The sequence below is a fragment of the Pseudomonas sp. TNT2022 ID642 genome, assembly GCF_028656995.1.
GTDB lineage: Bacteria > Pseudomonadota > Gammaproteobacteria > Pseudomonadales > Pseudomonadaceae > Aquipseudomonas.
Window position 1 is genome coordinate 57,672 of sequence record NZ_JAMDGW010000021.1, and the last position, 57,671, is coordinate 115,342.

Here is a 57,671-nt window from a genome sequence, read left to right on the forward strand (position 1 = left end):
GCAAAATCTGTTCCGCATGTTGAGAGATGCCGATTTGATCAACGCGCAGCGCCAGATTCAACCTGTGTTGATGACTCCAGCGCTGGCCCATTTACTGGTCCACCACGGTAACGAGCAATTGCTGACATTCCCGGCAACCGACCATGAAATTAATAGGTGGCTGCAATGAGCCAAAAAATTAGTCAGCAGCCGCTGGCAGCTCGCTTTGAGCACCTGGTGAGCGTCATGAGCGGTCAGCGCTTTCTGGAAATGAGGGGGCTGAATAATGATCTGCCCTTCTATATCTGCGAATTCAAAGCGGCTGAAGCCTTTGAGATACAACGCATGCAGCGGCAGCTTATCAACACGCTGGCAGGTTTACGTGTCGATTGCCTACAGGGGCGCGGTGTAAAGGTGCTGGAGATCAACCTGTATGACCTGACCATCGAATTGCTCAAGGCCCGAGAAGGCAGTGAGCCTGGCATGAGTGTTTGGGATCAAGTACAGAGAGACGAGCAGGACTATGAAAAGGAAGCTCTGCTGGAGCTTTTGCAGGGAATACTCGACATCAAGGAGCACCTGATCCCGGCCATTGGCGAGCGTATTGCTCAAGCTGATTACGACGTGCTGTTTCTTTCCGGCATCGGTGAAGTGTTCCCCTACATCCGCTCGCACAACGTACTCAACAATCTGCAAAGCACGGCCAAGGACAATCCCACAGTTCTGTTCTTCCCCGGCGAGTATCGACATTCGTTGGAGCAAGGCGCATCTCTGGAACTATTTGGCTTGCTGCACGATGACAAGTACTACCGCGCATTCAATATTTTCGAGTCTCAGGTGTAAGGAAGCAGTCGATGAATCTCAACGGAATTTTCAAGAGCCCAGTCAGGCGCCCGATTGAGGGCGTCATCAAGGCCGACGACGAAGCTAGCTTGTTCAACGAACTGAGTGAATACGTCCTTACTGACGAAGTCGCCAAACGTCTGGAACACTTCTTTGATGCCTATACCGATTACCACCACGCCAATGGCGTCTGGGTGTCCGGATTCTTCGGCTCGGGTAAGTCGCACCTGCTGAAAATGCTCGCCCTGCTGCTGGAAAATCGCCAGGTCGACGGCAGTTCTGCGCTGGATATTTTCCTTCCCAAAATCAAGGAAGATGATGAGCTGCTGCGTGCCCAGCTCAAGAAGGCCGTAGCCATTCCCTCGAAAAGCATCCTGTTTAACATCGACCAGAAGGCCGACATCATCAGCAAGACTCAAATCGACGCCTTACTCTCGGTGTTCGTCAAGGTCTTCAACGAAATGTGCGGTTACTACGGCAAGCAGGGCTATATCGCCCAGTTTGAGCGCGATCTCGACAGTCGTGAACTGTTCCAGCCGTTCAAGGACGCCTACCAGAGTATCGCCAACAAGCCCTGGGAGCGCGGTCGCGAACAGGCATTGCTGGAGTCCGGCAACATCGCCAGGACCTACGCTCAGATCACTGGTGAAGACCTGGCGCTGGCCAAGGGTATCCTCGACAAATACCGCGCCCAGCACAGCGTCTCCATTGAGGACTTCGGCAACCAGGTCAAGGAGTGGCTGGATAAACAGCCGTCCAATTTCCGCTTGAACTTCTTTGTCGATGAGGTTGGTCAGTACATTGCTGACAACACCAAGCTCATGACCAACCTTCAGACCGTGGCTGAGAGCTTGGCCACCAAGTGCCAGGGCCGGGCTTGGATCATCGTCACCGCGCAGGAGGATATGGACTCCGTGATGGGCGACATGAGCAAGCAGCAAAGCAACGACTTCACCAAGATCCAGGCGCGCTTTGCCAATCGTCTCAAGCTCACCAGTGCCGACGTGGCGGAGGTGATTCAGAAGCGCCTGCTGACCAAAAACGATACCGGTGCCGACCTGCTGAAAACCGTCTACGACCAGCAGTTCAACAACTTCAAAACCCTGTTCGACTTTACCGAGGGTGGCCAGCACTACCAGAACTTCCGCGATCTGGTGCACTTCACCTATTGCTACCCCTTCGTGCCGTATCAGTTCCCGCTGTTTCAGTCGGCTATTCGTGGCATCTCCATGCACAACGGCTTTGAGGGCAAGGCTAACTCGGTGGGGGAGCGCTCGATGCTCGGCGTATTCCGCGAGGTGGCCATGGCCATCGAAAACGAGCCAGTCGGACAGCTGGCGACTTTCGACCGCATGTTTGAAGGCATTCGAGGCGCACTGAAAAGCGCTATCCAAAGCGCCATCAACAATGCCGAGCGGCACCTTGGCGATGCATACGCGGTGCGTGTGCTCAAGGCTCTGTTTTTAGTCAAGTACGTCAAGGAGTTCAAGGCCACTCTGCGCAACCTTAATGTGCTGATGCTGGAGCGTTTTGGAGAAGACATTCCAGCCCAACGCAAGAAGCTGGAAGCGGCCCTCAACCTGCTGGAACAGCAAACCTATATCCAGCGCAATGGTGAGCTTTACGAGTACCTGACCGACGAAGAGAAGGATATCGAGGAAGAGATCAAGAATACCGAGATCGAATCCGCCGATGTCATCAAGGAGCTGGAAACCCTGCTGTTCGACGGAGTGATCAAGCAACGCAAAATCCGTTACGAAAACGGCCAGGATTACGCCTACACGCGAAAGATGGACGACCGCTCACTGAGCCGCGATTCTGAGTTGGCCATCCATATCGTCACTCCATTAAGCGACAATTTCGATAACCTTACCGTGCAGCGAATGCAGAGCATGGGCCGTGATGAATTGCGTGTAGTGCTGCCGGCCGATGCCCGCTTTATGCAAGATCTCACCCTGCACAAACGCACCGAGATATACATCCGCCAGAACAGTAGTACCCAGCAGGAAGCAGTTAAACGCATCATCGATGCCAAGGGCTTCCAGAATACGGAGCGTTTGGCCGATCTGCAGGATCGTGCCAAGGAGCTGCTTGGCAAAGCACACTTGATAATTAACGCCGCCGACGTGGACGCTTCCAGCTCAGACGGCCAGGCTCGCATTCTCAAGGGTTTCTATCTGCTGATCGAAACGACCTACCCGAACCTGCGCATGCTGCGCGATGTCTCGTACAGTGAAAGCGACATCGGGAAACGTCTGCGCCAGGCCCAGGATGGCTTGCTGGGTAACGATGTCACCAGCCTGACCGAACCGGAACAGGAGCTATTGGCTTACATCCAGAGCAACGCCCGCAGCGGCGTGCGTACCACGGTCAAAACGTTGCTGGAGCGCTTCGAACGTAAAAGCTACGGCTGGTATTACGCCGCTATTCTTTGCAACCTCGCCTTGCTTTGCGCCCGTGGGAAGGTAGAAGTGCGACAAGACAGTAACCCGCTAGCAGGCGACAATCTGGAGCGAAGCCTGCGTAACACCAATGCCCACTCCAGTCTGGTATTGGAGCCGCAAATCGAGTTCAGCGCTTCCCAGGTTCGCCATCTTAAAGAGTTCTTTGCCGACTTTTTTGACCGGCCAGCAAGCAGCAACGAAGCCCGTTCCCTGGCACGTGAAACTATTGACGCAATTAAAGAGCTCGAAATCGAGCTGGCTGACCTGCACGGACAAAAAGCCCTTTATGGGTTTCTTAGTGTACTGGATGGCGTGATGGCTACCCTCAAAGAGGTCGCCAGCAAAAACGCTAGCTGGTTTCTCACTGATTTGTCCCGCGCCTCCGATGCCATGCTTGACAGCAAAGAGAAGGTCATTGAACCACTACGCCGCTTTATGGGCAGCCCGCAAAAAGCTATTTACGACGATGCTCGCCAGCTGGTGCAGGAGCAGGAAGACAATTTCGCCTATGTCGACATAGGTGAGGTAGAAGTCATCAAGACGTTACTCACTGAAAGTAAGCCCTGGCAGGGCAACCGCCTACAACAGGCCAAGCCGCAGCTGGAGGGCCTGCAACAAGCTATCGCTAGTCAGCTAGCTAGCGAAAAAGCTTCTGCAGTTAGTCGGCTTGCCGAGCTGGAACTGCGGCTGCAGGGTAGTGACGAGTACAGTGGCCTTAAGCCCGAGCAGCAGGTTCAGCTCGTAGCACCTTTTGTTGAAGCTCAGCAATCAATACATGGGCAGAAACGCATTGCCATGATCCGAGATCAATTGCGTGCTTTTGAGGAAAATCAATACGCGCAACTGCTGCTCAAATTGGAGCGAATGGCGCGTCCGCAACCAATGCCGGCTCCCGTGTCGTCAGTGCCGGCACCGCCAGCAGCGGGTAAATCGAGTATCGACAGCCCACCTGCTCCAGTCGAGCATCCGCCAAAAATTGCTGAACCGCTTCTGGTGCCAGCACGCACTATCAAGGTCGGCTACGGCAAACCTTGGTTGGCCAGTGAGGCTGAGCTAGATGACTATCTTCAGCAACAGCGTGAAGCCTGGCTGAAAGAAATTCAGGCCGGCAACCGCGTGCAAATCTAAATCGGACAAGCGTCTCGATCATTTGCGTGGTGTTACGCAAATGGTCGAGCGGGCCCATAGAAAGAGAAAAATGATGGATACCAGCAAGCTCAAGAAATTTGCCCAATATGCCCGTCGCATTTTGCTGGACCAAGTTAGCGGCAAGTTGGATGTGGTATTGGCTCCGCAGAGTGCTGCACGCCGTGAACGTTCTCAGGTCGTGGCTGAGCTGGATAAGGTGATTAACAGTTCTGGTCGCGAGCAAGTGGAGGAGCGTGTTGCCTACATCTGGTTTAACCGTTTCTGCGCACTGCGCTTTATGGACATCAACCGCTACACCCGCATCGGCGTGGTGTCACCAGCTGAGGGCCAGTTCCAGCCCGAAATCCTGGCCGAATCTAAGATGGGGCATATCGATGAAGAGATGGTGTCGGCCCAGGTTCGTCAGAAGGTCCTAGATCTACTCGCTGGTCGCAGTCCAAGCAATGACTCGCAGGGCGAAGCCTACCGCCTGCTGCTGGTTGCAGTGTGTAATGCCTGGCACGAGTCCATGCCCTTTCTGTTTGAGCGCATCGACGATTACACCGAGCTACTGATGCCGGATGATTTGCTCTCGGGTAACTCCATCCTTGCCTACACGCGTGAGGCCATGACTCCAGACGCCTGCAAGGATGTCGAGGTGATCGGCTGGCTCTACCAGTTCTACATCTCCGAGAAGAAAGACGCGGTGTTTGAGGGGTTGAAGAAGAATCAGAAGATCACTCCAGAGAACATTCCGGCTGCGACTCAGCTGTTTACCCCGCACTGGATCGTGCGCTACCTAGTGGATAACTCTCTGGGCCGCCTCTGGCTACTCAACCGTCCCGGCTCTCGGTTGGCAGAGCAGATGGAGTACTACATACCGCCTGAGAAACCAGAAACTGATTTCCTCAAGATTAACGGCCCCGAGGAGATTAAAGTGTGTGACCCTGCGTGCGGCTCCGGTCACATGCTTACCTACGCCTTCGATCTGCTCTTTGCCATGTACGAAGAAGAGGGTTATGACCCGGCTGAAATTCCGGAAAAGATCCTCACCCACAATCTTTTTGGCATCGAATTGGATGAGCGCGCAGGAGAGCTTACTGCCTTTGCCCTCACCATGAAGGCCCGCTCTCGCCAGCGTCGCTTCTTTAATAAGCGCGTCAAACCCAACATCTGCGTACTAAACAAGGTGAGTCTGAGTCCTGAAGAGCTGGGCGAATACATGACCGCAGTGGGCCGTGACCTCTTTACCCACGGGCTTCATGAAACGCTGCTGCAGTTCAGCGAGGCCGATAACTTTGGCTCGCTAATCGTGCCCAAGGTAGTCAATGTTGCCGATGTGCAGGCTACGCTGGAGAGCAAGGACCTGAGCAGTAACCTATTTCTTGCCGAGACGCATAAAAAAGTACTGAGTGTCCTGCGCATGGCTGAAGCCTTGAGCCCCCGCTACGCCGTGGTCGTGGCAAATCCTCCTTACATGGGCGGTAAGGGTATGAATCCGCGCTTGAGCACTTGGGCCAAGGAAAATTTCCCCAGCAGTAAATCCGACCTGTTTGCGATGTTCATCGAGCGCAACCTGGATCTAGCGCTTAAGGGAGGAGCTGTCGCCATGATCACCATGCAGAGCTGGATGTTCCTTTCCTCATTCGAGTCTTTGCGCAGCCGAATCCTTAATCAGCACACAATTCTTTCTATGGCGCACTTAGGTGCGCGGGCCTTTGACAGTATTGGTGGTGAGGTTGTCTCGACCACGGCTTTTGTGCTGGAAAACGCTCTGAAACCCGATTATCGGGGCACTTATATGCGCTTGGTAGATGGCAATTCGGAGGCGGAAAAGATGGAGATGATGGCCAAGGCCATTGCACAAGGCAGCGCAGCATGATCGCCAACCTGCAGCTCAAGAATTTTACGGCCTTCACCGAATTGACCATCGACTTCTCGCCGGGCATCAACATCGTGCTCGGTGAGAATGGCACGGGTAAAACTCAGCTGCTCAAGGCCATTCTGGCCCTTGGCGGGGATGCTTCTCATGGGGAGCGGGCTGGTGAGCAATTAGCGCGTAAGCTGTGTCGGCTCTATCACCCGCTCAGCAATCAACTTGGCGAATTACGCCGTGCAGGCAACCGCGCAGGAGCCTTGCTCAGCGCTACCTATGCATCCGGACAGCATATCACCGCCAAGTTCAACGGATCCGCCACCGAAGCCAAGGTCACTGGGGGCATGGGAGCTAAGCTTGCGCCTGCTATTTTCATACCCACCAAGGAGGTGCTATCGCTGGTACGCGGCCTGACAGCTGAGGAGCCCCACCTGCCTACTATTGAACGCATCTTTGATGATGGCTATCTGGATTTGGCAAATACGCTGCAGAAGGAAGATGACGGAAATCTGCAAAAGAAGACTCAGAACAACCCACGGTTCTCTAGCATTGTTCCGAGATTGACCAATCTGATAGGTGGGCGCTACTTACTTAAAGAGGGTGGATTTTGCTTCCAAGCGGGCATTTATGTCGAGCAGCAGGGCGAGAGTACTGCTGATGAGGAGTTCGCACCTCAAAGCTTCAAAGATTCGAAACTCAGCTTCAAATCAACGAAGTCGCCGCTGATATCGAGCGGTATGACGGCCGAGGGCTTTCGCAAAATTGGCGTGCTTCAGCGCCTACTTAGCAACGGCAGTCTCAACCCCGGCACTAGCGGCCCGCTGTTGTGGGATGAGCCTGAGTCCAACCTCAACCCCAAGCTGATGAAGGATCTTGTGATGGCCCTGCTGGAGCTCGCCCGCAACGGTCAGCAAGTCATCCTTGCCACGCACGATTACGTGCTGCTTAAGTGGTTTGACCTTCTGATGGACAAGGGCAATGGGGATCACGTTGTCTTCCATCGGCTATATCGCGAAGCTGGCAGTGACGGCATTCAGCGGGAAAGCCAAGCGGACTACAGCATTGTCGGTCGTAGCGCTATCAGCAATACATTCGCTGAGCTCTACGACGAAGACGTCAAGCGCGCATTGGGAGGCGATTGATGCCTGCATATCGCGCGGAAAAAACTGCTGAGCTGGAATTCAACTTTCCAGATCATTTGCAATGGGGTGAATTGGATCAGCAGGGCAAGAAGCTGCCAGTAAATATGAAGTTTGTGGACTTAGTTATCGAGCGTGAAAAAGATATTCTCTTGGTAGAGATCAAGGACCCATCGCACTCACGTAGTCAACCTAAGCAGCGGAATGACTATATTAAGCGGCTGGCGGATAACTCATTGCTTACGCAAGAGCTTACGCCGAAGGCGCGTGATTCCTATCTCTACCTTCACTTGATGGAACGAGACAGCAAACCCTTCAAATACGTTGTGCTGCTAGGCCTAGATGCATTTGATCCAGATCGCCAGAAGGCGCTCATGTTCGGTTTTAAGGATCGTCTGCTGGCAGATATCCGGGAGGAGTCGTTCGAGGCCTGGAAGCGCAAACACATTGCAGACTGTGTTGTGCTCTCGGTTGACTCATGGAATCAGCAGTTTCCTGAGTGGCCATTGCGCCGGGAAGCTCTCGTTCCCCTCATTGCTGCTGAGGAGGCTGTTCAGTGACCGCCCTTCAATCCCTTGGTCTGGCCTACCGCAAAGCCAAGGTGGACGCGCTGTTTGTTCCCGATTGGAACCAGGACACCCAATCCTCCAGCGCCCTGATGGAATCTGCAGCGTTGGATATGCATGCCACACCATCAAGTGCAATGATCGTCAATACGGCGACAGCCGCATCCGTGCTTCAGCAAAAGACAGTTGCGAGCGTGATGTAGTGCGGGTCAAGGCCGGTGTGTCCGATTATTGCGTAATCGGTGAGATCGATGTGCAGACGCTGCGCCAGTTCCAGACTAGCCGTCGCTCTCCGGCCAAGCCGTTCAAACCGGTGCCGGATGGATTTGAAATTGATTTTGGCCGCAAGGTATTGCCGGCGGGAGATGAAGAATGAGTGAGAGTCAGAATATCAACCGAGAGCAGGACTTGGAGAAGTACTTTTTCCGGGCTCCGGCGGAGGACTTCAAGAAAATTCCAGGAAACCCCATTGCTTATTGGGTTAGCAAGAATGTTGTAAGGACATTCGATAGTAGGGAGTCACTAGTTTCAGATATTGCAAAGTCTGAAGGGAAAAATGTAACGACCGATAACGCAAGGTTTATTCGTTTTTTTTGGGAGGTTAGTCATCTAAATATAGGTGCTTTCGACAAAAAATGGTTGCCTTGTGCAATGGGTGGGGATTTTAGAAAGTGGTATGGAAATATCATTCATACAATTAATTGGTCCGAGCAGGCGCGAGACTTCTACAGGAAAACCCCTGCAGGAAGGATAATTCGTCAAGAGTTCTGGGGTCTACCAGGTGTTACTTGGGGGAAAATTGGCTCCGTCATAGCAAGTTTCCGTTTTTTGTCAATTGATGAGATGTATCAAGAAACTGCTGTTCTACAAAAAAACGAGGACGATGCTCGTTTCTTACTTGGCTTATTGAATTCTAAAATTTCATCTCACTTTTTGCAGTTTTTGAGCCCCACGATAAACTTTCAGCTTGAAGATATTGGCGCAATACCACTCTTAAATATTCAGAAGCTCAAAGCCCTAACAAAAAAAGGGATGGTAGATATATTTACTATCGGAAAAGCGGATTGGGATGGGTATGAAAATTCAAGAGACTTCACCAAGCTGCCGCTTCTGGATCCCGACTTCCGTCAGCTGACACTCAAAGCTAGCTACCAGAAGCTGCGTGCTCACTGGCGAGGGATGACGTTGGAGATGCAGCGCTTAGAGCAGGAGAACAACCTTCTTTTCATCGACGCCTACGGCCTGCAGGACGAACTGAGACCCGAAGTGCCGCCGAACGAGATCACCCTCACTTGTAACCCACACTACCGCTACGGCTCCGAGAAGAGCGAGGCGGAGCGTGAAACTTTGCTACGGGCCGACACTATGCGGGAACTGGTGTCCTATGCCGTGGGCTGTATGTTCGGCCGCTACAGCCTGGACAAACCTGGTCTAATTCTGGCCAACCAGGGCGAAACTCTGGCGGATTATCTGGACCAGGTGCCGCAGCCTAATTTCCCGGCCGATGGCGACAACGTGATTCCACTGCTCGGTGGTGACTGGTTTCCGGACGACATCACTCTACGTTTCCGTCAGTTTCTGCGCGTGGCCTTTGGCGATGCGCATTACGAGGACAACCTGGCCTTTATCGAGCAAGCGCTCAACGTCAAGGGCAAGCGTAACTATGGCCTGCGCGACTACTTCCTAGGCGAGTTCTATACAGACCATGTGAAACGCTACAAGAAGCGCCCTATCTATTGGCTGTTCAGCAGCCCGAAGGGCACGTTCAATGCACTGGTTTATTTGCACCGCTACCGTCCAGATACCGTAAGCGTGGTGCTCAACTACTTGCGCGATTTCCGCAAAAAGCTCGCCTCGCGTCTTGATTATCTGCAGCAGGTGGCTATCAGCCCCTCCACTAGCCAGGGCGACAAGACCAAGGCTGACAAGGAAGCTGAAACCATCAAGAAGCAACTGCTGGAGCTGGACGATTACGAGCGCGAGACGCTCTATCCGCTGGCGACCAAACAGGTCGAACTGGATCTGGACGATGGCGTGAAGGTCAACTATCTCAAGCTAGGTGCAGCCCTAAAGAAGATCGTCGGTTTAGACGCCAAGGGTGAGGATTGATCCGTTCATGAGTAATATCAAGATCATCCAGGCCCTAACGAATCTATTCGACAAGCAGCGCATCGTCTTCTGGTATGACACGCGCTTGGAGTTTCGCGCCGATTTCGAGACGCTGGAGCTGTTGGGCGTCGAGAAGGTCGAGTTAGCTAATAATGAATTTGGCGTGAAGCACCGTTTATTGCGCGAGCAGCCAGAGCAGAAGTTTCTGCTCTACCGCGAAGGAGCGGAGCCTGCGCATCTGGATAATTGGCTGCTGGATGTGCAACTGGCCAGTGGTAATTGCTTTCGTACCGATCAGGTTGCTTTATGGCTGGCAGAACTGGAATTGGGGCCGGATTGCTATCCGCTGCTGGAAACGCATGTGGCGTTTTTCGAATCTGCCAAACGCCGCGAAGCGCTCAGTAAATTGCTGGAGCCGGGAGATTCGCAGAACCTGCTGCAACGCAAGATGCTCGCCGTTTGTGCCGGTAACGAGCCACGCCTGGATGTGATTCTGGAAAACCTGTTGAGTGATTTGGCTGCGGGTAAAGATATGCGGCTCAAACTGATCGAGAGCAGCGGTTTGAATCCCTATCTGTGGGAGCATGTGAAGCGAGCCTATGGTTATAGCTCCGAACAGCCAGGGCTACACGATTTCGTTATCGAGCTTTTTAAGGCGTGCTTCATGCTGGGCATCGATCCGGCGTACAAGGCGAAATTGTCCGCTGAGGCATTGGTGTTTCTGAAACGCTGGAAGGATAGCCGCTCTCATGAACAGAGCTTCGAGATATTGTCTGAACAGTGCGCGGCGGTGTTGCAGATCGACGACAAGCTGCAAGCTCTGGACTGGCGCAGCCTGCTGGAGCTGGATTATTTCGAGCTGATTGACCGCAAGGTTCTCAGTGAGCTGGTACGTGCCGTGGTGGCTTGTACCGTGACCGCGCAGGAAGTGGAACAGTGGGTCCGTCAACGCCGTCAGAGCCACTGGTTTGATCGCTTCAAGGATGTGTATCTGGCGCTGGAACATGCGGCGCAGTTCATCCAGACACTGGATATCACCCAGCTGCAAATAGAGTCGCTCACCGATGGCGTGCAAAAGTACGCCAGCCATTGGTTCCTGCTGGATCAGCGCTACCGCAAATTCGTCTATCACCTGCGCGAGTCCGGCCAGGCTTCTCTCTTGGGTGAGTTGGCGATGCAGGTCGAGAATCTGTACGGCAATAACTACCTGAGCCGACTTAACGACCGTTGGCAGCGGCACGTGGATGCAGCGCAGCAGTGGGAAGCCGCGCCAGTAGTGCTGCAGCGCAATTTCTTCAGCCGTTATGTGAAGCCTTTTCTAGACCGTAAAACCAAGGTGTGCGTGCTGATCTCCGATGCCTTCCGCTATGAGGTAGGCGAGGAGCTGCAAAGCTTGATTCGCCAGGAGGATCGCTTCGAGGCCGAGCTGGAGCCGATGCTGTCGATGCTGCCGAGCTACACCCAGCTGGGTATGGCAGCGTTATTGCCAAATAGCAGTTTGCAACTGGCCGACAACGATAGTGGCGATGCCTTGGTGGATAGTCAGAGCGCACAAGGTTCGATCAATCGGGGCAAGATTCTAGCATCCACGGTGCCTGCATCCCAGGTGGTATTGGCCAAGGATCTGTTGGCGATGAATCAAGCCGACTCTCGTGCGTTGCTGCGCGATAACGAGGTGGTTTATGTCTATCACAACCTGATCGATAAAACCGGTGACACTCGTGACACCGAGGAGCGGGTATTTGCGGCGGCTGAGGAAACCCTCAGTGAGCTGATCCGCTTGGTGAAAAAGCTAACCAACGCCAATGCCAGTAACCTGCTGATCACTGCCGATCATGGTTTCATCTACCAAAACCATCCGCTGCCGGAGAGTGACTTCCTCAGCAGTGAACCGGAGGGCGACGAGGTTCTCTATCGCGACCGGCGTTTTGTGCTGGGCCGTGGTTTGCGCGAGGGGGCCAGCTTTAAAACCTTTAGCCCTGCGCAGCTTGGGCTGGCGGGTACGTTGATGGTGCAGATTCCCAAGTCCATTAACCGTCTGCGGCTGAAGGGCTCAGGTAGCCGCTTTGTGCACGGCGGTGCCACCCTTCAAGAGGTGGTGGTTCCGGTCATTCGCATTAACAAGAAGCGCCAGAGTGATGTAGGCCGGGTGGAGGTTGAGTTCATCGGTGGCGGCGGCAAGACCATCACCACTGGGCAGTTGGCCGTGGTGCTCTATCAAATCGAGGCGGTAACCGAGAAACTGCAGTCGCGCCGGCTACGTGCAGGCCTGTTCACGCTGGATGGCGAGTTAGTATCGGATCAGCATGATTTGTTGTTCGATTTCAACTCCAGTAATCCGCGTGAAAGGGAGTTGCCGGTGCGCTTTATCCTCAGTCGCAAGGCTGATGAGGCAAACAATCAGCAGGTGGAACTGCTCCTTGAGGAGGCTGTGGAAGGTACCTCACACTTCACTCGGTATAAGACTGCGCGATACACCATCCGCCGCTCGTTCAGCAGTGAATTCGATTTTTAAGCAGGAGCTCCAATGAATCAGCTCGACGACAAGATCAACCAGCACTTTGCCGGCCTGGTGGTGCGCAAAGACTTGGTCAAGGCGGTGAAGGGCAACGCTATTGTGCCGTCGTATGTGCTGGAGTACTTGCTCGGCCAGTACTGCGCGACCAATGACGAGGCGACGATCCAGACCGGTATCGAGACGGTCAAGGAGATCCTGCGCAAGCACTATGTCCACCGCAACGAGGCGGGGCTGGTGCGTTCGACCATCAAGGAAAAGGGCAGGCACAAGGTCATCGACCGCATTAGTGTCTCATTGAATGACAAGGATGACGTGTACGAGGCCGAGTTCGCCAACTTGGGCATCAAGAAGGTGCTGATCGACTCCAGCACCGTCAAGGCTCACCAGAAACTGCTGGTAGGGGGTGTTTGGTGTATCGCGGACGTGGAGTATGAGTACACAGAGGACAAGTCAGCTTCGCCGTGGATCTTGGCTTCGCTTAAGCCGATTCAAATCTCTCGCTTTGATTTCGATGGCTACCTGGAAGCACGCAAGCAGTTCACTACAGATGAGTGGATCGACCTGCTGATTCAAAGCGTCGGGTTCAATCCGCAGATGTTCGGTAAGCGCAATAAGCTCGCGCAGCTTATTCGCCTGATCCCGTTCTGCGAGCGCAATTACAACCTAATCGAACTGGGGCCGAAAGGTACCGGCAAGTCGCACGTTTATTCAGAGTTCTCGCCCCACGGCATTCTGATCTCCGGTGGTGAAGTGACGGTGCCCAAGCTGTTCGTCCATAACGGCACAGGTAAGCTCGGCCTGGTGGGTTACTGGGATGTAGTGGCTTTCGATGAGTTCGCCGGCAAGCAAAAGCGAGTGGACAAAGCTCTGGTGGACATCATGAAGAACTACATGGCCAACAAGTCGTTCTCACGGGGAGTGGAAACCTTGGGGGCAGAGGCCAGCATGGTGTTTGTGGGGAATACCGATCACACCGTGCCGTACATGCTTAAGCACACGGACCTGTTCGACCCGCTGCCGGAAAAATTCCACGATTCAGCCTTTCTCGACCGCATTCACAGCTACATCCCCGGATGGGAAGTGGATGTCATCCGTGGCGAGATGTTCTCCAGTGGTTACGGCTTCGTGGTGGACTACCTGGCCGAGATCCTGCGCTCGCTTCGTAGTCATGACTACTCAGATCGCTACAAGGGACAGTTCACCCTATCCGACGATATATCGACGCGCGACCGCGATGGCATCAACAAAACCTTTTCTGGTTTGATGAAGATTCTGTACCCGCATGGCGAGGCGACAGACGCCGAAGTGGAAGACGTATTGCGCACTGCAATTGAAGGGCGGAAGCGGGTGAAGGATCAATTACTGCGGATTGACGCTACTTATCCGGCAGTACGTTTTGCTTACATGGAGCCCGGCGGCCAAGAGAACCTGGTAAGCACACTTGAAGAGGATGTGTATCCCAATCAGTACCATCGTCGGACCGCGACTGAAGTGTCTAATGCAGACTTACCTCAGGATGACGGTGTATCGCATACCGAGGCAGCTCCGGCTACGCAAGTGCCACCCCCGAGCAATCAGGTATCTGTTAAGTCGGTGTTGAAAGAGCAACATTTGATCTTCCACGAAAATCAGCGTGGACTTAGTTTTGACAAGTTGTTTGGTCCCTATCTGGTAAGCACCAAGCGCATCATCATCACAGATCCTTATCTTCGTATGTTCCACCAGTTGCGCAACTTGATGGAGCTGCTGGAAACAGTCAGCAAGCTTCAAGGCAATGGAGACGAGGTGGCTGTGCATGTAGTGACTGTTGAAGATGAGTTCAATGGCGATCGACAGACCGAAATCCTGCAAAAAATTGCAGAGGCCTGCGTAAGCGTGGGTATTCATTTTACGTGGGCGTACGACACCAGCGGCGCCAAACATGACCGTGACATCACAACCGACACAGGTTGGAAAATCTTGCTTGGCCGAGGCTTGGATGTATTTCAACGCTTTGAGTTGAATGATGCTTTTAGCTTTGCCAATAGGCTTCAGCAGCACCGGCAGTGCAAGGAATTCAGCGTGACCTTTGTGCGGGCTGACCCGGTGGTTGGCTCTTAGGTTTACGGCGATCTGGCGGATTCATCAGGCTAGTATTCACTTCACGCCTAAAGAGATTGCAGCAGGGGCTGAGGGCAACAGCCGGGTCATTGCAAAAAAAGTGGAACGACACCTCACCAATGACCACCCCGGCATTGGCCGGAGGCAGTCTTTTGGGCGGAGTGAATTGCCCTGCGGTTACAGGTACCCCCGTCCAGCCAGCGATACGCAGCCTTCATAGCTCACCACCACATAATCCAGTATCTGGGTGTCGACCATGTTGAGGGAATTCTTGAGGGTTGTGGTCAGCGTGCGAACGGCTTGACTAGGTTCCGGATCGCCAGATGGTTGGTTGTGTACCAGGATTACGGCGGCGGCATTGTGTTCTATGGCGATTTTGACCACCTCCCGTGAATACACGCTGGCACGTTCAAGAGGACCTCTGAATAGCTCTATGAAGCCAATAACCCGGTGCTCGATATCGAGCAGCAACAAGGCAAAGACTTCATCTTCATGGAATTGCAGCAGCGTTTGTAGGCGACTGAAGACGAGTCTACGATCAGTCAATGCCTGTCCTTTAGACAGACGATACATCGCGAGTTGTTGAGCCATCTGCAGAGTGTCGGCCTCGGTGACCGGTGATTCCATGAGATAGGTGTTGGGTGTTTCACCGGCTTTGAGCTTTGGATATTTCATGCTGGTATTCCTATCCTTGCGCGTGAAAGCACTGGAGGGTGGGTGGCGCAGTTTCTGGAAGGTGGGTGTTCGGATTAACTAATCCGAACACCCTTTTAGGCGAGAGCGCTTGGCGGTAATGTGGTGCGACGGTTCATGCAACGAGTTGTAAGGCTGCATCGAGTGCCTTCTGTTTGATGACTGCACCTTGCCCGAACCACGCCGTGTCCATGCAGTACTCGATACTTCTGGCACGTCTTTCGAGGTCAACGTATTCGGTGACCACGTTTAGCAAGCCCCAGGCTGTTCCACGAGCGGACTCCAGATCAGATCCTCGACCTTTACCTTCGTACAGGTTTTGTACCTTCTCCATCGCTCGCTTGTTGGGGAGTGCATCGGGAATAGGGGCGTGGGGGCCGATGTCGCACAGCACGTCCATAAAGAAACCCAAGGCCTCATTCCACTGAACCTTACATTCGGCAAGCATGCGCATACTCAGCTGTAGACCGTCTCCATCACTGAGGACGTAGTCCTTGTCTTTCGGCTTTACCGCTTTGAGTTGGCGGTCAGAGAGGCGGGTGGCTTGGGCGCACATGAGGTGTTCCATGACATCAATTGGTATTCCAAAAATTACTACTGAACGGCTTGGATACCATTTGGAACACTCGATGTCGTGGATTGTGTCGGACGTCCATGGACGCCGGCAAACCCTAAAGCCTTGATTTTGCTAGATTTCAGGCACAAAAAAAGACGTCCGTGGACGTCTTTAGATGTTGAAGTGGTGGAGCCGGGGGGATTTGAACCCCCGTCCGCCAGTACTCCGCTGTCGGTACTACATGCGTAGCCGTGTCTATTAAGTTAACCCTCAGCGACCCGACGGGCAGGGTGCTTTGGGCGAGTTGTGTAAGTTTTAGCCGCTTCGTCCACAACGTACTGCACGGCGATTCTGTTCTATATGACAATCATTTTGGGTTTACAGACATCCCCTGATGATTGCTGGACCCGAAGGTACCAGGAGCATTGTCAGCTGCAATTAAGCAGCGAGAGCAACACCGTATTGGTCGTCATTGGCAACTATAAGTAGTTGCAACAGTGGATTTACGACTTCTGTTACCAAGTCGGCATGCACCTAAAGTTTCGCAACCGGCGTCGAATCCTAAACGGCCCCGAACTCACTGCTCAGTACATCTTGGTGAGCAACAAGCCTGCGCAGTGTACGCCAATCGGCGGACAAGGCCAACCCGAAGGTTGGCCTGATGGTGTGTCAGTTACGGGTTGGATTGCGAATCTGCATTTTCGTGATCAAGGCCGAGGTGACCTCTACGCATTCCTTGTCATTCCCGGCTGCCTGAGCCGCCAAGGCCTTGTCCTGATCCGCCTTGATGTTGTTCATCGAGTTTTCAGGAAGGGATGGCTGACTGGTCACGAAGTCTTTAATGGTTTGAAGATTCCCGGCACACAGGTCTTTGTCTGCCGCAAACACCGGCGACGTCAGCAGGGCACCAGCGATGAACAATCCAGCAATTGCAGAATGCTTCATGGGTATCTCCTTGAACGGTAGGTCTCGGTGCTGCCGGACGGTCTGGCGGCGATGCCGAGGTCATGACAGGCTACGTTAGCGTAGGGCCTGTTTAATCGACCGCCGCGCTACGCAGGAATTCGGTTTTTTTTACATCTGGTATCAAAACGCATGCTCACGATCACTTCTTGCTGTCTCCCGAGGTTTTCTGGATTTCCAGAATTGTTTGCTGGGTTTCCGCGACGCAGTCGTCAATCTTGCCTTGGGCTTTGAGGGCCTGGGCTCTCGCCACACTGGCGGAGACGCGCGCGTTCAGCTCCGAAGAAGTCTGATACTCCGATCTCGCGTTATTGATGGTTTGCAGATTAGCTTCGCACAGGCTGTCTGGCCCGGCGGCAAACGAAGTAGACGCCATCACCGATGCCGTAACGAACAGACCGAGCAGTACAGAACGTTTCATGTGAATCTCCTTTCGCTGAGGGATCCAGACTTCGCTGACCATAAGAACCGGTCACCGAAAGAAGGAACGGCCCCGAGTGTTCGGGGGCCTGTTCTGTGGACTGCGGTCTCGCGCAAGGGTTCTGATTTTCTTCAGCAGGCCTTCGCCTGGGTGACTCGATCGACCAGATAAACCAGGCCGTGATAATCGATGCCGCCGTGTTGCGTCAGGCCGATTTCGCACGTGCGGCTGGTGGAAATCCCCTCGCTGCAATGCTGCACCGCGTCCTTGAGCGTGCGCAGGGAATGGCTGTTCAGCTCCGGTGTGGTGAAGCCCTTGTCGCCGGCAAATCCGCAGCAATGAATCCCTTCCGGAATCACTACGGTTTTGCTGCACTTGCGCGCCAGATCAATCAGCGCCTGGCTTTCACCAAGGTGCTGAGTGCTGCAGGTCACGTGCACGGCAATCGGTGTCTCTTGCGGGGTGAATTCCAGTCGATCGAGAAGGTGCGTACGGATAAAACGCACCGGGTCGTACAGATCCAGACGGGTTTCTCCTACGTCCTGAACCAGGCGCAACGTGCACGGACTGGTATCGCAATAGATTGGATCGAGCCCGCCGCGACTGGCGTGCAACAGGGCGCTGATCAGCTCCTGACGCTTGTGCTCGGCCTGTTCGGCGTAGCCCTTGGAGGCGAAGGGCTGACCGCAGCAGAGGTTGTCCAGATTGTCCGGGAAGACCACCTGGTAACCGGCCTTTTCCAGCAGTCCACGGGTTTTGTCGTAGAGCGACATTTGCTCTTTATCACCCGCCGCCGGACCCATGACTCGCGAGACACACGCTGCGAGATACACCACACGCGGACGTTCGTCTGAGACGCTGGGGCTGAAGCGAATGGCCTTCTCTGGCTGCGGCATCGCATTCGTCCACAACGGCACCTGGCCTTTGGACAGCCGCGTAATGGTTGCCGAAAGTTTCGCCAGACGCGGCGCGCCGAGCATCATTCGTGCGCCGTTGGCCACATGCAGGGTGAAGCGCGCGCCTTGCAGGGTCTTGGCGAAATTTCCTTCGATCCAGTCAGCGGTTTTCTGATGCGTGGCGTGTCGGCCACGCAGCTTTTTCACCAGCTCACCGGTATTGATGCCTACAGGGCAACGTTGCGCGCACAGACCAGTGGCGGCGCAGGTTTCGATGCCTTGGTACTCGTAGGCTTTTTCCAGTTCGGTGGTGTCGACACCTGCACGTTTTTTCGCCTGAATATCGCGCCAGATGACAATGCGCTGGCGCGGGCTGAGGGTCAGGCCTTTTGACGGGCAGACAGGTTCGCAGAAGCCGCACTCTATGCACTTATCGACAATCTCGTCGGCTGCTGGCAGCGGCTTCAGATGTTTGAGGTGGATCTGCGGATCTTCGCTGAGCACCACGTCGGGATTGAGAATGCCATTCGGGTCGAGCAGACGTTTGAGTTGCCACATCAGTTGATAGGCGTCGCTGCCCCATTCCAGTTCCACGAACGGCGCCATGTTGCGCCCGGTGCCGTGTTCGGCTTTCAGCGAACCACCGAATTCCACCGCGACCAGTTGCGCGACGTCGTCCATGAACGCTTGATAGCGCGCGACTTCTTCCGGGTTGTTGAAGCCTTGGGTGAAGACGAAGTGCAGATTGCCTTCCAGCGCGTGTCCGAAAAGGATCGCTTCATCGTAGGCATGTTTGTCGAACAGTTCGATCAAGCGATTGACGCCAATGGCCAGTTGTTCGACCGGGAATGTCACGTCTTCGATGATCACCGTGGTGCCGGTTTTGCGCACCGCGCCGACAGCGGGGAAGGTGTCCTTGCGGATGGCCCAGAGCTTGGCGTTCTCGGCTGGGTCTTCGGTGAAGTCGACCTGCTTTTCCACCGGGAAGCCACTGAGCGACGCCATGATTTGCGCCAGTTGTTCCTGCAACAAAGTAGAAGACGCGGCGCGGGATTCGATGAGCAGCGCGCAGGCATTATTCGACAACTGTTGTACGAAAGCGGGCATGCCCGGTTTGTCCTGCACCGAACGCAGGCTGCGCCGATCCAGCAACTCCACCGCGGACACCGGTTGGCTTTTCAGCACGGTAACGGCGTTGCAGCAGGTTTCCACATCCGGGAAGACGATCAGCGCCGAGGCTTTGTTCGGGTGATCGATTACTGTGTCGTAAGTCACCGCGCTGATGAAGCCGAGGGTGCCTTCGGAGCCGACCAGCAAGTGGCTCAAGATATCCACAGGCTCATCGAAGTCCACCAGGGCATTGAGCGACAGGCCGGTGGTATTTTTCAGACGGTATTTGTGGCGGATTCGTGCAGCCAGTTCGGCATTGGCGCGGGTCTCGCGGCCCAGCGTCGCTAGGCGTTCGAGCAGATCACCGTGGCTGCTGTGAAATGCCGCAACACTGGCGGCGTCTTCGGTATCCAGGCGCGTGCCATCGGCGAGTACCAGACGAATCCCGGCCAGCGTGTGATAGGTATTTTGTGCCGTGCCGCAGCACATACCGCTGGCGTTGTTGGCGACGATGCCGCCAATTTTACAGGCGTTGATCGACGCCGGATCCGGGCCGATCTTGCGCCCGAACGGTGCCAGCCATGCGTTGGCTTGCGCACCGATCACCCCCGGTTGCAGGCGGATTTGCGTGCCTTGGCCGCGAATCTCCCGGGCGTTCCAGTTATCCCCAAGCACGATCAAAACGGAATCGCTGATCGCCTGACCCGACAGACTGGTGCCCGCCGCACGGAAGGTCACTGGAACATGGTCGCGCTGAGCCAGTTTCAGCAGGGCCACGACTTCGTCTTCCGATTCGACGCGAATCACCAGTTGCGGAATCAGTCGATAAAAACTGGCATCGGTGCCAAAGGCCAGAGTCGATAACGGATCGTCGAAGCGGCGTTCAGCCGGAATCAGTTGCTGCGCATCACGCAGGAAGTTCGCTGGAAGCGTCATTGGTCCTCCAGAATCAGAACCACCAGATCTTTCGGGCCGTGGGCGCCGTAAGCCAGTACTTGCTCGATGTCAGCAGTTTTCGACGGACCGGACACCAGCAGCGCGTTGGTCGGCATGCCTTGCGCCCATTCGAATTCCTGCTGCACCTGATAGAAGTTGTCGCGGATTTCACTGGCCTTGAGCAGGGCGAAATGCACCGGCGGCACCAGACTCATCAAACGCGGTTCTTCGCGGGTTGGCCAGAGAATCAGGCTGCCAGTGGCGGCGATGGCACCGAGGGTGCCGGTGAGGCTGGCCGGGGTGTCATTGAACAGTTCGGCTTTCCATTCTTCCATTGGCCGGTCGTAAGATTTCAGCGTCGGCAGATCAGGATTGTTCGCCCAATGCTGTGTGATGCGTTGCCCATGCGCTGTAATCGGCGCGATCAACAGGCTCGGCAACTGACGATCGCGCAGCAGTTGCGCGAGCAGGGCCGGCCAATCTTCGCCCGAGGTCAGGTGAATTTCTGTGTGCACCGCTTCCATCAGTTTGCGCAGTTGCGGGATGCGTTGTTCGGTGCTGTAGGTGTAAGGCTGCGTCACCAGATCGACGTCGAAGTCGTCGGCAATCGGCGTGGTGCCGGTCAGACTTTTCCGCAATTTGCCGAGGATATTTTCTTTGGCGCTCATCAGCGGTCTCCCTGTTTGGCCAGATGCTCGCGGGCCATGTCGTGCAGTGAGCGCGCGGCAGGTTTCGGCGCGCTGTGGTTTTGCGTCCACGGGCCTACATTGTTCGGGGTCAGCGCACGCAGGCGCGTGGCGAAGAAACCGAACAACCGATACAGCGTCGGAGAACTGTTGAGCTGCGCCCAAGCGTTCCAGATGAATCGTTCCTTGCGCGAATACTTGCTGCCCTGACCGCGCATCACTTGATTCGGGCTGTCCGGGGCTTTGACGTTCTCTTCGCGCAGGCGTCGCAGGATCGCCGGAATCGGAATTTTTACCGGGCAGACTTCACCGCAGGCACCGCACAGCGATGACGCACTCGGGTGATCCGGAACTTTCGCAAGGCCAACCATGTGCGGGGTGATGATTTTGCCGATCGGCCCCGGATACACCTCGCCATAGGTGTGGCCACCGACGCGGGTGTAGACCGGGCAATGGTTCATGCAGGCGCCGCAGCGGATGCAGTTCAAGGTCTGACGCAGTTCACTGTCGGCGAAAGCCTGGCTGCGACCGTTGTCGAGCAACACCAGATGCACTTCCTGCGGGCCGTCGAGCTCATGCTCCTTGCGCGGGCCGGAGATCATGTTGACGTAAGTGGTAATCGGAATGCCCAGCGCCGAGCGCGTCAGCAGTGACAGCAGCGGCACCACGTCGCGCAGGTTTTCCACAACCTTTTCGATACCGGTAACGGCGATGTGCACCGGCGGCACGGTGGTGGTCATGCGGCCGTTGCCTTCGTTTTCCACCAGCAGCAGGGTGCCGGTTTCGGCCACGGCGAAGTTGACGCCGGAGACGCCGATGTCCGCTTCGAAGAATTTCTGCCGCAGGACTCTGCGACCGATCTGAATGAGTTGGTCAACGTCCTTGGTGTATTCCACGCCAAGTTTGTCGTGGAACAAGGACGCGACCTGACCGGCATTCTTGTGGATCGCCGGCATAATGATGTGTGAAGGCTTCTCGTGGTCGAGCTGGACGATGTATTCCCCCATATCGGACTCCAGACATTCAATGTCCTGAGCCTCGAGGAAATGGTTCATCTCCATCTCTTCGCTGACCATCGATTTGCCCTTGATCACTTGCCGCGCCTCGTGAGCGCGGATGATCGATAAGACGATGCCATTGGCCTCGTCCACCGTTTCCGCCCAGTGCACTGTCACACCGTTGCGGGTCAGGTTCTGTTCCAGTTGCCCGAGCAGGTCTGGCAACTTGGACAGCGCGCGGGCCTTGATCGAATTGCCCAGTGCGCGCAAATGTTCTCTTTCGTGGACATCGCTGAAAGCCGCTGCCCGCTTGACCATCAATGAATCCATCGCCGTGCGGAAGTTGTTCCGCAGCTGCTGATCACCCAAGGCGTTGTGTGCCCGGGTGCGGAAATCTTCTTCTACGGCGACCGTAGGAATAATCGCGGAAGTGCTCATTGCGCACCTCCGGTTCGTTGCCACAAGAAGCTGGCGAGATGTTGCCCGCGCAGCGCTTCTTTTTGTTTCTCCAATGCGCCGTTGATGTTCATCAAACAGCCACAGTCGGCGCTCAACACCTTGTGCGCGCCGGAATCCTTCAACGCTTTGGTCTTGTCAGCCACCATCGCGCCGGAAATGTCTGGCATACGGACGCTGAATGTTCCGCCGAAGCCACAGCATTCGCTTTCGTGGTCATGGTTGACCCGTTCCACGTTGCTCAACTGCGCCAACAACTCGCGGCCGTGCAGGTGGGTGTTCATTTCGCGGCGTGCCGAACACGAAGTGTGCAGCGCGACTTTGACCGGTTCGCCGCTGTCCTTGAGCTGCACCTTGCAGACGAACAGCAGAAACTCGGCCAGTTCATAGGTGCGGGCCGCGAGGGCCTGAACCTGTTTCAATGTTTCCGGCTCGTCCTTGAACAAGTCGGCGTAATGCTCGCGCAGCATGCCGGCGCAGGAACCCGACGGCACCACCACCGGATAATCGCCGGCAAACAGCGCCAGTTGCGAGCGCGCTACCGTCCGTGCCTGCTCGGTGTAACCCGAGGTGTAGGCCGGCTGGCCGCAGCAACTCTGCCCTTGCGGATACTCGACCCGGATCCCTTCGCGCTCCAGCAAGTGGATCGCGTCCATCCCGGCTTCGGGGTAGAACAGGTCGACCACGCAGGTGCCGAACAGGTAGACCCGCGACGGTTTCTCGCTGGGGTATTGCCGAGGTTCGGGCAGTGGCGGTGCCACGCGGGTCGCGTTCGGCACGGCGTTGTAAAAAAGCTCGCTCATCAGGCGTGTCTCCGGGTGGTCCCGGTTATCCGTCCGCTGAGGCTGCTGAATATAGAGAGCGTTGCTTTCAGCAGCCTTACAGACCGGGTTGTGAATTGCTGACGCCGAAATCACGGATCGGCGTCGGTTTTTTCCATGCGTCTTGTAGGCGTCTTGTAGGTTTAGTGCACCAGCATGCCGGTGAGCCAGTAGGCCTGGGCCAAGGTGATCAGGCCGACAATCGTTGCAAAGAATAGGCTGTGCTTGAGGGTGAAGCGGAATAGATCCGACTCTTTGCCCACCAGCCCGGTCGCGGCGCAGGCCACGGCGATCGATTGTGGCGAGATCATTTTGCCGGTTACGCCGCCGCTGGTGTTCGCCGCCACTAGCAAGGTGTCACTGACGCCGATCTGGTGGGCGGTGGTTGCTTGCAGCGAACTGAACAGGGCGTTGGACGAGGTATCCGAACCGGTGAGGAACACGCCGAGCCAGCCGAGGAACGGCGAGAAGAACGGGAATGCCGCGCCGGTTCCGGCCAATACCAGGGCCATGGTCGAAGACATGCCTGAGTAGTTGGTGACGAAGGCGAACGCCAGCACCATGCCGATCGACAGAATTGGCCAGCGCAGTTCGTAGAAGGTCTCTTTCAAAGTGGTCAGACCAGTTTTGAAATTGATCTTCAGTACCAGCATCGAGATCAGCGCGGAGAAGAAAATCGCCGTGCCGGTCGCGGAAATCGGGTCGAGTTTGAACACCGCCGGGATTGCCGTTGGAGCAGCCACGATCGGTGCGGTTTTGATCACCAACTGATCAAGGTGCGGAATCGCGAAGTTGAACACCCAGCTGTACATCGAGCCGCCAGCGGCAAACATCGCCTTGAAAGGTTTCAGCGTCCAGATGGTCACCAGCACAGTGAGAATCAGGAACGGCGACCAGGCTTTGAAAATTTCCCCGAGACTGTAAGGCGATGCCACGGTAGTGCGCTTCTGTCCGAAACCGCCGACGCTGGCAGTCACCACCGAAGCGGAAACGGCGCCGGCGATGTGTTGTCCAGCGGCGCGTTTCGGCTGCCAGACTTTCAGGAACAGGGTCAGGGAAATCAGGCTGGCCAGCGCCGAAGTGATGTCCGGCAGTTCCGGGCCGATGAAGTTCGAGGTGAAGTATTGGGTGATGGCGAAGCTCAAGCCTGCAACCAGTGCAGCCGGCCAGGTTTCACGCACGCCGCGCAGGCCGTCCATCATGAACACTAGCCAGAACGGCACGAACAGCGACAGCAATGGCAGTTGGCGACCGGTCATGGCGCCGATCTTGAACGCGTCGATACCGGTGACTTGGCCGGCAACAATGATCGGAATTCCCAGTGCGCCGAACGCAACCGGTGCGGTGTTGGCAATCAGGCACAGGCCGGCGGCGTACAGCGGGTTGAAACCCAGGCCGACGAGGAGTGCGGCAGTAATCGCCACGGGAGCGCCGAAACCGGCGGCACCCTCCAGGAACGCACCGAAGCAAAAACCGATCAGCAGCACTTGCAGGCGTTGGTCGTCAGTAATCGATAACACCGAACTGCGAATGACCTCGAACTGACCACTTTTGACCGTCAGTTTGTAGAGGAACACCGCTGCGACAATGATCCAGGCAATCGGCCACAGACCGTAGGCAAAACCATAGCCGGCGGCGGCGAAGGCCATGTCGACCGGCATCTGGAACGCGAAGATCGCCACGGCAATCGACAGGGCGAGGGTGATGCTCCCGGCCACATGGCCTTTGAGGCGGAACACCGCCAGCGCGAGAAAGAAGAAAACGATGGGGATGACGGCCGCAAGTGCGGACACGCCGAGACTGCCGAGCGGGCTGTAGAGCTGTTGCCAGGTTTGCATATGGGGTGGCCCCTAATTGTTGTTGGTCAGGCACTGTTAGCGTTCTTGGATAATTGGTAAGACCAATTTACAATCGCTGTTGGCTAGGGTAAAAGCCTTGATGGCGGTGTGTCAATTTGCCGCCCTGAAACTTTTGTCGAACAAGCGGTGCAGATCGCATCTGATCCGGTTTCAGCAAGTGGCGTCTGGTAGGTGTCGGCAAGGCGCCGATAGGCCAGAATAGAGAGCCCGGCGAGCGGTCGGGGTCGTGGAGAAATGAGTTATGGGGTTTGATCAGATTCGGCAGCGCCGTTTGTCTGACGATATTGTCGAGCGACTTGAGGGGATGATCCTTGAGGGCACACTGAAGTCCGGCGAACGGCTTCCGGCGGAGCGCACGCTGGCCGAACAATTTGGCGTATCACGGCCGTCGCTGCGCGAAGCGATTCAGAAACTGGCGGCCAAAGGGCTGCTGGTCAGTCGCCAGGGCGGCGGCAATTATGTGGTGGAAAGTCTGGGTTCGACGTTCAGTGATCCGCTGTTGCAGCTGCTTGAAAGCAACCCCGAGGCACAACGCGATCTACTGGAATTTCGGCACACTCTGGAGGCATCGTGCGCCTATTACGCCGCATTACGCGCGACTGATGTCGATCGCGAGCGGTTGACCGCAGCGTTCGAGGAGCTGCAGGACTGCTATTCGCGCCACGATGAAGTGAGTCGGGCGGAAGAGGGCGCGGCGGATGCGAAATTTCATCTGGCGATTGCTGAAGCCAGCCATAACGCGGTGTTGCTGCACACCATTCGCGGGCTGTTCGATCTTCTTAAGCGCAACGTCGTCACCAACATCGGCGGCATGTACAAGCAGCGCACGGAAACCCGCGACATGTTGATCACTCAGCATCGGGAATTGTATCTGGCGATTATTGAAGGTCGTGCGGAGCAGGCGCGTGAGGTTTCCAGCCGACATATTTTGTATGTGCAGGAAGTGCTGGAAGAGGTGCGGCAGGAGGTTCAGCGCATGGCTCGGGCGGAGCGGCGCAAGGGGATGTGATTCTTTAAAGCAAAAGATAGCAGCCTGCGGCAGCTCCTACAGGGAAAGGCGAATCCCAGTGTAGGAGCTGCCGAAGGCTCGGGCCGCGATCGGACGATCTTTGCTTTCAAGGGGGGGAAGACTAGTCTTCCTTGCCCTTATTGCGCACCGCACGTTGCAGTTCACGACCGGCATCACGCTCGCGCTCGGTGTCACGCTTGTCGTATTCCTTCTTGCCCTTGCCCAGAGCAATTTCGCACTTGACCATGTGCTTGCTCCAGTACCAGGACAGGCAGACGCAGGCGTAACCCTTTTGCTGCACAGCGGCGGCGAGTTTTTCCAGCTCGCGGCGGTTGAGCAGCAATTTGCGTGTGCGCACCGGGTCGGCGATGACGTGGGTGCTTGCGGTCATCAGAGGCGTGATGTGGCTGCCGAGCAACCACGCTTCGCCATCCTTGAGCAGCACGTAGCTGTCGACCAGCTGTAGCTTGCTTGCCCGCAGACTTTTTACTTCCCAGCCGGCCAGGACCAGACCAGCCTCGAACTTGTGTTCGATGAAGTAATCGTGTCGCGCCTTTTTGTTCTGCGCGATGGTCCCTGTTGGGTGTTTCTTCTGTTTAGCCATAGGGGCGGCATTATATGGAGATAAACGGCTGTCGGCTACGGTGATGCTGCGTGCTTGAGCAGGTTGAGTGAATCCCGGACAATGCGGCCTCTTTTTCTAACGCTTGGGCGTGATAAACGATGTCGACAGACAAGGTTTCTGTCCACGGCAGTTGGGCTAGCCGCTGGGTATTCATACTCGCCGCGACCGGTTCGGCCGTGGGACTGGGTAGTATCTGGAAGTTCCCCTACATGGTCGGGGTCTACGGCGGCGGTGCATTCGTGCTGATGTTTCTGGCGTGCATCGCACTGATCGGCATCCCGGTCATGCTCGCTGAAACCCTGATCGGCCGGCGCGCCCGGCAGAGTCCGGCGAACGCCTTGAAGGTGCTGGCGCTGGAAGCCGGGCACTCGGGCAAGTGGTCGTGGGGCGCATTTGCCGGGATGATCACGGCATTGCTGATCCTGTCTTTCTACAGTGTGGTCGGCGGCTGGTCGCTGGATTACATCGTCGATATGGGCCGCGGTGACTTCCAGGGCGCCACGGCCGACCAGGTCGGCGCTTATTTCGGCAATGTCATCTCCAATCCATGGCGTCTGACACTTTGGCATACGATTTTCATGCTGCTGTCGGCCTTCGTCATCGCCAAAGGCGTGGTCGCCGGGCTTGAGCGCAGCCTGCGCATCATGATGCCGCTGCTGTTCGTGATGATTCTGGTGTTGCTGGGTTACAGCATGACCACCGGGCATTTCATGGAAGGCGTGCATTTCATGTTCGACTTCCACCCGGAAAAAGTCCTCGACGGTTTGTTGCCGGCGATGGGGCACGCGTTCTTCTCACTGAGCGTGGGTGTCGGCTCGATCATGATTTACGGCGCTTACATGCCGAAGAGTTCGTCGTTGTCCGGCACGGTTGTCGGCGTGGCACTGCTCGACACGTTTGTGTCTCTGGTTGCCGGTCTGGCCCTGTTCCCGATTGTGTTTGCCGGCGGCCTGAATCCAAGCGAAGGGCCTGGCCTGATGTTCGTCAGCCTGCCATTTGCCTTTGGTAACGTGGCTTTCGGTCAGTTGATGGGCGTGGTGTTCTTTGTGCTGGTGGCGATTGCGGCTTGGAGTTCGGCAATCTCCCTGCTGGAACCAATGGTTGCCTATCTGGTTGAGCGCACCAAAGTCAGCCGCGCCTGGGTTACTTTCTGGCTGGCGTTCATCTGCTGGTTCGTTGGTCTGGGCACAGTGTTCTCCTTCAATATCTGGAAGGAAGCCAAATTTTTCGTGAACGAAGGCGGGATGTTCCATCTCTACCAATGGGGTGCGCAGAGCGGTCTGGACTTCTTTGGCGTGATCGATTTCTTCACCTCGCGGATCATGTTGCCGCTCGGTGGCCTGTGTTTTGTGCTGTTTGCCGGATGGGTGATGGGGCGTGAAGCGGTACGCGACGAGTTGTCGATCCGCAACCCGGCACTTTTCGCCCTGTCTTTGTTTTTGATGCGCTACGTGGCGCCCATCGGCATTCTTGTAGTGTTTGCCGCTCAGCTCTGGAAGTAACGCTCACATGACGACACATATTCAACGATCGGCGCTGCTGCCGTACCCGGCGCAATTTCTCTACGACCTGGTCAACGACGTGGCGCGCTACCCGGAATTTCTGCCGTGGTGCTCGTCCGCTGAAGTGCTGGAAAGTTCGCCGGAGCACATGCGTGCCAGTGTGGGGGTGGCCAAGGGCGGCCTCAGTCAGCATTTTGTGACGCGCAATACGCTGGTGCCGGGGCAGTCGATCGAAATGAACCTTGAAGAAGGTCCGTTCAATCAACTGCACGGCGTCTGGGTGTTCAAGGTGTTGAACGAGAAGGCCTGCAAGATCAGCCTGGATCTGTCGTTCGACTATGCCGGGCCGCTGGTGCGCGCGACGTTGGGGCCGCTGTTCAATCAGGCCGCCAATACGCTGGTGGACGCGTTCTGCCAGCGCGCCAAGCAGATGCATGGTTAAGCCGGTGATCGAGATAGAGGTGGTGTACGCGGCCGTGGATCGTCAGATTTTGCGCTCGGTTAGCGTAAATGAGGGCGCAACGGTGCGGGCTGCGGTGCTTGCGTCGGGTATCGCTAGCGAGTTCCCTGAGCTGAATCTGACGGAGTGCCCGCTGGGCATCTTCGGTAAAGTGGTGGCTGACCCGGATTCGCGGGTGATTCAGGCGGGCGAGCGCATCGAGATTTACCGCCCGTTGCTCGCCGATCCAAAAGAGGTTCGCCGTCTGCGTGCGGCCAAGGCTGCCGAAGCCAAGGCCCGAAACGCGTAAAAACCAAATCGCAGACAATAAAAAACCCGGAATTTCCGGGTTTTTTATTGTCTCGCCAATTATTGCGGCGAGGTGTCCAGCGGCTCCGGTGTCGGAACCGGAACGGTTTCTACACCATCGACGTCCTTCTGGATCTGATCCAGCAAGGAACCTGGCTTGACCGGTTTTTCCGGTTTTGGCTTCTCGGCGTTTTCAGCAGGAGCGGTCACCGTAGTGCCACTGTCCTTGCCGAGAATGGCTTCGTCACGGCTTACGCCCGGCATAAAGTCACCGGACAGGCTGACAAGCTGGTCGTTTGAGTTGAAAATAACGCTGATGCGTTCCTGTTGGCGTTCACCGCCACCCGGTTGCAGGCTGTACAGATAATCCCAGCGATCGGCATGGAACGTGTCGACAAGCAGAGGGTTACCCATGATAAACCGTACTTGCGGCCGGGTCATTCCCGGGCGTAACTGGTCTATCATGTCCTGCGTGACGACATTGCCCTGCTGGATGTCGATTTTGTAAACCCCGGGGAATGAACAACCGGCGAGTGCGAGCAGTCCCACAAAGGTGAAACTGGTTAGCAAGAGCTTGGTGTTTTGCATCGGTGGGCGACTTCCACTATCTTGGCTGGGACAACGTAAACGCCGATCATACCCGCATTAAGAGAAGCTGCGAAGCAGCATCGCGAGAAAGCTGACCATGGTTGAAAATAGCGAACTACGCAAAGCCGGCCTTAAAGTGACCCTGCCACGGGTCAAGATCCTGCAAATGCTCGACTCTACAGAGCAGCGTCACATGAGCGCCGAGGACGTCTACAAGGCGTTGATGGAAGCTGGCGAGGACGTCGGTCTGGCCACGGTTTACCGTGTTCTGACCCAGTTCGAAGCGGCTGGCCTCGTGGTCCGTCACAACTTCGACGGCGGCCACGCGGTTTTTGAGTTGGCCGACAGTGGTCACCACGACCACATGGTTAACGTGGAAACCGGTGAGGTTGTCGAATTCGTCAGCCCGGAAATCGAAAAGCTCCAGAAGGCAATTGCCGAGGAGCACGGTGTCGAGTTGGTGGATCACAATCTGGTGCTGTACATCCGCAAGAAAAAGTAAGCATGTCGCGCGAATTTCACATTCGCGAAACGAACGAAGGCGACCCAAGGGTCGCCTTCGTGCTTTCTGTCGTTGTCAAACCTTGGCGGTGACGACCATTTTTTTCGCGTGTGCCAAGGACTCTTTGGTCAGATCGATGCCGCCGAGCATGCGCGCCACTTCTTCTATACGGTCGTTCTTGCTCAGTTTGGAGACGGCGGTGTGAGTCGCCTCTTCACCGCGCACCTTGTGCACGAACAGATGCTGATGACCCTGCGCTGCCACTTGTGGCAAGTGCGTCACGGTCAACACCTGGCCGCGATCCCCGAGGCGGCGCAACAGTTGGCCGACAATTTCAGCCGTCGGGCCACCGATGCCAACGTCCACTTCGTCGAATACCAGTGTCGGAACACGGGATGTCTGTGCGGTGATCACCTGAATCGCCAGACTGATCCGTGACAGCTCACCGCCGGAAGCGACTTTTGCCAGTGCCTTCAGCGGCTGGCCCGGGTTGGCGCTGACCAGCAATTCAACCTGTTCCAGCCCGTTGGGCAGCAACTCGTCGCTGCTGTTGGCCTTCAATTCGATAGTGAAGCGACCACCCGGCATGCCCAGTCGTTGAATCTCCTGCTCAACCGCGCTGGCGAGACTGCCGGCAGCCTGATGCCGCAAATCGCTCAGTTCCCGTGCCTTCTCTTGATAGTGGCGGGCGTAGGAGGCCAGTTCTTCACCCAAGCGTTCGATGGATTCGTCATTGGCGTTGAGGGTTTCGATTTCATCGAGCAACTTCTGCTGCATCTCACCCACTTCGGTCGGCTGGATCCGGTGCTTGCGCGCCAGGGTGTAGATCGCGTCGAGGCGTTCTTCCAGATATTGCAGGCGTGCCGGATCGGCATCGAAGTTATCGAGGAAGCGATTGAGTTCGCCAACGGCCTCTTCGACCTGGATCTGCGCACTGGTCAGCAGGCTGCTGGCTTCGCCCAGTGCGCCGACGGAGTTATTCACGCTCGACAGACGATTGAGGCTGGCGGTCAGCGCGTTCAGCACATTGCCGGAATCGCTCTCGCTGCATTGCTCGACCACTTGCCGGCAAATGCCCAGCAGCGTCTCGGCGTTGGTCAGGTTTTTGTGTTCCTGCTCCAGTTGCTCCAGTTCGTTGTCACCGAGGCCGAGGTTTTCCAGCTCTTCGAGCTGATAGCTCAGCAATTGATGGCGTGCGCGTTGTTCGTCGCCGGAGTTGGAGAGGCGTTCCAGTTCCTGGCGAGTCTGTCGCCAGCGCTGGGCGGCGAGCTGAACCTGGCGGGCCAGATCGGTAGCGCCGGCGTACTCGTCCAGCAACCGACGATGGGTATCGGTTTTCAGCAGGGACTGGTGTTCATGCTGGCTGTGGATATCGATCAACAATTCGCCCAGCGACTTGAGGTCACCGAGTGGGCAAGGGGTGCCATTGATGTAGCCGCGCGAACGACCCTCCGATGTGATCACCCGGCGCAGAATGCACGGGCCGTCAGACTCCAGATCGCGCTCGGCCAGCCAGGCGCTGGCTTCAGGGATGTCGGCCAGATCGAAGGTCGCAAGGATATCGGCCTTGTCGGCGCCGGGACGGACCACGCCGCTGTCGGCGCGATCGCCGAGGGTCAGGCCCAGTGCGTCGAGCATGATCGACTTGCCGGCGCCGGTTTCGCCCGTGATCACGCTCATCCCGCGATCGAGTTCGAGATCGAGATGTTCAACGATGGCGTAGTTATGTACGGACAGGTGCACCAGCATAAAGGCCGCTCCCAGGCTTTAGGTCTGGTTATTTATACAGTGTTTTGTTTCAGGCTGACAATGCCCTCCCTTAGGTCGATTTGCTTGAACTGCAAATCTGCTTAGCGCATCGAGGAATGACAATGCGGCACTTTTTTGTAGGGTTAATGCTTGAAGGCCCTTGAAGCCTGATTTTGCGGCCCCATATATCGGGGCAGAAGCGCGAGTCAGGCTCGCGGACGAAATTGAAAGGAGAATTCTATGGCTGACGAACAGACAGTAGATACGCAAAACCCAGAAGCCAATCAGGCGCCCGAAGGTTCGGGTGATGACCTGGCGACCCGTGTACAAGTGCTCGAAGAGCAATTGGCCGCCGCGCAGGATCAGTCTCTGCGTGTTGCTGCCGATCTGCAGAACGTCCGTCGCCGTGCCGAACAGGACGTCGAGAAGGCGCACAAGTTTGCCCTCGAAAAATTTGCCGGCGACCTGCTGCCGATCGTCGACAGCCTGGAGCGCGGCCTCGAGCTGTCGAATCCGGACGACGAAAGCATCCGCCCGATGCGCGAAGGGATCGAGCTGACGCTGAAAATGTTCCACGACACCCTCAAGCGTTATCAGCTGGAAGCGATCGATCCGCATGGCGAACCGTTCAACGCCGTTCAGCATCAAGCGATGGCCATGCAAGAAAGCGCCGACGTAGAACCGAACAGCGTTCTGAAGGTGTTCCAGAAGGGCTACCAGCTCAACGGTCGCCTGCTGCGTCCGGCCATGGTTGTGGTCAGCAAGGCGCCTGCGCCAATTTCGCCTTCGATTGACGAGAAGGCTTGAAATTAGCCGCAAGGCCCCCATTTAGAAGTCAAGCGTTTAAGTATTACCGCAGTCAGCCACCACTGCTGCGGCAAAAAAATCCAAAGTTTCGGGAGAGTTAACATGGGCAAAATTATCGGTATCGACCTGGGGACCACCAACTCCTGCGTCTCCGTGCTGGAAAACGGCAAAGCAAAAGTTATTGAAAACGCTGAAGGCGCGCGTACCACGCCGTCGATCATCGCTTACGCCAACGATGGCGAAATTCTGGTAGGTCAGTCGGCCAAGCGTCAGGCTGTGACCAACCCGCACAACACCCTGTACGCAGTAAAGCGTCTGATCGGTCGTCGTTTCGACGAAGAAGTTGTGCAGAAAGACATCCAGATGGTCCCTTACAAGATCGTCAAGGCTGACAACAACGACGCCTGGGTTGAAGTGAACGGCCAGAAAATGGCACCGCCACAAATCTCGGCTGAAATCCTGAAAAAGATGAAGAAGACCGCCGAAGACTACCTCGGCGAGACCGTGACCGAAGCGGTGATCACCGTTCCGGCCTACTTCAACGACAGCCAGCGTCAGGCGACCAAAGACGCCGGCCGCATCGCCGGTCTGGACGTAAAGCGTATCATCAACGAACCAACCGCAGCCGCTCTGGCTTACGGTATGGACAAGGCCAAGGGCGATCACACCGTGATCGTTTATGACCTGGGTGGCGGTACTTTCGACGTTTCCGTGATCGAGATCGCTGAAGTTGATGGCGAGCACCAGTTCGAAGTTCTGGCCACCAACGGTGACACGTTCCTCGGCGGTGAAGACTTCGACATTCGTCTGATCGACTACCTCGTCGACGAATTCAAGAAAGAAAGCGGCATGAACCTCAAAGGTGATCCGCTGGCCATGCAGCGCCTGAAAGAAGCCGCTGAGAAAGCCAAGATCGAGCTGTCGTCCGCTCAGTCGACCGACGTCAACCTGCCGTACATTACTGCAGACGCGACCGGTCCTAAGCACCTGAACGTGAAGATCTCGCGTGCCAAGCTCGAAGCACTGGTTGAAGACCTGGTTCAGCGCACCATCGAACCTTGCCGCATCGCCATGAAAGACGCAGGTCTGGACGTTGGCGCGATCAACGACGTGATCCTGGTCGGTGGTCAGACTCGTATGCCGCTGGTGCAGAAGCTGGTAACTGATTTCTTCGGTAAAGAAGCACGTAAAGACGTTAACCCGGACGAAGCTGTTGCCATGGGTGCTGCGATTCAGGGCGCTGTTCTGGCCGGTGACGTGAAAGACGTTCTGCTGCTCGACGTCAGCCCGCTGACCCTGGGTATCGAAACTATGGGTGGCGTGATGACCGCGCTGATCGAGAAAAACACCACGATTCCTACCAAGAAATCGCAAGTGTTCTCGACTGCCGACGACAACCAGGGCGCTGTGACCATTCACGTGCTGCAGGGCGAGCGTAAGCAAGCCACTCAGAACAAGTCCCTGGGCAAGTTCGACCTGGCCGACATTCCACCAGCTCCACGTGGTGTGCCGCAGATCGAAGTGACCTTCGACATCGACGCTAACGGCATTCTGCACGTTGGTGCGAAAGACAAGGCGACCGGCAAGACTCAGTCGATCGTGATCAAGGCCAACTCCGGTCTGTCCGACGAAGAAATCGAGCGCATGGTGCGTGACGCCGAAGCCAACGCTGAGGAAGACCGCAAGTTCGAAGAGCTGGCCGCTGCCCGTAACCAGGGCGACGCACTGGTTCACTCGACGCGCAAAATGATTGCTGACGCGGGCGACAAAGTCACCGCCGAAGAGAAGACTGCGATCGAAGCCGCTGTGGTTGCTCTGGAAGCTGCTGTCAAAGGCGACGACAAGGCCGCTATCGAAGCGAAGGTTGAAGAGCTGTCGAAAGTCTCCGCTCCGGTTGCTCAGAAGATGTACGCCGAACAGGCTCAGCCAGCTGATGGCGCAGCCCCGCAAGGCGAATCGGCTGAGAAGGCTGACGACGTTGTCGATGCAGAGTTCGAAGAAGTCAAAGACCACAAGTAAGTTGTTGGTCGGCCGGTTGACTGCCTTTAGGCAGTGACTGGTAGGATGTCGCCGCGCGGGAGCTAGCTCCCGCGTTGGCGTATCTGGAATACGCGAATTTTTACAGCATGCGACAAGCCTCGCGTGTTGGCGGTATGGCCGGGAATGCTCCTGCTTTTCGTGCCGAAAGTACCGCAAGAAACAAAGACCAGGATCGTTGAATTGACGTGAGTTGGGTCCGGGCCTGTATTGGGGCTCAACGAGTTTGGCCATCCTCAGGAGGGGTTTGCCGAACGTCCTCAAGAGTGCAGAAGACTTATGGCAAAGCGTGACTATTACGAAGTGTTGGGTGTTGAGCGCGGCTCAAGCGATGCGGACCTGAAGAAGGCTTACCGTCGTCTGGCGATGAAGCACCACCCGGACCGTAATCCCGATGACAAAGCGTCGGAAGAAATGTTCAAAGAGGCCAATGAGGCCTACGAAGTGCTGTCCGACTCAAGCAAGCGTGCGGCGTACGATCAGTACGGCCATGCTGGCGTCGACCCGAGCATGGGTGGCGGTGGCGCCGGTTTCGGCGGTCAGAACTTCTCGGACATCTTTGGTGATGTCTTCAGTGATTTCTTCGGTGGCGGTCGCGGCGGTTCCCGTGGCGGCGCTCAGCGTGGCAGCGACTTGCGCTACACCTTGGAGCTGAATCTGGAAGAAGCGGTGCGCGGCACGTCGGTGAATATCCGCGTTCCGACACTGGTCAACTGCAAGCCGTGCGATGGTTCCGGCGCGAAGAAAGGCTCGTCGCCATCGACGTGCCCGACCTGCGGTGGCATCGGTCAGGTGCGTATGCAGCAAGGCTTCTTCTCGGTGCAGCAAACCTGCCCGCGTTGCCATGGCCAGGGCAAGATCATTTCCGATCCGTGCGACTCCTGCCACGGTGACGGTCGCGTTGAAGAGTACAAAACCCTGTCGGTCAAAGTGCCGGCTGGTGTCGATACCGGCGACCGCATTCGTCTGTCCGGCGAAGGCGAGGCGGGCACGCAGGGTGGCCCGACGGGCGACCTGTATGTGGTCATCAATGTCCGCGAGCACGACATTTTCCAGCGCGATGGCAAGCATCTGTTCTGCGAAGTGCCGATCAGCTTCGTCGATGCGGCGCTGGGCGGCGAGCTGGAAATTCCGACCCTCGACGGTCGCGTCAAACTGAAAATCCCTGAGGGTACTCAGACCGGCAAGCAGTTCCGCGTACGCGGTAAAGGCGTGGCGCCGGTGCGTGGCGGTGGTGCGGGCGACTTGATGTGCCGTGTGGCAGTCGAGACTCCGGTCAACCTGAACCGTCGTCAGCGCGAATTGCTGGAAGAATTCCGCAGCTCGCTGGCCGACGACAATAGCCACTCGCCGAAAACCACCGGTTGGTTCGACGGTGTGAAGCGCTTCTTCGGCGATCTGTAAGGAGTCGGCATGCGACGTATAGCTGTGATGGGCGCTGCTGGGCGCATGGGTAAAATTCTGGTCGAGGCCGTGCAGCAGCGCGCGCCGCTGACCGGTTTGACCGCCGCTGTGGTTCGTCCTGGCAGCACGCTGATCGGCGTCGATGCCGGTGAGCTGGCGTCGCTGGGTCGCATCGGCGTGCCGTTGTCCGGGCATATCGAGGCTGTGGCTGAAGAGTTCGATGTATTGATCGACTTCACCCTGCCGGAAGTGATGCTGAAAAACCTCGCGTTCTGCCGCAAGGCCGGCAAGGCGATGGTCATCGGCACCACCGGTCTGGACGCTGCGCAGAAGCAGTTGCTGGTCGAGGCGGGCAAGGATATTCCGATCGTGTTTGCGGCCAACTTCAGTGTCGGCGTCAATCTGTCGCTGAAATTGCTGGATATGGCGGCGCGCGTGCTGGGTGATGATGCCGATATCGAAATCATTGAAGCGCATCACCGTCACAAGATCGATGCGCCGTCGGGTACGGCGTTGCGCATGGGTGAAGTGATCGCCAGTGCGCTGGATCGCGATTTGCAGAAAGTCGCGGTCTACGGTCGCGAGGGGCACACCGGCGCCCGTGAGCGTGAAACCATTGGTTTTGCAACCGTGCGCGGCGGTGATGTGGTGGGTGATCACACCGTGCTATTTGCCTGCGAAGGTGAGCGTCTGGAGATCACGCACAAGGCGTCGAGTCGCATGACGTTTGCCAAGGGCGCGGTGCGTGCCGCGTTGTGGCTGGACGGTCGCGAGCCGGGTCTGTACGACATGCAAGACGTGCTCGACCTGCGTTGATTCATTGCTGAACCCGGCGCAAACGCCCTGTTTGCGCTGGTTTTTCTCCGCTTGGCGACGACCTGTCGCATTCTCCGGCCTTTTAGGCTCTTTAGCGGTGGACCAAAAAAGCCTTTTTCTGTAAGCTACAGCTTTAGTGTGTCCACTAAAAGCGCGCAGAATAATTCAGTGAAGAAGCGGGGTGACGTGTCCATACGTCACTCCGCTTTTTTACAACCTGCGATCGCCCTTTCATGCGTTATTTACGGGAGGTCTTCTTGACTAAGCCAGCCATACTTGCCCTTGCTGATGGCAGCATTTTTCGCGGCGAAGCCATTGGTGCCGACGGTCAAACCGTTGGTGAGGTGGTGTTCAACACCGCAATGACCGGCTATCAGGAAATCCTTACCGATCCTTCCTACGCCCAACAGATCGTTACCCTGACTTACCCGCACATCGGCAACACCGGCACCACGCCGGAAGACGCCGAGTCCGACCGCGTCTGGTCCGCTGGCCTGGTCATCCGTGACCTGCCGCTGGTAGCGAGCAACTGGCGTAACACGATGTCCCTGTCCGACTACCTGAAAGCCAACAATGTTGTGGCAATCGCCGGTATCGATACCCGTCGCCTGACCCGCATCCTGCGTGAAAAAGGCGCACAGAACGGCTGCATCATGGCCGGCGACAACATCTCCGAAGAAGCGGCCATCGCCGCGGCGCAAGGCTTCCCGGGCCTGAAGGGCATGGATCTGGCGAAAGTCGTCAGCACCAAGACCCAATACGAATGGCGCTCGACTGTCTGGGATCTGAAGACCGACAGCCACGCGACCATCGAAGCTTCCGAGCTGCCGTACCACGTGGTTGCCTACGACTACGGCGTCAAGGTCAACATCCTGCGCATGCTGGTCGAGCGCGGCTGCCGCGTCACCGTGGTGCCTGCCCAGACTCCAGCCGCTGATGTGCTGGCACTGAAGCCGGACGGCGTGTTCCTGTCCAACGGCCCTGGTGATCCGGAGCCATGCGACTACGCGATCAAGGCGATCAAGGAAGTCCTGGAAACCGAAATTCCGGTATTCGGCATCTGCCTCGGTCACCAACTGCTGGCACTGGCCTCCGGCGCCAAGACCCTGAAAATGGGCCACGGCCACCACGGTGCCAACCACCCGGTGCAGGATCTGGACACTGGCGTCGTAATGATCACCAGCCAGAACCACGGTTTCGCGGTAGACGAAGAAACCCTGCCAGCCAACGTGCGTGCGATCCACAAATCGCTGTTCGACGGCACCCTGCAAGGCATCGAGCGCACCGACAAGAGCGCGTTCAGCTTCCAGGGCCACCCTGAAGCGAGCCCGGGCCCGAACGATGTCGCGCCACTGTTCGACCGCTTCATCAACGAGATGGCCAAGCGACGCTAAGCGTTCGCCTTGAGACTGTAGAGAGAAGCCCTCGAGGGCGGCCCCGACACCGGCGGCCCCCTCGGGACTTCAGAAATCGATCAAGACGGCTTGCCGACTGACCTGCGGATTTGAGTGACAAACCCATGCCAAAACGTACAGACATTAAAAGCATCCTGATTCTCGGCGCTGGCCCGATCGTTATCGGCCAGGCCTGCGAATTCGACTACTCCGGCGCCCAGGCCTGCAAAGCCCTGCGCGAAGAGGGTTACCGCGTCATCCTGGTGAACTCCAACCCGGCCACCATCATGACCGACCCGGACATGGCCGACGCGACCTACATCGAGCCGATCAAGTGGCAGACCGTTGCCAAGATCATCGAAAAAGAGCGTCCGGACGCGGTGCTGCCAACCATGGGCGGCCAGACGGCTCTGAACTGCGCCCTGGACCTGGAGCGCGAAGGCGTTCTGGAGAAGTTCGGCGTAGAAATGATCGGCGCCAACGCCGACACCATCGACAAGGCTGAAGACCGTTCGCGTTTCGACAAGGCGATGAAATCCATCGGCCTGGCGTGCCCGCGTTCCGGTATCGCCCACAGCATGGAAGAAGCCAACGCGGTTCTCGAAACCCTGGGCTTCCCGTGCATCATCCGTCCGTCCTTCACCATGGGCGGCACCGGTGGCGGTATCGCTTACAACCGTGAAGAGTTCGAAGAAATCTGCGCCCGTGGTCTGGACCTGTCGCCGACCAAAGAGCTGCTGATCGACGAATCGCTGATCGGCTGGAAAGAATATGAGATGGAAGTTGTCCGCGACAAAAAGGACAACTGCATCATCGTCTGCTCGATCGAAAACTTCGACCCGATGGGCGTGCACACCGGTGACTCGATCACCGTGGCTCCTGCGCAGACCCTGACCGACAAGGAATACCAGATCCTGCGTAACGCCTCGCTGGCGGTACTGCGCGAGATCGGCGTCGAGACTGGCGGTTCCAACGTTCAATTCGGTATCTGCCCGAACACTGGCCGCATGGTCGTGATCGAAATGAACCCGCGCGTATCGCGTTCCTCGGCACTGGCTTCGAAAGCCACTGGTTTCCCGATCGCCAAAGTCGCCGCCAAACTGGCTGTGGGTTACACCCTCGACGAACTCTCGAACGACATCACCGGCGGCAAGACCCCGGCGTCCTTCGAACCGTCGATCGACTACGTCGTCACCAAGCTGCCACGTTTCGCCTTCGAGAAATTCGCCAAGGCCGACGCGCGCCTGACCACGCAAATGAAGTCGGTTGGTGAAGTCATGGCCATCGGCCGGACCTTCCAGGAATCCCTGCAGAAAGCCCTGCGCGGTCTGGAAGTGGGCGTTTGCGGTCTGGACGAGAAGCTCGACCTGAGCAATCCGGAAAGCATGAGCGTGCTCAAGCGCGAACTGACCGTGCCGGGCGCCGAGCGTATCTGGTACGTGGCTGACGCTTTCCGCGCCGGCCTGTCGGTCGAAGACATCTTCGGCATGAACATGATCGATCCGTGGTTCCTGGTGCAGATCGAAGATCTGATCAAGGAAGAAGAGAAGGTCAAGACCCTCGGTCTGTCCGCTATCGACCGCGACCTGATGTTCAAGCTCAAGCGCAAAGGCTTCTCCGATCAGCGTCTGGCCAAGCTGCTGGGCGTGACCGAGAAAAACCTGCGTACGCACCGTCAGAAGCTCGAAGTGTTCCCGGTCTACAAGCGCGTTGACACCTGCGCCGCCGAGTTCGCCACTGACACCGCTTACCTCTACTCGACGTACGAGGAAGAGTGTGAAGCCGCGCCGTCGGGCCGCGACAAAATCATGATTCTGGGTGGCGGTCCGAACCGTATCGGCCAGGGCATCGAGTTCGACTACTGCTGCGTTCACGCTGCCCTCGCTCTGCGCGAAGACGGCTACGAAACCATCATGGTCAACTGCAACCCGGAAACCGTTTCCACCGACTACGACACTTCCGACCGTCTGTACTTCGAGCCGGTAACCCTGGAAGACGTATTGGAAATCTGCCGCGTCGAGAAGCCGAAAGGCGTGATCGTCCAGTACGGCGGCCAGACTCCGCTGAAACTGGCGCGTGCCCTGGAAGCTGCTGGCGTGCCGATCATCGGCACCAGCCCTGACGCCATCGACCGTGCGGAAGACCGTGAGCGCTTCCAGCAAATGGTTGAGCGCCTGAATCTGCGTCAGCCGCCTAACGCCACCGTGCGCAGCGAAGACGAAGCTGTTCGTGCTGCCGCGAAAATCGGTTATCCGCTGGTGGTGCGCCCGTCCTATGTACTGGGCGGCCGTGCGATGGAAATCGTTTACAAGGAAGACGAACTCAAGCGTTACCTGCGTGACGCGGTGCAAGTGTCCAACGACAGCCCGGTGCTGCTTGACCACTTCCTCAACTGCGCCATCGAGATGGACGTGGATGCGGTCTGTGACGGCAAAGACGTGGTGATCGGCGCGATCATGCAGCACATCGAACAGGCTGGTGTTCACTCCGGTGACTCCGCATGCTCGCTGCCGCCGTACTCGCTGCCGGCGCACATCCAGGACGAGATGCGCGAACAGGTCAAGAAAATGGCCCTGGAACTGGGCGTTGTCGGCCTGATGAACGTGCAGTTGGCTTTGCAGGGCGAAGACATCTACGTCATCGAAGTCAACCCGCGCGCTTCCCGTACCGTGCCGTTCGTGTCGAAGTGCATCGGTGTTTCCCTGGCCATGATCGCTGCCCGCGTGATGGCTGGTAAGACCCTGAAAGAAATCGGCTTCACCAAAGAAATCATCCCGAACTTCTACAGCGTGAAAGAGGCGGTGTTCCCGTTCGCCAAATTCCCTGGCGTTGACCCGATCCTCGGCCCAGAGATGAAGTCGACCGGTGAAGTGATGGGCGTCGGCGACACCTTCGGTGAAGCATTCGCCAAAGCGCAGATGGGCGCCAGCGAAGTGCTGCCGACCGGCGGTACTGCGTTCATCAGCGTGCGCGACGACGACAAGCCACTGGTTGCAGGCGTTGCCCGTGATCTGATCAACTTGGGCTTTGAAGTGGTTGCCACTGCCGGTACTGCCAAGCTGATCGAAGCCGCAGGCCTGAAAGTGCGCCGTGTGAACAAGGTGACCGAGGGCCGTCCACACGTGGTCGACATGATCAAGAATGACGAAGTCACCTTGATCATCAACACCACCGAAGGTCGTCAGTCGATCGCTGATTCGTACTCCATTCGTCGTAATGCCTTGCAGCACAAGATCTATTGCACCACCACCATTGCTGCTGGCGAAGCTATCTGTGAAGCGCTGAAGTTCGGTCCTGAAAAAACCGTGCGCCGCTTGCAGGATCTACACGCAGGATTGAAGGCATGATCAAATACCCAATGACCGTCCAGGGCGCTAAAGCCCTGGAAGAAGAACACGCTCACCTGACCAAGGTCGTCCGTCCGAAGCTTAGCCAGGACATCGGTACGGCCCGCGAGTTGGGTGACTTGAAGGAAAACGCTGAATACCATGCCGCCCGCGAACAGCAAGGCATGGTCGAGGCGCGGATTCGCGACATCGAAGGCCGGATTCAGAATCAGGTCATCATCGATGTCACGACCATCCCGCACACCGGCAAGGTGATTTTCGGTACCACCGTCGAAATCGCCAACGTCGAGACTGACGAAAGCGTCACTTACCACATCGTGGGTGAGGATGAGGCTGATTTCAAACTCGGCAAGATTTCGGTCGGCTCGCCTTTGGCCCGTGCCTTGATCGGCAAGGAAGAGGGCGATGTGGTCGCCGTGAAGACGCCGAGCGGCGTGATCGAGTACGAGATTGTCGAAGTCCGTCACATCTGAAAAAGGGCGCCCGCTGCACGCGGGCGCCATGCTTTGGCAGCTGACCCAAATGCTTTGGGTCGGCGGTCTATGGCTGATTCATCTCGGTTTGCAGCCGGCGCTGGGCAAGATTGGCCTGGCGCCACTGCTGATCGATGAGGTTGCCAGTGCATTCGAAGTGCTGGTGGTGGGGTTTGCCGCCGCATGCGTTATTTTTCAGGCTTTGGTGCTGGTACAGGCCGAGGGCCTTGCCAGTCTATGGCGGGATTTTCGCGGGCAGGTGCTGCTGATGGCGTTGTATGCGTGTGCGATGTTTGTCGCAGTACGTGTCGGCTGGCCGGATGCGCAGCGCTGGCAGGTGTTCAGTTATCTGGTTCTGGGGTTTTCCGGGCTGGTGCTGGTGATGCAGCCGGTGCCGGGATGGAGTGGCAGGGTGCGCGAAGCACACCCTTGACCCTTGTCATCACTTGAAGCGATGAACGTTCGACAGCTGCTTGTTGGCGCTGAAGTTCTTGCGGTAAACCAGTGCCATCTTGCCGATGACCTGTACCAGGTCCGCTTTGCCAACCTTGCACAGTTCTGCGATGTGCGCCAGGCGCGACTCGCGATCAAGGATGTTGAGCTTGATTTTGATCAGCTCGTGATCCGCCAAAGCGCGTTCAAGTTCGGCTAAGACACCTTCAGTCAAACCGTTGTCAGCCACCGTCAAAACTGGTTTGAGGTGGTGGCCAATGGATTTGTACTGTTTCTTCTGCTCTGGAGTGAGCGGCATAATCTGACCCTTTCGTCTGGATTCTGTAAAATGGCGGCCATTTTACCCGAGGGCTCGTGGATCCGCCCAATTAATCACGACCCTAATTATCGAGGTGCCCAATGGCGCGTTCCAAGACAAGCCTTGGTTGGCTGAAAAGACATGTTAATGACCCGTATGTGAAGCAGGCCCAGAAGGATGGCTACCGCTCGCGTGCGAGTTACAAGCTTCTGGAAGTCCAGGAGAAGTACAAGCTGATCCGTCCCGGCATGAGCGTTGTCGACCTGGGTGCAGCGCCCGGTGGCTGGTCGCAGGTCACCAGTCGGCTGATCGGTGGTCAGGGGCGCCTGATCGCTTCGGACATCCTGGAAATGGACAGTATTCCTGACGTCACCTTCATTCATGGAGACTTCACCGAGGACGAAGTGCTCGGGCGAATCCTTGAAGCTGTGGGTAATTCGCAGGTGGACCTTGTGATTTCCGATATGGCCCCCAATATGAGTGGTACGCCTGAAGTGGATATGCCGAAGGCCATGTTCCTTTGCGAGCTGGCACTTGATCTGGCGGAGCGGATTCTCAAGCCGGGTGGTAATTTCGTGATCAAGATTTTTCAGGGCGAAGGCTTTGATGTTTACCTGAAGGATGCCCGCAAGAAGTTCGACAAGATCCAGATGATCAAGCCGGACTCCTCTCGTGGCAGCTCTCGCGAGCAGTACATGCTGGCTTGGGGCTATCGCGGACGTAGCGAGTAATACGAGGTTTTTGTGCGGGGTGATAGGTTTTTAGTATTTCGCCCGGCTAGCATTAACGAATATTGTGTAGAAAGTGTTTCACAAAGGGTTACAGACGGCGCCTGCCAGAGCCGTAGGTAATGTAGTAAGTTAGGCCGGTGAATATCATGCGAAGCGCGCGCCAGTAGCGGAGCTTGCTTCAGAGGGTAGTTAATTGAACGATATGGCAAAGAATCTGATCCTGTGGTTGATCATCGCGGCTGTCCTGGTGACGGTGATGAACAACTTCTCCAGCCCTAACGAGCCGCAGACCCTCAACTATTCCGACTTCATCCAGCAGGTCAAGGATGGCAAGGTCGAGCGCGTAGCGGTTGATGGCTATGTAATCACCGGCAAACGCAATGATGGCGACAGCTTCAAGACCATTCGTCCGGCAATTCAGGACAATGGCCTGATTGGCGATCTGGTAGACAACCACGTTGTGGTTGAAGGCAAGCAGCCTGAACAGCAAAGCATCTGGACCCAGTTGCTGGTAGCCAGCTTCCCGATCCTGGTGATCATCGCGGTGTTCATGTTCTTCATGCGCCAGATGCAGGGCGGTGCCGGTGGCAAGGGCGGGCCGATGAGCTTCGGCAAGAGCAAGGCGCGCCTGCTTTCCGAAGATCAGGTGAAAACCACATTGGCTGACGTTGCCGGTTGCGACGAAGCCAAGGAAGAAGTCGGCGAACTGGTTGAATTCCTCCGTGATCCGGGCAAGTTCCAGCGCCTGGGCGGTCGCATTCCTCGCGGCGTTTTGATGGTCGGTCCTCCGGGTACCGGTAAAACCTTGCTGGCCAAGGCGATTGCCGGCGAAGCCAAGGTGCCTTTCTTCACTATTTCCGGTTCTGACTTCGTCGAAATGTTCGTCGGTGTCGGTGCCAGCCGTGTTCGTGACATGTTCGAGCAGGCCAAGAAGCACGCGCCGTGCATTATCTTCATCGACGAAATCGACGCCGTCGGTCGCCATCGTGGCGCCGGCATGGGTGGCGGTCACGACGAGCGCGAGCAGACTCTTAACCAGTTGCTGGTTGAGATGGACGGCTTCGAAATGAACGATGGCATCATTGTTATCGCTGCAACCAACCGTCCTGACGTACTTGACCCTGCGCTGCTGCGTCCCGGCCGTTTCGACCGTCAGGTTGTCGTTGGTCTGCCGGATATCCGTGGTCGCGAGCAGATCCTCAAGGTTCACATGCGCAAAGTGCCAATGGGTGACGACGTCGCTCCGGCCGTTATCGCGCGTGGTACTCCGGGCTTCTCCGGTGCTGACCTGGCTAACCTGGTCAACGAAGCGTCTTTGTTCGCTGCACGTAGCGGCAAGCGCATCGTCGAAATGAAAGAGTTCGAACTGGCAAAAGACAAGATCATGATGGGCGCCGAGCGCAAATCGATGGTCATGTCCGAGAAAGAGAAGCAGAACACCGCTTATCACGAAGCAGGCCACGCTATCGTTGGTCGCGTCGTGCCTGAGCATGATCCGGTCTACAAGGTGTCGATCATTCCGCGTGGTCGTGCGCTGGGTGTAACCATGTTCCTGCCGGAAGAAGATCGCTACAGCCTGTCCAAGCGCGCGCTGATCAGCCAGATCTGCTCGCTGTACGGCGGCCGTATTGCGGAAGAAATGACCCTGGGCTTCGACGGTGTCACCACCGGTGCATCCAACGACATCATGCGTGCCAGTCAGATTGCGCGGAACATGGTGACCAAGTGGGGTCTGTCGGAAAAACTCGGTCCGTTGATGTACGCCGAAGAAGAGGGTGAAGTGTTCCTTGGTCGCGGCGGTGGTGGTCAGGCTGCCAGCTTCTCCGGTGAGACAGCCAAGCTGATTGACTCCGAAGTACGCAGCATCATTGACCAGTGCTACGGCACGGCCAAGCAGATCCTCACGGATAACCGTGACAAGCTCGATGCAATGGCTGACGCTCTGATGAAGTACGAGACGATCGATGCCGAGCAAATCGACGACATCATGGCTGGTCGTACACCTCGCGAGCCTCGTGACTGGTCGGGTGGCACCGGTACGCCGCCGCCACCGGTGGTGCGCGACGAGCGTCCGGAAACACCGATTGGCGGTCCGGCTGCTGACGTTTAAGGTTTGAAATGACTTCTGTACAGTCCCTGACCCGGTTGCCTTGCGGCAACCGGGTTCTTGATTTGGCCCAGACGCATGTCATGGGTATTCTCAATGTAACTCCTGATTCTTTCTCCGATGGCGGCCAATACAGCCAGCTCGACGCGGCCTTGCGCCACGCTGCAGCCATGGTTGCTGCCGGTGCGACGCTGATCGATGTTGGTGGCGAATCAACTCGTCCTGGCGCGCGAGCAGTGTCCCCGCTCGAAGAGCTTGAACGTGTGGCGCCGATCGTCGAGCTGATCAATCGTGAGCTTGATGTGATCATTTCGGTGGATACCTCCACACCCGCCGTGATGCGCGAAACCGCGCGGTTAGGGGCCGGGTTGATCAACGATGTGCGTTCGCTGCAGCGCGATGGTGCGCTGGATGCGGCGGCGGCTACCGGTTTGCCGGTGTGCCTCATGCATATGCTCGGTGAGCCCGGAGACATGCAGGACAATCCGCATTATCAGGATGTCACGCGCGAAGTCGGTGATTTTCTCGCCGAGCGCATGGCGCAATGTGCGGCAGCCGGTATTCCTGCGGAGCGGATCATTCTCGACCCGGGTTTCGGTTTCGCCAAAACCCTGCAGCACAATCTAAGCTTGTTCAAACACATGGAGGCCCTGCATGCGTTGGGTCGGCCTCTGCTTGTTGGTGTTTCTCGAAAAAGCATGATTGGCCACGCCCTTAATCGTCCTGTGGGCGAGCGGCTGCACGGTGGATTGGCATTGGCGGCATTGGCATCGGTAAAAGGTGCGCGAATTTTGCGTGTCCATGACGTGGCGGAAACGGTAGACGTAGTGCGTATGATCGCAGCCGTGGAATCGGCCGAATAAGAATGATGGAGCACTTATGAGCAAGAAATACTTTGGTACTGACGGCATTCGTGGTCGAGTCGGTGAATACCCGATTACTCCTGACTTCATGCTCAAGCTCGGCTGGGCTGCCGGCATGGCGTTCCGCAAGATGGGCGCCTGCAAAGTGCTGGTCGGCAAGGACACGCGGATTTCCGGTTATATGTTCGAGTCGGCGCTTGAGGCCGGTCTGACATCGGCTGGTGCCGATGTGATGCTGCTGGGTCCTATGCCGACGCCGGCCATCGCTTACCTGTCGCGCACATTCCAGGCTGAGGCCGGTATTGTGATCAGCGCTTCGCATAACCCGCATGACGATAACGGCATCAAGTTTTTTTCCGGTAAGGGCACCAAGTTGCCGGATGAGCTGGAGTTGATGATCGAAGAGTTGCTCGATACGCCGATGACCGTGGTTGAATCGAGCAAGATCGGCAAAGTGTCGCGAATCAACGATGCGTCAGGTCGTTACATCGAATTCTGCAAAAGCAGCGTGCCGACGGGCACCAGTTTTTCCGGTCTCAGGATCGTTATCGACTGCGCGCATGGCGCGACCTATAAGGTGGCTCCGAGCGTTTTCCGTGAGTTGGGTGCAGAAGTGGTGGTGCTCTCGGCGCAGCCAAATGGTCTGAACATCAACGAAAATTGTGGCTCGACCCATATGGGGCAGTTGCAGGCAGCGGTGCTGGCCGAGCACGCCGATCTGGGCATCGCTTTTGATGGCGACGGCGATCGGGTTTTGATGGTCGATCATACCGGCGCGATTGTTGATGGTGATGAGCTGCTGTTCATCATCGCTCGCGATCTGCACGAACGCGGGAAATTGCACGGCGGAGTTGTAGGCACCCTGATGAGTAATCTGGGTCTGGAGCTCGCGCTGGCCGATCTTTCGATTCCGTTCATCCGTGCCAATGTCGGTGACCGTTACGTGATAGCCGAGTTGCTTGAGCGCAATTGGCTGGTCGGCGGCGAGAATTCGGGGCATATCGTCTGCTTCAATCACACCACGACCGGCGATGCGATCATCGCTGCGTTGCAGGTGCTGATGGCGCTGAAGACCCGTAATGAAGGTTTGGCGCAGACGCGTCAGGCATTGCGCAAGTGCCCTCAGGTGCTGATCAATGTGCGTTTCGGTGGTGGCGAAAGTCCGCTGGAACACCCGGCTGTCAAGGAAGCCAGTGCGCGCGTCACCCAGGCAATGGCAGGACGCGGACGCGTGCTTTTGCGCAAGTCCGGGACAGAGCCGCTGGTGCGCGTAATGGTCGAAGGCGAGGACGAAACCCAGGTTCGCAACTACGCCGAAGAGCTGGCAAAACTGGTAACTGAAGTTTCTGCCTGATACGGCTTGCAAGCCATGATTGTGTTGGGTAACATCTGCGCCCACTTTGACCGACGAGGTACAGCATGCGTCGCCCTATGGTAGCTGGTAACTGGAAGATGCACGGTACCCGCGCCAGCGTCGCTGAGCTGATCAACGGCCTTCGTCATCTGGCCTTGCCAAGCGGTGTTGATGTCGCGGTATTCCCGCCTTGCTTGTATATCAATCAAGTGATTGATGGCTTGAAAGGCAAATCGATTTCGGTCGGTGCGCAGAATTCTGCGGTGGAATCCACGCAAGGTGCATTGACCGGTGAAATTGCTCCGAGTCAGTTGGTGGATGCGGGTTGTTCCCTGGTGCTTGTCGGGCACTCCGAGCGCCGCCAGATAATGGGCGAGCGAGACGGAATGCTGAATCGCAAGTTCGCAGCGGCACAGGCATGTGGCTTGATTCCGGTGTTGTGTATAGGGGAAACCCTTGAGCAGCGCGAAGCTGGAAAAACTCTTGAAGTTGTCGGGCGTCAGCTGGGCAGCATCATCGAGGAGCTGGGTGTAGGTGCCTTTGCCAAGGCAGTCATTGCTTACGAGCCGGTCTGGGCTATTGGTACCGGACTGACTGCAACGCCGCAGCAAGCTCAGGATGTGCATAAAGCCATTCGCGAGCAGCTGGCGGCAGAGAATTCTGAAGTCGCACGAGGTGTGCGGCTTCTATACGGCGGCAGCGTGAAGGCGGCCAATGCGGTCGAACTGTTCGGCATGCCGGATATCGATGGGGGGCTCATTGGTGGAGCTTCCCTGAATGCAGATGAGTTCGGTGCGATTTGTCGCGCCGCGGGAAACTGAAAAAATGCTGGAAACAGTCGTAGTCGTTTTTCATCTGCTGGGTGCATTGGGCGTAGTTGCTCTGGTTTTGCTGCAGCAGGGTAAAGGTGCGGACGCTGGCGCGTCTTTCGGAGCAGGTGCTTCAAATACTGTGTTCGGAAGCCAAGGTTCCTCTACCTTTCTTAGTAAGTTTACTGCTATACTTGCCGCCGGTTTCTTCATAACCAGCTTGGGGTTAGGTTACTTTGCTAAAGAGAAGGCTCATCAGCTGACTCAAGCAGGATTGCCAGATCCAGCAGTGTTGGAAGTACCTAAGCAACAACAACCGGCTTCTGATGATGTCCCGGTGCTTCAAGAGCAAAAGTCGGCTACTCCAGCGACTGACGTACCTCCAGCTCAAGAGCAGAAGTAAGAAGGGTTTCAAACGTAGTTTTGCCGAGGTGGTGGAATTGGTAGACACGCAACCTTGAGGTGGTTGTGCCCATAGGGTGTAGGGGTTCGAGTCCCCTTCTCGGTACCAATTAGTCAGGAGAGCCCGCTGTTGCGGGCTTTCTTGCAGGTGGAAGGTTACATTGACCCTATAAGGGATCGGTCGTATACTTCCGCCCCAGCTTTGTCGCGGGGTGGAGCAGTCTGGTAGCTCGTCGGGCTCATAACCCGAAGGTCGTCGGTTCAAATCCGGCCCCCGCAACCAGTTTAAGGAGCCCCTTTTAAGGGGCTTTTTGTTAGCTGGACACTTTCAACGCCGCTGTTCGACGGCGTTTCAAGGATGGGCGTTATGCCCATTTTTTTATTTTGCAAAGCATGCACATATCATGCACTAGGGGGTTCAGGTGTCGAGCAAGCTAGAAGAGTTGCAGGCCTTGCTGGCCCCGGTGGTCGTGGCCCTGGGCTATGAATGCTGGGGTATCGAGTTTTCGGCTCAGGGTCGTCACTCGATGTTGCGCGTTTATATCGATAAAGAGGGCGGCGTGCTGGTGGACGATTGCGCCATTGTCAGCCGTCAGATCAGCGGTGTACTGGATGTTGAAGATCCGATCTCCGTTGAATACACCCTCGAAGTTTCCTCGCCTGGCATGGAGCGCCCACTGTTCACTCTTGAGCAGTTTGCAAAGTTTGCCGGTGAACAAGTGAAGATCAAGCTGCGTTCGCCTTTCGAAGGGCGACGCAACTTTCAGGGCCTTCTGCGCGGTGTAGAAGAGCAGGACGTCGTGGTGCAGGTAGAAGACCATGAGTTCCTGTTGCCGATCGATATGATCGACAAGGCCAACATTATTCCCAGTTTTGACTGAGACGCGGATCCCGCGGATCCAATGGCTTGCGAAAGGCGAGGCGTACGATGAGCAAAGAAGTACTGCTGGTTGTTGAGTCGGTATCCAATGAAAAGGGCGTACCGGCAAGCGTAATTTTTGAAGCGCTGGAGCTGGCTCTGGCCACTGCTACCAAAAAGCGTTTTGAAGACGAAGTTGACCTGCGTGTGGAAATTAACCGCCACACCGGTTCTTACGAAACTTTCCGTCGCTGGACGGTTGTCGAAGAGAATGATCTCGACGATCCGGCCATCGAAACCTGGCCAACCAAGGTTGCCGAAACGCATCCAGGTGCCAAGGTTGGCGACGTCGTTGAAGAAAAGATCGAATCCATCGAGTTCGGCCGCATCGCTGCGCAGACTGCCAAGCAAGTCATTGTGCAGAAAGTTCGCGAAGCCGAGCGCGCTCAAGTGGTTGACGCTTATCGCGAGCGCCTGGGGGAAATTATCTCCGGCACCGTGAAAAAAGTCACCCGCGACAACGTGATCGTCGATCTGGGTAACAACGCTGAAGCGTTGCTGGCCCGTGAAGACATCATTTCGCGTGAAACCTTCCGTGTTGGCGTGCGTCTGCGTGCGCTGCTCAAGGAAATCCGCACCGAGAACCGCGGCCCGCAGCTGATCCTGTCGCGTACTGCGCCGGAAATGCTGATCGAGCTGTTCCGTATCGAAGTGCCGGAAATTGCCGAAGGTCTGATCGAAGTAATGGCAGCGTCCCGTGATCCGGGTTCGCGCGCCAAGATCGCCGTCCGCTCCAAGGACAAACGCATCGACCCGCAGGGCGCTTGCATTGGTATGCGCGGTTCGCGCGTCCAGGCAGTGTCGGGTGAGTTGGGCGGTGAGCGTGTTGATATCGTTCTGTGGGACGACAACCCGGCTCAGTTCGTGATCAACGCCATGTCCCCGGCTGAGGTTGCGGCAATTATCGTTGACGAAGATGCCCACGCAATGGACATCGCCGTTGGCGCAGACAATCTGGCTCAGGCCATCGGTCGTGGTGGTCAGAACGTGCGTCTGGCGAGCCAGTTGACTGGCTGGACCCTGAACGTGATGACCGAATCGGACATCCAGGCTAAGCAGCAAGCAGAAACCGGCGACATCCTGCGCAACTTCATCGACGAGCTGGAAGTCGACGAAGAACTGGCTCAGGTGCTGGTAGATGAAGGCTTCACCAGCCTGGAAGAGATTGCCTACGTACCGTTGGAAGAAATGCTCAACATCGACGGCTTTGACGAAGACATCGTCAACGAGCTTCGCGCTCGTGCCAAGGATCGTTTGTTGACCAAAGCCATCGCTACTGAGGAAAAGCTGGCAGACGCCCATCCGGCCGAAGACCTGCTCTCGCTTGAGGGTATGGACAAGGATTTGGCGATGGAACTGGCGGTGCGCGGCGTAATTACCCGCGAAGACCTGGCCGAGCAGTCTATTGACGACCTGCTCGACATCGACGGCATTGACGATGATCGTGCCGGCAAGTTGATCATGGCCGCCCGAGCCCACTGGTTCGAGTAATTAGGCGCGGCCTGAGGAGAGAAGTGCATGACGCAAGTCACGGTGAAACAACTGGCCGATGAGGTCAAAACACCGGTAGAGCGCCTGTTGCAGCAGATGCGTGAGGCAGGTCTGCCGCACACCGCCGCCGAAGAAAATGTGACTGACAGTGAGAAGCAGTCCCTGCTGACTCACTTGAAAAGCAGCCACAAGGCGAAAGTGGAAGAACCACGCAAGATCACGCTGCAGCGTAAAACCACCAGCACACTGCGTGTGGCTGGTAGCAAAAGCATCAGCGTAGAAGTTCGCAAAAAGAAAGTTTTCGTACAGCGTAGCCCGGAAGAAATCGAAGCCGAACGCAAGCGTGAACTGGATGAGCGCCGCGCAGTAGAAAATGCTGCTCGTCAGAAGGCTGAAGAAGAAGCCAAGCAGCGCGCCGAAGAAGAAGCGCGTCGCCAGCCTGCTGCTGCGCAGACCGCTACCAGCGACGCCGTTGCGGCGCCGGCTGCAGCTGCCGAACCTGTTCGCGAAAGCGCGCCGGTGGCTGCTGCTCCAGCACCGTCTGCTGAAGTTCGCAACAAGCAGAACGAACAGCGCCGTCCGGACAAGCCACGTGCCGACGACAACAATCGTCGCAGCGGTGGTGGTGATGGCGAGCGCAAAAACGCTCCGCATCGCGCATCGGTCAAAGAAAAAGCGCCAGCTCCACGTGTGGCGCCACGCACTACCGACGAAGAAAGCGATGGCTTCCGTCGCGGTGGTCGCGGCAAGGCCAAGCTGAAGAAGCGCAACGCCCACGGTTTCCAGAGCCCAACCGGCCCTGTCGTGCGTGATGTGCAGATCGGCGAGACCATCACTGTTGGCGATCTCGCCAATCAGATGTCGGTCAAGGCTGCTGAAATCATCAAGTTCATGTTCAAACTGGGTACCCCAGCGACCATCAACCAGGTGCTTGATCAGGAAACTGCTCAACTGGTAGCCGAAGAACTGGGCCACAAAGTGACCCTGGTCAGCGACACCGCCCTGGAAGATTCCCTGGCCGAGTCCCTGAAGTTTGAAGGTGAGTCGTTCTCCCGTGCGCCAGTCGTGACCGTAATGGGCCACGTTGACCACGGTAAAACTTCCCTGCTCGACTACATCCGTCGTGCCAAGGTAGCTGCTGGCGAAGCCGGTGGTATCACCCAGCACATCGGTGCATACCACGTTGAAACCGAACGCGGCATGGTCACCTTCCTCGACACCCCGGGTCACGCCGCGTTTACCGCAATGCGTGCTCGTGGTGCCAAGGCGACCGACATCGTGATCCTGGTAGTTGCAGCGGACGACGGCGTGATGCCGCAGACCATTGAAGCTGTTCAGCACGCTGTAGCGGCTGGCGTTCCTCTGGTTGTTGCAGTGAACAAAATCGACAAGCCGGGCGCCGATCTTGATCGCATCCGCAGCGAACTGTCGGTTCACGGCGTGACTTCCGAAGAGTGGGGCGGTGATACGCCGTTCGTACCGGTCTCGGCGAAAGTCGGTACAGGCGTGGACGAGCTGCTTGAAGCCGTTCTGCTGCAAGCTGAAGTTCTCGAACTGAAAGCAACTCCATCGGCTCCTGGCCGCGGTGTTGTGGTTGAATCGCGTCTCGACAAAGGTCGTGGCCCGGTGGCAACCGTTCTGGTTCAAGACGGTACCCTGCGCCAAGGCGACATGGTCCTGGTCGGTTCGAACTATGGCCGCGTGCGTGCCATGCTCGACGAGAACGGCAAGCCAATCAAGGAAGCCGGTCCTTCCATTCCTGTCGAGATCCTCGGCCTGGACGGTACCCCGGACGCTGGCGACGAGATGAGCGTGGTTGCTGACGAGAAGAAAGCCCGTGAAGTGGCTCTGTTCCGTCAAGGCAAGTTCCGCGAAGTCAAACTGGCTCGCGCTCACGCCGGCAAGCTGGAAAACATCTTCGAAAACATGGGTCAGGCCGAGAAGAAGACGCTCAACATCGTCCTCAAATCCGACGTCCGTGGTTCGCTGGAAGCGTTGAACGGTGCCTTGAATGGCCTGGGCAACGACGAAGTTCAAGTGCGCGTAGTCGGCGGCGGTGTCGGTGGTATCACCGAGTCCGACGCTAACCTGGCACTGGCTTCCAACGCTGTACTGTTCGGCTTCAACGTGCGTGCCGATGCTGGCGCACGGAAGATCGTCGAGCAGGAAGGTCTGGACATGCGTTACTACAACGTGATCTACGACATCATTGAAGACGTCAAGAAAGCCCTGACCGGCATGCTCGGCAGCGATGTTCGCGAGAACATCCTGGGTGTGGCCGAAGTGCGCGACGTGTTCCGTTCGCCGAAGTTTGGCGCGATCGCAGGCTGCATGGTGATCGAAGGTGTTGTGCACCGTAACCGTCCGATCCGCGTACTGCGTGAAGACATCGTTATCTTCGAAGGCGAGCTGGAATCCCTGCGCCGCTTCAAGGATGACGCTTCCGAAGTACGTGCCGGCATGGAATGCGGTATCGGCGTGAAGAGCTACAACGACGTCAAAGTCGGCGACAAGATCGAAGTCTTCGAGAAGGTTCAGGTTGCTCGCAGCCTCTAACTCGCGCACTTCAGGAGCCGTGATGGGCTGCCGTACTCAACGGTGCGGCGCATCACCCGGACTCTAAACGCAACGCCCGGTCTGGCTTTTGTCAGGCCGGGCGTTTGCCGCTTTCAGACCTTGCGGGTTTCACCGCAGGGCAGTAACAGGTAACAAAATCATGGCAAAAGAATACAGCCGTACCCAACGTATCGGCGATCAGATGCAGCGTGAGCTGGCCCAGCTGATCCGTCGTGAAGTCAAAGATCCACGTGTGGGTCTGGTTACTATTACCGCAGTGGAAGTCAGCCGTGACGTCGGTCACGCGAAGATTTTCATCACCGTAATGGGGCAGGACAACGCTGAAGACATCGCGCAAAGCATCAAGGTGCTCAATTCCGCCGCAGGTTTCCTGCGCATGCAACTGGCCCGTGAAATGAAGCTGCGCAGCGTGCCGCAACTGCACTTCCACTACGACGAGTCCGTCGTGCGTGGCGCGCACCTGTCGGCGCTGATCGAGCGTGCGGTGGCTGAAGACAATCAGCACCCGGTCGCTGCTGAACCTGAAGACACCAAGGAGTAATTCGGTGGCTCAGGTCAAACGTATCCGTCGTAACGTCAGCGGCATCATCCTGCTCGACAAACCGTTGGGGTTCACCTCCAACGCCGCGTTGCAGAAGGTTCGCTGGTTGCTCAACGCCGAGAAGGCCGGTCACACCGGCAGCCTCGACCCGCTGGCCACCGGCGTCTTGCCGCTGTGCTTCGGTGAGGCCACCAAGTTCTCGCAATATCTGCTCGATTCCGACAAGGGTTATGAAACCCTGGCGCAACTGGGCAAGACCACCACCACGGCTGATGCCGAGGGTGAGGTTTTGCAGGAGCGCCCAGTGACCGTTGGTCGCGCCGATGTCGAAGCGGCTTTGCCGAAATTTCGCGGGCAAATCAGTCAGATACCGCCGATGTACTCGGCGCTCAAGCGTGATGGCCAGCCGCTGTACAAGCTGGCCCGTGCAGGCGAAGTAGTGGAGCGTGAACCGCGTTCTGTTACTATTGCGCGCTTGGAATTACTGGCCTTCGAAGGCGATACTGCGCGTCTTGCGGTGGACTGCAGCAAGGGCACCTATATTCGTACCCTGGTGGAGGATATCGGTGAGCAACTCGGTTGTGGTGCGTACGTCGCTGAACTGCGTCGTACCCAGGCCGGGCCTTTCACCCTGGCGCAGACGGTTACCCTCGAAGAGCTGGAAGCAGTACATGCCGAAGGCGGCAACGAAGCGGTTGATCGCTTCCTGATGCCATCGGACAGCGGCCTGCTGGATTGGCCGTTGCTGCACTTTTCGGAAGCGAGCGCGTTCTACTGGCTCAACGGCCAGCCGGTACGTGCCCCGGATGCTCCGAAGTTCGGCATGGTGCGGGTACAGGATCACAATGGTCGCTTCATCGGTATCGGTGAAGTGAGCGAAGACGGGCGTATCGCGCCACGTCGATTGATTCGGTCAGAATGACCGGAACCGGCCTGTGTAACAGCAGGTCGGCGAGTGTGGCTGTTAACAGGCACGGTCACGACTCATTTATAGATACAGGGATTTGTCCCTGGCCTGTTGAAGCTGTTTCCCTGAAACAGTTTCCTGATAAAAGGATTGCCTCATGGCTCTCGACGTTCAAGAAAAAGCTCAAATCGTTGCTGACTACCAGCAAGCTGTTGGTGACACTGGTTCGCCAGAAGTGCAAGTTGCACTGCTGACCGCCAACATCAACAAACTGCAAGGTCACTTCAAGGCCAACGGTAAAGATCACCACTCCCGTCGTGGTCTGATCCGCATGGTAAACCAGCGTCGCAAGCTGCTGGACTACCTGAAAGGCAAGGACGTGAGCCGTTACAGCGCTCTGATCGCTCGCCTGGGTCTGCGTCGCTAATCAGCGATTGCGCTATGAGGTTGGTGGTCTGCCAGACGTCCGCGGTTTACCGCGGGCGCCTTGCAGGCTCCCAGCCTCAAGTTTTATCTGGATACACGTTTTACCCCGGACAAGGGTTGGGCCGATTCCCGACATTGCCCAAGAATTCGCAAGAAACCAGTTCCCCCAAGAGCCACAAAGAAGGTAGGACACCGTGAACCCGGTAATCAAAAAATTCCAGTTCGGTCAATCGACCGTTACCCTCGAGACTGGCCGTATCGCCCGTCAGGCCTCCGGCGCAGTATTGGTCACCGTTGACGACGACGTCAGCGTATTGGTGACTGTAGTCGGTGCAAAACAAGCCGATCCGGGCAAGGGCTTCTTCCCTCTGTCCGTTCACTACCAGGAAAAGACTTACGCTGCCGGTAAGATCCCTGGCGGTTTCTTCAAGCGCGAAGGCCGTCCTTCCGAGAAAGAAACCCTGACTTCCCGACTGATCGACCGTCCGATCCGTCCGCTGTTCCCGGAAGGTTTCATGAACGAAGTGCAGGTTGTCTGCACCGTCGTTTCCACCAGCAAGAAGACCGATCCGGACATCGCTGCGATGATCGGTACCTCGGCTGCCCTGGCCATCTCGGGCATTCCGTTCGACGGCCCGATCGGCGCCGCTCGTGTAGCTTTCCACGAAAGCACCGGCTACCTGCTGAACCCGACTTACGAGCAGCAAGCTGCTTCGAGCCTGGACATGGTCGTTGCCGGTACTTCCGACGCCGTGCTGATGGTTGAATCGGAAGCCAAAGAGCTGACCGAAGACCAGATGCTGGGCGCGGTACTGTTTGCTCACGACGAGTTCCAGGTGGTGATCAACGCCGTTAAAGAACTGGCCGCTGAAGCTGCCAAGCCAACCTGGACCTGGGCTCCGGCTCCAGAAGCCACCGAGCTGCTGGGCGCTATCCGTGCCGAGTTCGGCGAAGCGATCTCCCAGGCTTACACCATCACCGTCAAGGCCGACCGTTACGCGCGTCTGGGCGAGCTGAAGGATCAAGTCGTTGCCAAGCTGTCCGGTGAAGAAGGCCAGCCTTCGTCCAGCGAAGTCAAAGCCGCTTTCGGCGAAATCGAATACCGCACCGTTCGCGAAAACATCGTTAACGGCAAGCCACGTATCGACGGTCGCGACACCAAAACCGTACGTCCGCTGAACATCGAAGTTGGCGTTCTGCCGAAGACTCACGGTTCGGCGCTGTTCACCCGTGGTGAAACCCAGGCTCTGGTCGTTGCAACACTGGGCACCGCCCGTGACGCACAGCTGCTGGACACCCTGGAAGGCGAGAAAAAAGACCCGTTCATGCTGCACTACAACTTCCCTCCGTTCTCGGTGGGCGAGTGTGGTCGCATGGGTGGCGCTGGTCGTCGTGAAATCGGTCACGGCCGTCTGGCCCGTCGTTCGGTTTCGGCCATGCTGCCAGCTGCTGACGTGTTCCCGTACACCATCCGTGTGGTTTCGGAAATCACCGAATCCAACGGTTCGAGCTCGATGGCTTCCGTTTGCGGCGCTTCCCTGGCCCTGATGGACGCTGGTGTGCCGATGAAGGCGCCGGTTGCCGGTATCGCCATGGGTCTGGTTAAAGAAGGCGAGAAATTCGCCGTCCTGACCGACATCCTCGGTGACGAAGACCACTTGGGCGACATGGACTTCAAAGTAGCCGGTACCGCCA

General features: G+C 56.9%; 49 protein-coding genes, 2 tRNA genes, 1 other RNA gene and 1 pseudogene (2 of these 53 cut by a window edge). 39 read left to right on the forward strand and 14 right to left on the reverse strand.

Annotated elements, in window-relative coordinates; genetic code table 11:
- From M5G26_RS21735 to brxL, 11 genes are all read left to right on the forward strand, one after another.
- Positions 1-169: the final stretch of a DUF1819 family protein gene (locus tag M5G26_RS21735; RefSeq protein WP_273916454.1), read on the forward strand. The gene continues 443 nt to the left of window position 1, outside the view; the window shows 169 of its 612 coding nt (coding positions 444-612); the start codon falls outside the window, past its left edge; the stop codon is at positions 167-169.
- Positions 166-822 carry a DUF1788 domain-containing protein gene (locus M5G26_RS21740; protein WP_273916455.1) on the forward strand — a complete coding sequence of 219 codons (657 nt, stop codon included), beginning with the start codon at positions 166-168 and terminating at the stop codon, positions 820-822. Before M5G26_RS21735 ends, M5G26_RS21740 begins: the two co-directional genes overlap by 4 nt.
- 11 nt (positions 823-833) lie before the next feature.
- Positions 834-4,394: a BREX system P-loop protein BrxC gene (gene brxC, locus M5G26_RS21745; RefSeq protein WP_273916456.1), complete on the forward strand. Its 3,561-nt coding sequence runs from the start codon at positions 834-836 to the stop codon at positions 4,392-4,394.
- Positions 4,395-4,467: 73 nt separating this feature from the next.
- The gene (pglX, locus tag M5G26_RS21750) at positions 4,468-6,276 is read left to right on the forward strand and encodes a BREX-1 system adenine-specific DNA-methyltransferase PglX (RefSeq protein WP_273916457.1); all 1,809 of its coding nucleotides are present in this window, start codon (positions 4,468-4,470) and stop codon (positions 6,274-6,276) included.
- Positions 6,273-7,412 (forward strand): AAA family ATPase, encoded by a 1,140-nt coding sequence (locus tag M5G26_RS21755; RefSeq protein WP_273916458.1) that lies wholly within the window; start codon positions 6,273-6,275, stop codon positions 7,410-7,412. Before pglX (M5G26_RS21750) ends, M5G26_RS21755 begins: the two co-directional genes overlap by 4 nt.
- The gene (locus M5G26_RS21760) at positions 7,412-7,969 is read left to right on the forward strand and encodes a hypothetical protein (RefSeq protein ID WP_273916459.1); all 558 of its coding nucleotides are present in this window, start codon (positions 7,412-7,414) and stop codon (positions 7,967-7,969) included. The genes M5G26_RS21755 and M5G26_RS21760 overlap by 1 nt, the downstream gene beginning before the upstream one ends.
- The gene (locus M5G26_RS21765) at positions 7,966-8,178 is read left to right on the forward strand and encodes a hypothetical protein (RefSeq protein ID WP_273916460.1); all 213 of its coding nucleotides are present in this window, start codon (positions 7,966-7,968) and stop codon (positions 8,176-8,178) included. The genes M5G26_RS21760 and M5G26_RS21765 overlap by 4 nt, the downstream gene beginning before the upstream one ends.
- Positions 8,178-8,351, forward strand: a complete 174-nt coding sequence (locus M5G26_RS21770; protein WP_273916461.1) for a hypothetical protein — start codon at positions 8,178-8,180, stop codon at positions 8,349-8,351. The genes M5G26_RS21765 and M5G26_RS21770 overlap by 1 nt, the downstream gene beginning before the upstream one ends.
- Complete coding sequence (gene pglX / locus M5G26_RS21775; protein ID WP_273916462.1) at positions 8,348-10,084, forward strand: BREX-1 system adenine-specific DNA-methyltransferase PglX; 1,737 nt, start codon at positions 8,348-8,350, stop codon at positions 10,082-10,084. The genes M5G26_RS21770 and pglX (M5G26_RS21775) overlap by 4 nt, the downstream gene beginning before the upstream one ends.
- Before the next feature lie 7 nt (positions 10,085-10,091).
- Entirely contained in the window at positions 10,092-12,599 is a 2,508-nt protein-coding gene (gene pglZ / locus M5G26_RS21780; RefSeq protein WP_273916463.1) for a BREX-1 system phosphatase PglZ type A, read from the forward strand.
- A 12-nt stretch (positions 12,600-12,611) separates the two neighbouring features.
- A complete protein-coding gene (gene brxL / locus M5G26_RS21785; RefSeq protein WP_273916464.1) occupies positions 12,612-14,702 on the forward strand; it encodes a BREX system Lon protease-like protein BrxL in 2,091 nt (696 codons plus the stop codon).
- A 177-nt stretch (positions 14,703-14,879) separates the two neighbouring features.
- Here the strand turns inward: brxL and M5G26_RS21790 are convergent, their stop codons facing one another.
- The 10 genes and pseudogenes from M5G26_RS21790 to M5G26_RS21835 all read right to left on the reverse strand — a co-directional run bounded on the left by M5G26_RS21790 (position 14,880) and on the right by M5G26_RS21835 (position 25,076).
- Entirely contained in the window at positions 14,880-15,377 is a 498-nt protein-coding gene (locus M5G26_RS21790) for a JAB domain-containing protein (protein WP_273916465.1), read from the reverse strand.
- Between the two features lie 133 nt (positions 15,378-15,510).
- Positions 15,511-15,912 (reverse strand): annotated as a pseudogene (locus M5G26_RS21795) (DUF932 domain-containing protein); the annotation flags it as partial.
- A 223-nt stretch (positions 15,913-16,135) separates the two neighbouring features.
- Positions 16,136-16,524, reverse strand: a transfer-messenger RNA (tmRNA) gene (ssrA, locus tag M5G26_RS21800).
- Between the two features lie 96 nt (positions 16,525-16,620).
- A complete protein-coding gene (locus M5G26_RS21805) occupies positions 16,621-16,896 on the reverse strand; it encodes a hypothetical protein (RefSeq protein WP_150792300.1) in 276 nt (91 codons plus the stop codon).
- A gap of 160 nt (positions 16,897-17,056) precedes the next feature.
- Positions 17,057-17,335, reverse strand: coding sequence for a hypothetical protein (locus M5G26_RS21810; RefSeq protein ID WP_273916467.1), 279 nt, complete (start codon positions 17,333-17,335; stop codon positions 17,057-17,059).
- 131 nt (positions 17,336-17,466) lie between these two features.
- Positions 17,467-20,277 carry an FAD-binding and (Fe-S)-binding domain-containing protein gene (locus M5G26_RS21815; RefSeq protein WP_273916468.1) on the reverse strand — a complete coding sequence of 937 codons (2,811 nt, stop codon included), beginning with the start codon at positions 20,275-20,277 and terminating at the stop codon, positions 17,467-17,469.
- A complete protein-coding gene (locus tag M5G26_RS21820) occupies positions 20,274-20,945 on the reverse strand; it encodes a LutC/YkgG family protein (RefSeq protein ID WP_273916469.1) in 672 nt (223 codons plus the stop codon). Before M5G26_RS21820 ends, M5G26_RS21815 begins: the two co-directional genes overlap by 4 nt.
- Positions 20,945-22,399: a LutB/LldF family L-lactate oxidation iron-sulfur protein gene (locus tag M5G26_RS21825; RefSeq protein WP_273916470.1), complete on the reverse strand. Its 1,455-nt coding sequence runs from the start codon at positions 22,397-22,399 to the stop codon at positions 20,945-20,947. Before M5G26_RS21825 ends, M5G26_RS21820 begins: the two co-directional genes overlap by 1 nt.
- A complete protein-coding gene (locus tag M5G26_RS21830) occupies positions 22,396-23,220 on the reverse strand; it encodes a (Fe-S)-binding protein (RefSeq protein WP_007915202.1) in 825 nt (274 codons plus the stop codon). The genes M5G26_RS21825 and M5G26_RS21830 overlap by 4 nt, the downstream gene beginning before the upstream one ends.
- Positions 23,221-23,381: 161 nt before the next feature.
- Positions 23,382-25,076, reverse strand: a complete 1,695-nt coding sequence (locus tag M5G26_RS21835) for a lactate permease LctP family transporter (RefSeq protein WP_273916471.1) — start codon at positions 25,074-25,076, stop codon at positions 23,382-23,384.
- 262 nt (positions 25,077-25,338) lie between these two features.
- On the opposite strand from M5G26_RS21835, the gene M5G26_RS21840 reads away from it, so the two are divergent.
- Positions 25,339-26,106: an FCD domain-containing protein gene (locus M5G26_RS21840; protein WP_007915207.1), complete on the forward strand. Its 768-nt coding sequence runs from the start codon at positions 25,339-25,341 to the stop codon at positions 26,104-26,106.
- Between the two features lie 121 nt (positions 26,107-26,227).
- Here the strand turns inward: M5G26_RS21840 and smpB are convergent, their stop codons facing one another.
- Positions 26,228-26,710 carry an SsrA-binding protein SmpB gene (smpB, locus tag M5G26_RS21845; protein WP_007915208.1) on the reverse strand — a complete coding sequence of 161 codons (483 nt, stop codon included), beginning with the start codon at positions 26,708-26,710 and terminating at the stop codon, positions 26,228-26,230.
- A gap of 119 nt (positions 26,711-26,829) precedes the next feature.
- On the opposite strand from smpB, the gene M5G26_RS21850 reads away from it, so the two are divergent.
- From M5G26_RS21850 to M5G26_RS21860, 3 genes are read left to right on the forward strand one after another with little or no spacing between them, the layout of a single operon-like run.
- On the forward strand, positions 26,830-28,233 hold the full coding sequence (locus M5G26_RS21850; RefSeq protein ID WP_007915211.1) for a sodium-dependent transporter: 1,404 nt from the start codon (positions 26,830-26,832) through the stop codon (positions 28,231-28,233).
- 7 nt (positions 28,234-28,240) lie between these two features.
- Positions 28,241-28,675, forward strand: a complete 435-nt coding sequence (locus M5G26_RS21855) for a type II toxin-antitoxin system RatA family toxin (protein WP_016986510.1) — start codon at positions 28,241-28,243, stop codon at positions 28,673-28,675.
- The gene (locus tag M5G26_RS21860; RefSeq protein ID WP_150691827.1) at positions 28,668-28,982 is read left to right on the forward strand and encodes an RnfH family protein; all 315 of its coding nucleotides are present in this window, start codon (positions 28,668-28,670) and stop codon (positions 28,980-28,982) included. Before M5G26_RS21855 ends, M5G26_RS21860 begins: the two co-directional genes overlap by 8 nt.
- Before the next feature lie 59 nt (positions 28,983-29,041).
- On the opposite strand, the gene M5G26_RS21865 is transcribed toward M5G26_RS21860, so the two are convergent.
- Positions 29,042-29,569, reverse strand: a complete 528-nt coding sequence (locus tag M5G26_RS21865) for an outer membrane protein assembly factor BamE (protein WP_038357476.1) — start codon at positions 29,567-29,569, stop codon at positions 29,042-29,044.
- A 97-nt stretch (positions 29,570-29,666) separates the two neighbouring features.
- Here M5G26_RS21865 and fur point away from each other — a divergent pair, with 97 nt between their 5' ends.
- Positions 29,667-30,071, forward strand: coding sequence for a ferric iron uptake transcriptional regulator (gene fur, locus M5G26_RS21870; RefSeq protein WP_007915216.1), 405 nt, complete (start codon positions 29,667-29,669; stop codon positions 30,069-30,071).
- A gap of 75 nt (positions 30,072-30,146) precedes the next feature.
- On the opposite strand, the gene recN is transcribed toward fur, so the two are convergent.
- Positions 30,147-31,820, reverse strand: coding sequence for a DNA repair protein RecN (gene recN / locus M5G26_RS21875; RefSeq protein WP_134174507.1), 1,674 nt, complete (start codon positions 31,818-31,820; stop codon positions 30,147-30,149).
- A gap of 240 nt (positions 31,821-32,060) precedes the next feature.
- Here recN and grpE point away from each other — a divergent pair, with 240 nt between their 5' ends.
- The 8 genes from grpE (at position 32,061) to M5G26_RS21915 (ending at position 42,531) form a co-directional block, all read left to right on the forward strand.
- Positions 32,061-32,627 carry a nucleotide exchange factor GrpE gene (gene grpE, locus M5G26_RS21880; protein ID WP_007915219.1) on the forward strand — a complete coding sequence of 189 codons (567 nt, stop codon included), beginning with the start codon at positions 32,061-32,063 and terminating at the stop codon, positions 32,625-32,627.
- A 102-nt stretch (positions 32,628-32,729) separates the two neighbouring features.
- On the forward strand, positions 32,730-34,646 hold the full coding sequence (gene dnaK / locus M5G26_RS21885; RefSeq protein WP_007915221.1) for a molecular chaperone DnaK: 1,917 nt from the start codon (positions 32,730-32,732) through the stop codon (positions 34,644-34,646).
- A 297-nt stretch (positions 34,647-34,943) separates the two neighbouring features.
- Positions 34,944-36,068: a molecular chaperone DnaJ gene (dnaJ, locus tag M5G26_RS21890; protein WP_016986506.1), complete on the forward strand. Its 1,125-nt coding sequence runs from the start codon at positions 34,944-34,946 to the stop codon at positions 36,066-36,068.
- Positions 36,069-36,077: 9 nt separating this feature from the next.
- Positions 36,078-36,884, forward strand: coding sequence for a 4-hydroxy-tetrahydrodipicolinate reductase (gene dapB / locus M5G26_RS21895; protein ID WP_038357479.1), 807 nt, complete (start codon positions 36,078-36,080; stop codon positions 36,882-36,884).
- A 257-nt stretch (positions 36,885-37,141) separates the two neighbouring features.
- A complete protein-coding gene (gene carA / locus M5G26_RS21900; RefSeq protein WP_007953761.1) occupies positions 37,142-38,278 on the forward strand; it encodes a glutamine-hydrolyzing carbamoyl-phosphate synthase small subunit in 1,137 nt (378 codons plus the stop codon).
- Positions 38,279-38,403: 125 nt separating this feature from the next.
- Positions 38,404-41,625: a carbamoyl-phosphate synthase large subunit gene (gene carB / locus M5G26_RS21905; RefSeq protein WP_007915231.1), complete on the forward strand. Its 3,222-nt coding sequence runs from the start codon at positions 38,404-38,406 to the stop codon at positions 41,623-41,625.
- Complete coding sequence (gene greA, locus M5G26_RS21910) at positions 41,622-42,098, forward strand: transcription elongation factor GreA (RefSeq protein ID WP_003221530.1); 477 nt, start codon at positions 41,622-41,624, stop codon at positions 42,096-42,098. The genes carB and greA overlap by 4 nt, the downstream gene beginning before the upstream one ends.
- A gap of 28 nt (positions 42,099-42,126) precedes the next feature.
- Entirely contained in the window at positions 42,127-42,531 is a 405-nt protein-coding gene (locus M5G26_RS21915) for an MFS transporter (RefSeq protein ID WP_095049710.1), read from the forward strand.
- A gap of 9 nt (positions 42,532-42,540) precedes the next feature.
- Here M5G26_RS21915 and M5G26_RS21920 read toward each other — a convergent pair whose 3' ends face one another.
- Entirely contained in the window at positions 42,541-42,849 is a 309-nt protein-coding gene (locus M5G26_RS21920) for a YhbY family RNA-binding protein (protein WP_016771761.1), read from the reverse strand.
- 101 nt (positions 42,850-42,950) lie between these two features.
- Between M5G26_RS21920 and rlmE the strand changes: the two genes are divergently transcribed.
- The 15 genes from rlmE to pnp all read left to right on the forward strand — a co-directional run.
- Entirely contained in the window at positions 42,951-43,580 is a 630-nt protein-coding gene (gene rlmE / locus M5G26_RS21925; RefSeq protein ID WP_141127796.1) for a 23S rRNA (uridine(2552)-2'-O)-methyltransferase RlmE, read from the forward strand.
- Positions 43,581-43,782: 202 nt separating this feature from the next.
- Positions 43,783-45,690: an ATP-dependent zinc metalloprotease FtsH gene (gene ftsH / locus M5G26_RS21930; RefSeq protein ID WP_016986501.1), complete on the forward strand. Its 1,908-nt coding sequence runs from the start codon at positions 43,783-43,785 to the stop codon at positions 45,688-45,690.
- Between the two features lie 8 nt (positions 45,691-45,698).
- Positions 45,699-46,550: a dihydropteroate synthase gene (gene folP / locus M5G26_RS21935; RefSeq protein ID WP_134174513.1), complete on the forward strand. Its 852-nt coding sequence runs from the start codon at positions 45,699-45,701 to the stop codon at positions 46,548-46,550.
- A gap of 16 nt (positions 46,551-46,566) precedes the next feature.
- Complete coding sequence (glmM, locus tag M5G26_RS21940; protein ID WP_134174515.1) at positions 46,567-47,904, forward strand: phosphoglucosamine mutase; 1,338 nt, start codon at positions 46,567-46,569, stop codon at positions 47,902-47,904.
- Positions 47,905-47,969: 65 nt separating this feature from the next.
- The gene (tpiA, locus tag M5G26_RS21945) at positions 47,970-48,725 is read left to right on the forward strand and encodes a triose-phosphate isomerase (protein ID WP_273916472.1); all 756 of its coding nucleotides are present in this window, start codon (positions 47,970-47,972) and stop codon (positions 48,723-48,725) included.
- 4 nt (positions 48,726-48,729) lie between these two features.
- Positions 48,730-49,116: a preprotein translocase subunit SecG gene (gene secG / locus M5G26_RS21950; RefSeq protein WP_027610782.1), complete on the forward strand. Its 387-nt coding sequence runs from the start codon at positions 48,730-48,732 to the stop codon at positions 49,114-49,116.
- A gap of 22 nt (positions 49,117-49,138) precedes the next feature.
- Positions 49,139-49,224, forward strand: a tRNA-Leu gene (locus M5G26_RS21955).
- Between the two features lie 97 nt (positions 49,225-49,321).
- Positions 49,322-49,398, forward strand: a tRNA-Met gene (locus M5G26_RS21960).
- 139 nt (positions 49,399-49,537) lie between these two features.
- Complete coding sequence (gene rimP / locus M5G26_RS21965) at positions 49,538-49,996, forward strand: ribosome maturation factor RimP (RefSeq protein ID WP_007973115.1); 459 nt, start codon at positions 49,538-49,540, stop codon at positions 49,994-49,996.
- A 47-nt stretch (positions 49,997-50,043) separates the two neighbouring features.
- The gene (nusA, locus tag M5G26_RS21970) at positions 50,044-51,525 is read left to right on the forward strand and encodes a transcription termination factor NusA (RefSeq protein ID WP_093435760.1); all 1,482 of its coding nucleotides are present in this window, start codon (positions 50,044-50,046) and stop codon (positions 51,523-51,525) included.
- A 27-nt stretch (positions 51,526-51,552) separates the two neighbouring features.
- The gene (gene infB / locus M5G26_RS21975) at positions 51,553-54,081 is read left to right on the forward strand and encodes a translation initiation factor IF-2 (RefSeq protein WP_122598523.1); all 2,529 of its coding nucleotides are present in this window, start codon (positions 51,553-51,555) and stop codon (positions 54,079-54,081) included.
- Between the two features lie 160 nt (positions 54,082-54,241).
- On the forward strand, positions 54,242-54,643 hold the full coding sequence (gene rbfA / locus M5G26_RS21980; RefSeq protein ID WP_008088344.1) for a 30S ribosome-binding factor RbfA: 402 nt from the start codon (positions 54,242-54,244) through the stop codon (positions 54,641-54,643).
- Between the two features lie 4 nt (positions 54,644-54,647).
- Entirely contained in the window at positions 54,648-55,565 is a 918-nt protein-coding gene (gene truB / locus M5G26_RS21985) for a tRNA pseudouridine(55) synthase TruB (RefSeq protein ID WP_034154423.1), read from the forward strand.
- A 142-nt stretch (positions 55,566-55,707) separates the two neighbouring features.
- Positions 55,708-55,977: a 30S ribosomal protein S15 gene (gene rpsO / locus M5G26_RS21990; protein WP_011332409.1), complete on the forward strand. Its 270-nt coding sequence runs from the start codon at positions 55,708-55,710 to the stop codon at positions 55,975-55,977.
- Between the two features lie 193 nt (positions 55,978-56,170).
- A protein-coding gene (gene pnp, locus M5G26_RS21995; protein ID WP_007915263.1) for a polyribonucleotide nucleotidyltransferase crosses the window boundary here: on the forward strand, positions 56,171-57,671 show its 5' portion. Its footprint extends 605 nt past the window's final position; the window shows 1,501 of its 2,106 coding nt (coding positions 1-1,501); the start codon lies at positions 56,171-56,173; the stop codon falls past the right edge of the window.

Coding starts and splice junctions, on each gene's coding strand:
- M5G26_RS21850 (WP_007915211.1), top strand. CDS start 26,830: ATGTCGACAGACAAGGTTTCTGTCCACGGCAGTTGGGCTAGCCGCTGG.
- recN (WP_134174507.1), bottom strand. CDS start 31,820: ATGCTGGTGCACCTGTCCGTACATAACTACGCCATCGTTGAACATCTC.
- M5G26_RS21835 (WP_273916471.1), bottom strand. CDS start 25,076: ATGCAAACCTGGCAACAGCTCTACAGCCCGCTCGGCAGTCTCGGCGTG.
- M5G26_RS21865 (WP_038357476.1), bottom strand. CDS start 29,569: ATGCAAAACACCAAGCTCTTGCTAACCAGTTTCACCTTTGTGGGACTG.
- fur (WP_007915216.1), top strand. CDS start 29,667: ATGGTTGAAAATAGCGAACTACGCAAAGCCGGCCTTAAAGTGACCCTG.
- infB (WP_122598523.1), top strand. CDS start 51,553: ATGACGCAAGTCACGGTGAAACAACTGGCCGATGAGGTCAAAACACCG.
- glmM (WP_134174515.1), top strand. CDS start 46,567: ATGAGCAAGAAATACTTTGGTACTGACGGCATTCGTGGTCGAGTCGGT.
- M5G26_RS21920 (WP_016771761.1), bottom strand. CDS start 42,849: ATGCCGCTCACTCCAGAGCAGAAGAAACAGTACAAATCCATTGGCCAC.
- M5G26_RS21815 (WP_273916468.1), bottom strand. CDS start 20,277: ATGACGCTTCCAGCGAACTTCCTGCGTGATGCGCAGCAACTGATTCCG.
- M5G26_RS21915 (WP_095049710.1), top strand. CDS start 42,127: ATGCTTTGGCAGCTGACCCAAATGCTTTGGGTCGGCGGTCTATGGCTG.
- pglX (WP_273916457.1), top strand. CDS start 4,468: ATGGATACCAGCAAGCTCAAGAAATTTGCCCAATATGCCCGTCGCATT.
- dnaJ (WP_016986506.1), top strand. CDS start 34,944: ATGGCAAAGCGTGACTATTACGAAGTGTTGGGTGTTGAGCGCGGCTCA.
- smpB (WP_007915208.1), bottom strand. CDS start 26,710: ATGGCTAAACAGAAGAAACACCCAACAGGGACCATCGCGCAGAACAAA.
- tpiA (WP_273916472.1), top strand. CDS start 47,970: ATGCGTCGCCCTATGGTAGCTGGTAACTGGAAGATGCACGGTACCCGC.
- M5G26_RS21825 (WP_273916470.1), bottom strand. CDS start 22,399: ATGAGCACTTCCGCGATTATTCCTACGGTCGCCGTAGAAGAAGATTTC.
- M5G26_RS21805 (WP_150792300.1), bottom strand. CDS start 16,896: ATGAAGCATTCTGCAATTGCTGGATTGTTCATCGCTGGTGCCCTGCTG.
- dnaK (WP_007915221.1), top strand. CDS start 32,730: ATGGGCAAAATTATCGGTATCGACCTGGGGACCACCAACTCCTGCGTC.
- M5G26_RS21830 (WP_007915202.1), bottom strand. CDS start 23,220: ATGAGCGAGCTTTTTTACAACGCCGTGCCGAACGCGACCCGCGTGGCA.
- rlmE (WP_141127796.1), top strand. CDS start 42,951: ATGGCGCGTTCCAAGACAAGCCTTGGTTGGCTGAAAAGACATGTTAAT.
- nusA (WP_093435760.1), top strand. CDS start 50,044: ATGAGCAAAGAAGTACTGCTGGTTGTTGAGTCGGTATCCAATGAAAAG.
- ftsH (WP_016986501.1), top strand. CDS start 43,783: ATGGCAAAGAATCTGATCCTGTGGTTGATCATCGCGGCTGTCCTGGTG.
- carB (WP_007915231.1), top strand. CDS start 38,404: ATGCCAAAACGTACAGACATTAAAAGCATCCTGATTCTCGGCGCTGGC.
- secG (WP_027610782.1), top strand. CDS start 48,730: ATGCTGGAAACAGTCGTAGTCGTTTTTCATCTGCTGGGTGCATTGGGC.
- M5G26_RS21855 (WP_016986510.1), top strand. CDS start 28,241: ATGACGACACATATTCAACGATCGGCGCTGCTGCCGTACCCGGCGCAA.
- M5G26_RS21760 (WP_273916459.1), top strand. CDS start 7,412: ATGCCTGCATATCGCGCGGAAAAAACTGCTGAGCTGGAATTCAACTTT.
- M5G26_RS21740 (WP_273916455.1), top strand. CDS start 166: ATGAGCCAAAAAATTAGTCAGCAGCCGCTGGCAGCTCGCTTTGAGCAC.
- folP (WP_134174513.1), top strand. CDS start 45,699: ATGACTTCTGTACAGTCCCTGACCCGGTTGCCTTGCGGCAACCGGGTT.
- pglZ (WP_273916463.1), top strand. CDS start 10,092: ATGAGTAATATCAAGATCATCCAGGCCCTAACGAATCTATTCGACAAG.
- M5G26_RS21790 (WP_273916465.1), bottom strand. CDS start 15,377: ATGAAATATCCAAAGCTCAAAGCCGGTGAAACACCCAACACCTATCTC.
- M5G26_RS21755 (WP_273916458.1), top strand. CDS start 6,273: ATGATCGCCAACCTGCAGCTCAAGAATTTTACGGCCTTCACCGAATTG.
- rbfA (WP_008088344.1), top strand. CDS start 54,242: ATGGCAAAAGAATACAGCCGTACCCAACGTATCGGCGATCAGATGCAG.
- M5G26_RS21840 (WP_007915207.1), top strand. CDS start 25,339: ATGGGGTTTGATCAGATTCGGCAGCGCCGTTTGTCTGACGATATTGTC.
- brxL (WP_273916464.1), top strand. CDS start 12,612: ATGAATCAGCTCGACGACAAGATCAACCAGCACTTTGCCGGCCTGGTG.
- M5G26_RS21810 (WP_273916467.1), bottom strand. CDS start 17,335: ATGAAACGTTCTGTACTGCTCGGTCTGTTCGTTACGGCATCGGTGATG.
- pglX (WP_273916462.1), top strand. CDS start 8,348: ATGAGTGAGAGTCAGAATATCAACCGAGAGCAGGACTTGGAGAAGTAC.
- M5G26_RS21820 (WP_273916469.1), bottom strand. CDS start 20,945: ATGAGCGCCAAAGAAAATATCCTCGGCAAATTGCGGAAAAGTCTGACC.
- rpsO (WP_011332409.1), top strand. CDS start 55,708: ATGGCTCTCGACGTTCAAGAAAAAGCTCAAATCGTTGCTGACTACCAG.
- M5G26_RS21860 (WP_150691827.1), top strand. CDS start 28,668: ATGGTTAAGCCGGTGATCGAGATAGAGGTGGTGTACGCGGCCGTGGAT.
- brxC (WP_273916456.1), top strand. CDS start 834: ATGAATCTCAACGGAATTTTCAAGAGCCCAGTCAGGCGCCCGATTGAG.
- grpE (WP_007915219.1), top strand. CDS start 32,061: ATGGCTGACGAACAGACAGTAGATACGCAAAACCCAGAAGCCAATCAG.
- dapB (WP_038357479.1), top strand. CDS start 36,078: ATGCGACGTATAGCTGTGATGGGCGCTGCTGGGCGCATGGGTAAAATT.
- greA (WP_003221530.1), top strand. CDS start 41,622: ATGATCAAATACCCAATGACCGTCCAGGGCGCTAAAGCCCTGGAAGAA.